This is a genomic window from Paraburkholderia sp. BR10936 (assembly GCF_040965735.1).
Classification (GTDB): domain Bacteria; phylum Pseudomonadota; class Gammaproteobacteria; order Burkholderiales; family Burkholderiaceae; genus Paraburkholderia; species Paraburkholderia nodosa_A.
Genome location: NZ_JBFRCM010000006.1, coordinates 283,049 through 338,990, shown reverse-complemented (window position 1 = coordinate 338,990; position 55,942 = coordinate 283,049). Strand labels below are relative to the sequence as shown.

The following is a 55,942-nucleotide window of genomic DNA, read 5'->3' as shown; positions in this document are numbered from 1 at the left end:
CCGCCATCAGCCCACGCCTGCGCAGCAGGCTTCGCACGCTCGCCAAAACCCAGCCCAGGGCTGTTCAGCGCACCTATGACACGCTGCTCTCGCTCGAAGGCTATAGCGCGCTCTCTGCGGCGGCGCGCAACGACATCTTCACGTCGATCGCGTTTTCCGCGAACCAGTGGTTCCAGTGCCTGCTCGAGGGCACGCCGCCCACCGCCGAAGTCATGGATCAGACTGCGGCGTTCGCGCGCCGACGTGTCCACCAGAACGTGCCGCTGCGTTCGCTGCTGCGCGCCTTTCGCCTGGGCGCGCGTGAGTTGTGGCGCACCTGCACGGAGCTCGCCGAGGCCGACCCGGCGCTCGCGCATGAACTGCTATTCGATATTTCGCCTTATCTGCTCGATTACTTCGATGCGATGGCCGAGCACATCGCCGAAGCCTATCTCGACGAGCAGCACCAGCAAGCACGCTGGCGCGGCTCGCTGCTGCAGCAGCTGTACGACCTCGTGTTCCATGCCCCCGATGACGCCGCGCGCTTTCGCGAGACCGTCGAGGCGCTCGGCCTCGACGCCACGCTGCCGCGCATTGCGCTCGCTGTCGATCTGGATTTGCGCGACCACGCACCTTCGGTGCGCGAGGATGCGCTCGACCGTTTCGCGCTCAGCGCCGCGCGGCACTTCGAGCTGAAGCCCGACGCGCTGGTGCGTGCGTGGCATCGCGAGCGGCTGGTGTTCTGGCTGCCGTGCGTGCGCGGCGATTCGATGACGCGTAACGACCAGCGCGTGACCGAGCATGCGGCCGCGCTCGCGCGCGCCGAGCCGCGCGTGCGCAGCATCGGCATCGGGCTCATGAACGAAGGGGCGCGCGGCTGGGCGGCCTCGGTGGAAGAGGCGCTCAAGGCGGTGGACTTTGCGCCGCGTGGCAGCCACGTGGATGACAGCGAAGAAAATGGCGACTTCCTGCGCGTGCACCGCTTTTCCTCGATTGCAATCGAGGAGAGTGTGCGCAGCAGCGCCAACGTGCTGCGTTATCTCGTCTCGCTCGCCGAGCAGCTGGCGACGGAGGCCGACCTGCTCGCCACGCTCGAAGCGTGGTTTGCAAGCGGCCAGCGCCGGCGCCAGACGGCCGAAACGTTAGGTGTACATCCAAATACGCTCGACTACCGGCTCGAGCGCATCGAGACGCTGCTGGGCGCGAAGCTCGCTGATGCGCACTGGATTGCGCGGCTGGATATCGCGCTGAAGCTGCGCGGAGCGACGCAGGGTGCCCAGCGCGATGGCAAGAAGAAGGAGAGGAAGGGGCGCCTCGGGGTGAAGAAGGCGAAGAGCGCGGCGCGCTGAATGACGCGGCGCGCCCCTGTCGCGCGTCACCCCGCGTCGCGCAATTCCCGCCGCAAGATCTTGCCCACCGTCGACTTCGGCAGCGCTTGAACGAAGCTCACCACGCGCGGCACCTTGTACGCCGCGAGTTGCGCCCGGCAATGCGCGATCACGGCTTCCTCGCTCAGCGCTGCCTCACGCGCGGGCACCACGAACACACGCACGGCCTCGCCGCTGCGTTCGTCGGCAACACCCACGCACGCGCATTCGGCCACGCCCGGCAGCGCGGTCACGACCGCCTCGATTTCATTCGGATACACGTTGAAGCCCGAAACGAGGATCATGTCCTTCGAGCGATCGACGATGCGCAGGAAGCCGCGCTCGTCGAACACGCCCACGTCGCCGGTGCGAAAGTAGCCATCGTCCGTAAAGGCGGCGCGCGTGGCCTCGGGCTGGTTCCAGTAGCCCTGCATCACCTGCGGACCCTTCGCGCAGATCTCGCCCGGCTCACCCGGCGCGGCTTCGACGCCGTCGTTCATCAGCTTGACGTCGGTGGAGGGCACCGGCAGTCCCGTCGTCCCGGTGAAGCGATCGACGCTCCCCGGATTGAACGACAGCACCGGGCTCGTCTCCGAGAGTCCGTAGCCTTCGCGGATGAAACCGCCGGTAATGGCCTGCCAGCGCTCGGACACCGTGGGGATGATCGCCGCGCCGCCACCGCCCGCGAGCCGCAGCCGCGAAAAATCGACCTCGCCGATGCGCGGATGCGCAACGAGCCCCGCATAGAGCGTATTCACGCCCATGAAGCTCGTCGGCCGCGCGGCCTTGAACACGTCGATCATGCCGCCCAGATCGCGCGCGTTCGCAACGAGCCAGTTCTCGGCGCCAATCGAGAAGTAGGTGATGAGATTCACCGTCAACGCGAAGATGTGATAGAGCGGCAGCGCGGTGACGACGACTTCCTCGCCCGGGTTCATGAAGCCCGGCATGAAGGTCTTGAACTGCTCGACGTTGGCGACGAGGTTGCGGTGCGTGAGCAGCGCGCCCTTGGATAGCCCGGTCGTGCCACCCGTGTATTGCAGGAAGAGCGGATCGTCGCCGCACAGCGTGGGGGCTTCGAACGGCAAGTCGGCGCCCTGCGCGAGCGCCGCCGCAAACGAGCCGGGCTGCGCATCGCGCTCACCGCTCGCGCTTGTGCAATCGCTCGCGGCAACACTCAGCACGTTCTTGACGGCCGTATTCGCCTTGATCGCATCGAACGTCGGCAACGCGCCGTCGAACGCCACGAGCGTTTGCGCGCCGGAATCCGCCAGCTGGTGCTGAAGCTCGCGCGGCGTATAGAGCGGATTCACGTTCACCTGCACCGCCCCTGCCCGCACGATGCCGATCAGCGCGATGGGAAACGCGAGCAGGTTCGGCAACATCACGGCGACGCGGTCGCCCTTCTTCACGCCCACGTGCTGCAGATACGCGGCGAAATGGCGCGAGAGACGATCGACGTCGGCGTAGCTGAGCGAAGCGTCGCCCGGCGAAGCGTCGCCCGGCGAAGCATCGCCCGCGCGCAATGCCGGCCGGTGCGCATGTTCGCGCATCGCCTCATTGAACATATGCGCGAGCGACGGATGCCGGTCGGGATCGATGGTAGCGGGAATCTCGCCATAGCTGGCGAGCCAGGGGGCTTTCGACACGTTCGTCTCCATGAAATCAATGCGCGGCTTGTATGCGACGTGCCGCGTTTCACGTCCATGCTACGGGCTTGGCCGCGCCGGGAGAACTGGGAAAGCGGATAAGGTGATTGTGAAAAGTCACAAAAGCGCGCCCGCACGCGAACCGGTGCGGCGTCACGTCCGTGTCTGATTTCTGTCAATTGTGCGACACTGCGTCGTCTCGTCCGCATCGCTCTTTCAGCTGCCGACGCGGCACCGCGCCACGCATGTTTGCGAACCCGCATACGCTGCGCCGAGGCGCTTCCCCGAGCGGATTGACCAGAGCCCCCACGCTTTCATGCCGGACATACCCTTGTCCCCCTACCGCGCGCAGAGCGCACGCCGCCGCGGTATTGGCATCGCCCTTTTTCTCGCCGTCATCGCGGCCGGGGCGATTTATGTAATCGATCATCTCGTCGTCGATTTGCGCGCCGTGCGCGAAAGCTCGGCGCTGCCCTTCATCCTGCTCGGGCTTGCGCTGCTCATCGCGCTCGGCTTCGAGTTCGTGAACGGCTTTCACGACACCGCCAACGCCGTCGCCACCGTCATCTACACGAACTCACTCGATCCGCATCTCGCGGTGGCGTGGTCGGGCGCGTGGAATTTCATCGGCGTGCTCGTCTCCAGCGGCGCGGTCGCGTTCGGCATCCTGCAACTGCTGCCGGTGGAACTCATCCTCCAGGTGGGCAGCGGCGCCGGCTTCGCCATGGTGTTCGCGCTCCTGCTCGCCGCGATCGTCTGGAACCTCGGCACCTGGTATTTCGGCTTGCCTTCATCCAGTTCGCATACGCTCGTGGGCTCGATCATCGGCGTGGGCATCATGAACCAGTTCATCAGCGGGCCTTCGGGCACGAGCGGCGTGGACTGGGACCAGGCGTCGGGCGTGGGCAAGGCGCTGCTGTTCTCGCCCGTGGTCGGCTTCGTCATGGCCGCCCTGCTGCTCCTCGTGCTCAAGCTGCTCGTGCGCGTGCCAGCGCTTTATGCCGAGCCCAAAGCCAACCAGGCGCCGCCGCTCTGGATCCGCATCCTGCTCATCCTCACCTGCACCGGCGTTTCGTTCGCCCACGGCTCGAACGACGGCCAGAAAGGCATGGGCCTCATCATGCTGATCCTGATCGGCGTCGTGCCGACCGCCTATGCGCTCAACAAGGCGGTCACGCCCGAGCAAACCACGGCGTTCGTGGTCGTGGCGCGCGAGGCGTCCGCAACGCTGGGCCGCTACGCGCACGGCGCGCCGCCCGAGAACGCGCGCGCCGAGGTCGAGGCATTCGTGCGCACACGCCGGCTCACGCCTGCCACGTTGCCCGCGCTGCGCCAGCTCACCGACACCATCGCCGACCAGGTCGCGTTGTCCGGCTCGATGGCGACGGTGCCCGACGCGATCGTTGACAACGTGCGCAACGACATGTACGTGGCGAGCGAAGCGATCCGCCTGATGCAAAAGGCGAAGGCACCGGAGATGTCACCCGCTGACGCCAAAGTGCTCGACACCTTCCGCAAGCAGATGGACCACTCGACCAAGTTCATTCCGACCTGGGTGAAAGTGGCAGTGGCGCTCGCGCTCGGTCTCGGCACGATGGTGGGCTGGAAGCGCATCGTCGTGACGGTGGGCGAAAAGATCGGCAAGCAGCATCTCACCTATGGTCAGGGCGCCTCGGCCGAAACGGTGGCCATGATCACGATCGGCATGGCCGATGTCTACGGCCTGCCGGTATCGACCACGCACGTGCTCGCTTCGGGCGTGGCCGGCACGATGGCCGCGAACGGTTCGGGCCTTCAGTGGGGAACCGTGCGCAACCTCGTGCTCGCGTGGGTGCTCACGTTGCCGGCTTCGATTGCGCTTGCTGCGGGTCTCTACTGGATGTTCCGGCAAGTTTTCTGACATCGGCTTCGCGCAGCATGTCGCGCAACCGGAACTTCTGCACCTTGCCTGCGGGCGTGGTCGGCATGGCGTCGAGCAGCCATAGCCGTTCGGGCAGGTACTGCACGGCAACCTTGTGCGACTTGAGAAAGCCAACGAGCGAAGGCAAATCGACCGCCTCGCCGGGCCTCGCCACCACCACGGCGCAGGCGCGCTCGCCCAGCCGCTCGTCCGCATACGCGACGATCGCCACCTGCGCAACGGCGGGATGACGATAGAGCAGCGACTCGATCTCCACCACGGGAATGTTCTCGCCGCCGCGGATGATCACGTCCTTGCTGCGGCCGCTGATGCGGATGTAGCCGCGCTCGTCGACGATCGCGAGGTCGCCCGTGTCGAACCAGCCTTGCGCGTCCGTCGCATTGAGGTGCGCGCGCTTGAGATAGCCGCCGAATCCCGAGCACGCCCGCACGAATAGCCGCCCCGCCACGTTCGGCGGCAGCGCCTGGTCGTTCTCGCCCACCACCTTCACTTCCACACCCGGCAGCGGCGCGCCATCGGTCGTGGAGGCGCGTTCGTCTTCGTCGTCCAGATGCGTGAGCGTCACGGCGCCCAGCTCCGTCATGCCCCACGCGGAGACGATCTTCGCCCCCAGCGCCGTGCGTGCGCGATCGACCAGTGCGCCGGGAATGGGCGCGCCCGCACACAAGAACGTGCGCAGCGTCGGCACGCGCGTGCCTGACTCGATGGCCGCGTTGGCGAGATCGCCGAGAAACGCCGTGGACGCCATCGTGAACGTCGCACGCTCCTGCGAGATGAGCGCGAGCGCCGCCTCGGGCTGCCATACGTCCTGCAGGACCGCGCTCCCCCGCAATGCGATCGGCATCATGAGGCCATACATGAAGCCGGTTTGATGCGCCATGGGCGACGCCATCAGCACGACATCGTTGCGGCCGAGACGCATGGCCTGCGCGTAAGGATGAATGTTCGAAAACAGCGTGTTCGCCGTGTGCATCACGCCCTTGGGCTCGCCCGTCGTGCCGGAGGTGTAGAGCAGCTGCGTCACGTCGTCGGGGCCTGGGCGATTGCGCGTGAGGATGGCTTCGGCGTCACTCGCTTCTTCCCAGCTCGGGCCGCTCAGGAGCGCTTCGAAGCTGTTGCGCGCCGGCTCGCCTTCGTCGGTTGCGCCCACCACCACGTGCTCCAAGGCGGGTAGCTCAGGCCGCAGCGCGCGCAGCATGGCCTCGTAGTCGAAGCCTCGATAGCGCTGCGGCACGATCATCACCTTGCTGCCGCCATGGTTGAGCATGAACGACAACTCGCGCTCGCGAAAGATCGGCATGAGGGGATTGAGCACCGCACCGATGCGCGAGCATGCGAGATAAAGCAGCGTGAACTGCCAGCAGTTCGGCAGCTGCATCGAGACCACGTCGCCCTTCGCGACACCGAGCCTGACCAGGCCCACGGCAATGCGGTCCGCCATCCGCGCCATCTGCGCGTACGTGAAGCGCGTGGTCTTTCCGTCTTCGATTCGTACCGCCGTAAGCGCGATCTTCGCCGGACATTCGGCCACGCAGGCGTCCAGTTCGTCGTTGATGGTGCGCCCGGGCCACCAGCGCCGTGCCTCCTCCCGCGCCCGGCGCGGCCCGATCAGTGCCGCGTCGAACTCCATGTGCACCCTCCCGTGGTGTTGCAGGAAACGTCGCAGGCGGCGCGCATCATGCCGGCACCGCGTCGCGGCCCGCGTTCGAGCGCGCGATGATGGTCTTCATGATCTGAGCCGTGCCGTCGCCGATCTGGAAGCCGAGCACGTCGCGCAGGCGCTGTTCGAGCGGCCCGCGGTCGTAGCCGCCGTGCCCGAACGAAAGCAGGCATTGATGCACCACGTCGTAGGCGAGCTTCGGCCCCCACCATTTGCACATGGCGGCTTCGGCCGTATGCGGCAGCCCACGGTCCTTGAGCCACAGTGTTTGCAGACACAACAGCCGTGCGGCCTCCACCTGGGTTGCGTATTCGGCGAGCGGATGCGAAACGCCCTGGAATGCAGAGAGCGGCTTGCCGAAGGCCTCGCGCTGCGCGACGTACTCCCACGTTTCTTCGAGGCTCACGTTCGCCACGGCGAGCACCTGCAGGCCGATCAGCGCGCGCGAAAAGTCGAAGCCCTGCATCACCTGGACGAAGCCCTTGCCCTCGTCGCCCAGCAGATGGTCCACCGGCACGCGCACGTTCTCGAAGAAGATCGAACCGCGTCCGATCGCGCGCTGCCCGTGGCAGTCGAAACGATTGCGCGTAACGCCCGGCAGATCCATCGGCACGAGAATGGCCGAGACGCCTCGCGCGCCGTCTGCCACGCTGCCGGTGCGCGCGAACACCACGGCGGCGTCGGCCTGATCGGCGGCCGAAATCGAAGTTTTCTCGCCGTTGAGGACGTAGTGATCGCCCACGCGCTCCATTTTCAGCCGCAGGTTCGCGGCATCCGAGCCGCCGCGCGGCTCCGTCAGCGCGATTGCGAGCAGCGCGCGGCCCTGCGTGAGGCGTTCGAGCCACGGCCGTGCAATCTCGGGGGCGGCATGCTTGGCGAGAATCTGCCCGTTGAGCGAGGCGAGCAGGTTGATGTACGAGAGGCTCAGGTCCGCGCGCGCAATCTCCTCGTGGATCACCCCGGCGGCGAGGCAGCCCAGGCCCTGGCCGCCATACTGCTCGGGCAATTCCGGCGCGATGAAGCCCATCTCGCCCATTTCGCGCATGAGGCCGCGATCGAGCACGCGTGTGGTGTCGCGCTCGATAAAGCCAGGCGCGACGCGCCCTTGTGCGAAGCGCCGCGCGTGCTCGCCGAGCGCGACGAGGTCTTCGTCGATATACGGATTCATGGTGTCTCCTTGAAGCGGCCTGCTCTATTCATTCGTCATCCTGATCGTCACGGAGACACCGTTATTTGGCGTACTTGCGGAACTCGGGTTTGCGCTTTTCCTGGAACGCGCGCACGCCCTCGCGGGACTCTTCCGTGTCGTAGTAGAGCTTGAGCGCGTACATGCCCATGCCCGCAATGCCGGCCTGATGCGCGGTGTCCATATTGAACGAGCGCTTGGCGATCGCAATGGCCGTGGGGCTCTTTTCCATGATCTCATCGCACCACTTCTGAACTTCCGCGTCGAGCTGATCGTGCGGCACGACGGCGTTCACGAGGCCCATGGCCAGCGCTTCGGCAGCCGGATAGCGGCGGCACAGATACCAGATTTCACGCGCCTTCTTTTCGCCCACCACGCGCGCGAGAAACGCCGTGCCGTAACCAGGATCGACCGAGCCGACCTTCGGGCCCGCCTGGGCGAACACGGCCTTTTCCGAAGCAATGGTGAAATCGCAGATCGTGCACAGCACGTTGCCGCCGCCCACCGCATAGCCCTGCACGCGTGCGATCACGGGTTTGGGCACGTCGCGAATCGCCGTGTGCAGCTCTTCCATCGGCAGGCCGATCGTGCCGCGCCCGTCGTACTGTCCCGCGTGTGCGGACTGGTCGCCGCCCGTGCAGAACGCCTTGTCGCCTGCACCGGCAAGGACGATTGCGCCGATCTCGCGGTCGTAGCCCGCCTTGTTGAGCGCGTGAATCAGTTCGTCACAGGTGCGGCCGCGAAACGCGTTCATCTTGTCGGGCCGGTTGATGGTGATCCATGCCGCGCCGTTGCGCACTTCGTAGAGGATGTCTTCGTAGTTCATGATCGATGCCTTTAATGATTCGTAGTCGATAGAGCGCGCGTTCGCCGGCGTTAGCCCGCCATGGTCAGGCCGCCCGATACGCTCAGCACCTGGCCCGTGATGTAGTTCGCGTCGTCGCTCGCGAAGAACACGATCGCGCCGGGCAGATCATCGGGCTGCCCGATGCGGCCGAGCGGAATGGAGCGCTGGAACGCTTCCAGCAGCTTTTCAGGGTTGCCAGCGCCTTCCTTGTACTCGGCGAAGAGCGCGGTGTCGGTCGGGCCCGGACACACCACGTTCACGGTGATGCCGTGGCGCGCATGCTCACGCGCAATGGTTTTCGAAAACGCCACGAGGCCGCCCTTGCACGCCGCATAGACCGCCTCGCCCGACGAGCCCACACGCGCGGCGTCCGAGGCGATGTTGATGATGCGTCCGCGCTTGCGCTCGACCATGCCGGGCAGCACCGCGTGATGCATGTGCAGCGCGCCCGTGAGATTGATCGCGATGAGCTTGTCCCACTGTGCCGGTTCGGTTTTCGTGAACGGGCGGAAAACGTCCCAGCCCGCATTGTTCACGAGCACATCCACAGGACCGAGCTGCGCTTGCACTTGCTCGAGCGCCGTTTCCACCTCGGCGCGGTTCGTGATATCGCAACGCAGCGCCAGCGCCTGGCCGCCCTTTTCGAGAATTTCGTCAGCCACCTTCAGCGCCGCTTCGAGCGACAGATCCAGCACCGCCACGCGCGCGCCCTCGGCCGCGAAGCGCCGGCAGGTCGCCCCGCCGATGCCGCCGCCACCACCCGTCACCACGACCGTCTTGCCTTCGAGTTTTCGCACCGCGATTCTCCATTCGGTTGAGCAGTACCATAGACGCCTTCGATGCTGCCCCACCTTTGGGTCTCGCCTCGAATTACGTCAATATGTTGACGTATACTAGGTAACACTCAGATCGAAGACAAGCATAGAAGCATCAGGAGAAACCCTTGCCTAAAACGCCAACAATACAGGATTCAAGCCGCTTCGATCTTGCCAACCGGCTGTTCTTCCGGCTCTACCAATGCGCAAATATGTTGCATAAAACCGGCACGCGCGCCGTGGAAGCCGAGGGTTTGACCACGCAGCAATGGGCCGTGCTCGGCGCGCTCTCGCGCCCGGAAGCCCAGCCGGGCATGAGCGTGGGCGATCTCGCGCGGTATCTGATGGTGAGCCGCCAGAACCTCTCGGGCTTGATCAGCCGGATGGAACGCGACGGCCACGTGAGCACCCAGGCGGATGCGCGCGATCGCCGCTCCCGCCTCGTCTGCATGACCGGGCCGGGCCGCAAGCTATGGGTAGCGCAGGCCACGCCGAAAATCGAGGCGTACTACGAAGCCGTGCTAGAGAATTTTTCGTCAGACGACATGACGCACACGCTGCACTATCTGCTGAAGCTGCTCGATAACATGAAGCGAGTGGACGACCGGGAACGCGTGGCGGACGATGACGAGGCGTGAGCGCGCTCCGCTACACTCTGGCGCAAGTTCGTGCTCACGCCCGGCATGAGCTATCAGGTGGGCGACAACGCCGAGGCGCACCAGTCGTACACGCGCACGGGTGCGAAGCTTTTCGTCGTCGATTGAAAGCGATGCCGCTTCAGCGCGGCGCGCCGAGATCGGCGTCGAGCCGCTTGCGCAGGTCGCGCACCACGCGCGCGGCGGGAACGAGCCACCACGTGGGCGCCGCCACGGAGAAGTCGTACGCCAGCGCGGTCTGCGCGGCGCCGGTCGTGTGCGCCCGGCAGCGGAACGCCACCATATGGCGTCGCGTGGCGGTTTGCGAGCCAGGCGAAAAGCGCATGACCGCACGCAGCGCGAATTGTGTATCGTCGGGTGCGGCCTCGTACGATTCGATGCTCCACTCCGCTCCGTAGTGCGCCTCGTGACGCAGCGCCGCGCTCACGCGCCGGCGCGTTTCATCAGCGGGTAAGGCCACGGCGTGCTCGCGCCCCGCACGCCCGGCGCGATACAGCGTGCGCTGCGACCAGCCCCAGCCGAACGTGAGCACCACGCCGCCTGCCACGAGCGCCCACTGCAGAATATGCGTAAGCCAGCGGCCCACCTCGAAGCGCGCGATGGGCGCGAGCAGCAAACCCGAGATCCAGTGCGCGACGACGAAGATCACGACGCACGCGAACACACTCGCGGAGAGCGTCAGCAGCCAGCCCCGCGACGGGTCGTCGAATTTCGCAAACAGGAAATCGCGCACGCCGCCTGAACGCGCGTGCACGTCATTGGCTTCGGCCGCGGTTGCCCCCTCTGGCTCACCTTGCTGCGCGGCATCCGCTTCATCGCGCAGCCCCGTGAGTTCGCCGTGCAGCGAGTCGCGCTCGGTCCGCATGCGCTGGATCTCGTCGAGGGTACGCGTGCGCTCGGCGCGCAGCCCGTCCAGCTCGGCGCGCACGCGTTCACGCTGCGCCAGCAACGCCTGCATCTGCGCGTGCAGTTCGTCGGCTTGCGCGACGCTCAGCGCGGAGCGGCTCACCGGCGGCGCATGATGCACGGACCAGTACGCCTCGAGCAGCTCGCGCGCCTCCTTGACGCGTTTGAACTGGTCGTCGGCCCAGCGCATCGAGGCGGCCGTGGGGTGCCGCCATTTGTCGGGATGCAGGATCTGCGCGAGATGGCGATAGTGATGCTTGATGTCCGCCTCGCTCGCCCCCGGCTCCAGATCGAGCCGGTAGTAGAGGCGGTCGTAATCCACGGGTCGGTAATCGCGGCCTGGCATGACCTGTATCTGTTCGTCAGTGGATGGGTTGGCAGGCGGCGCAACGCCTGCCCACTCAAGTTAGCGCAATGCGCCCAGTCCGGCAAGGAAAGCGCCGCAGCCGTTGCCCGCACCGTTTCAGCGCGGCCGGCCCCCGAGCAGGCAGCTCAACGTCGCAAACGCGGTGGCGGGCAGCTCGTGCAGCTTGCGCACGACCACGGCATCCGGATAGAACGCCTCGACGGCGTCGTCCAGTATGCCGATGCCGACCAGCTCGATGCCCTGCTCCCTGACCGCCTGCACGCGCGCGAGCAGGTCGCTGCGCAACACAGCCGGGTCGCCGTCGCTCGTCGAAGGATAGCCGTCCGAGAGAACCAAAAGCAGCCGACGGCGCGCCTTGCGCTGGGCGAGCCGCGCCGCCGCCCAGGCGAGCGCTTCGCCGTCGGGGTTCTCGTGGCCGCACGCGATGGCCGCGAGCCCGCTCAGGTCGCGCGAGTCGAAGCGCTTGAACACGTGCAGATCCAGCCGCTCGACAAAGCGGTTATAGCCCCGCAGATCGGCGCCGGCCGCGCGCTCGCGCTCATAGCGCGCGCGCAGTTCCGGCGCTTCGATCGAGCTGTAACCGAGCACTTCCGAATCGTAGGCGAGCTGGGTGAGCGCGTCGGCGAGCGCCGCCGCGCACAGGCGCGCCAACTCGATCTTGCGGCCCGCCATCGAGCCGCTCAGGTCGAGCAGCAGCGTCACGACCGTGTCGCGCCCGCTCGCATGACGCGCCACGCGAAACGGCGTGCGGTAGCCGCGCGAGGCGGCGAGACGCGCGAGCGCCGCGCGGTCGATCTCGCCGCGCTCCTGCTCGCGCTTCCAGTGCGTGAGTTCGTCGGCCTGGAGCACGCGCTCGAGCTGTGCCTTGAGCGCACCGGTCTCCGCGCGCGCCAGGGCGCGCAGCTTGCGCCACGCGGCGGGGTCGCCGCGGCCCGTGAGATCGGTGACGACGTCGTAGGCCGTGGTCAGCGGGATCGACAATCGTGGCCGCGTTGGCGCGGGGCTGCGATTCGTGGCGGCGGCGTGCGGCGCGTCCGCTTCGGAAAGCGTTGAGCCGGAGGCGGAATCGGACTCGGCGCTCGCACGTGCCGAAGCGCCGTCGTCGCCTTCGCGGGCGTTGTCGGGCTGGGCGGCGCCGCCCGGCGGTTCGACCTCGTCCGCCTCGCCGAATTCGTCCATTGCCTGAGCGAGCCGCGCCGATTCGTCGTCGAGCCCTTCGGACGGGGCCGCCGTCTGCATCATGTTGTTCGCGCCGCGCGACGCGAGCGAGCGCACGCCCGCCACGATCGCCGCGGCAGCACTCAGGCTGGCGCGCGTCGACTGGCTCGTGCGGGCCGCGCCGAGCGGAGCGTCGATCGCGCGCAGCGCGGCGGCCAGCGCCGCGGCATCGCGCTCGAGCACACCGGGCGCTTCGTCCCACAGCGTACGCTCGATCGCCCACGCAAGGCGCTCGCGCCACGCCAGTTTCGACCAGCGCCGCGCGACCGCCTCGCCGCGCTGCGTACGCCAGCTTTGCGCGTAGCGTGGCGCACCAGGAAACGCCAGCGCGAGTTGTGCGAGCACGCGACGGTCCTCGATCGCCTGCGCAATGCGCCCCGTCACGCCGGCTTGCGGCATATCCAGACGCGCCGCTTCGCTGTAGCGACGGCGCGCCGCCAGCAAATCGAGCGCGCCGAGCAGTGCGGCTTCATCCACGCCATCAGTCGCGAGACGCCCGGGCAGCACGAAACGTTCGCCTTCAATGCGCGGCTCGCCCGCACCGAACGTCACGCTCACGCGCGAGTCGCCGCTCAGCACCCGCGCGAGACGGCCGAGCGCGCCCGCGGGATCGGCGCTCGCCGTCAAACTATGTGTTGCGTCCTGCAAGTTGGCCACAACTGCCTCCGCACTCACGCGTCGAAGATCACGTGATGCCGGATGACGCTGCGGATGAGCGCCGCATCGTCCGCGCTCACCTTCGCGTAGATCGCCGGCCCCGCCGCGCGCTCGACATCGCCGGTGCGCAGCATGAGTTCGGCCCAGTCGATCAGGCGACGCGTGGAGAACGCGCTCGCGAGATCCTCGCGGGCGAACGCGGCGCGGCAGTCGGCGGCGATGGCGGCGAGTGTGTGCGCGAGCGGCCGCGTGAGCGCAGGCAGCGTGCGCAGCAATACTTCGGTTTCCTCTTCAAGTGAAAGATAGTCGAACAGGTAGACGCGCCAGCGGTCGAGAAACGCCTCGTTGAGCAAGTTCGCGCCCTGGTACAGATGTCGGTACGCGCTCATCGCGCCCGCGGCGTTCGCGGTGGCGAAGAGACGGAACGACGGATGCGGCTCGACGATTTCGTTGCCGCGCTCCTTGAGCAGCAGGCGGCCGTTCGGTTCCAGCACGGCGGTGAGCACCGCCAGAATCGAAGGCTCGGCAAAGTCGAGTTCGTCGATGATGAGCCAGTAGCCGTCGCGCATCGCCACGGGCAGCACGCCGTCCACCCAGATCGTCTCGCCGCCCTTCACGGTCCAGAAGCCGACGAAGTCGCCAATGGTGGTCTGGCCGTTCATGTTCGCGCGCATCACGCCGTAGTCCGCGCGCGCCGCCACCTGCTCGATGAAGCTCGTCTTGCCCGAACCCGTATGACCGATCAGCATGACGCGGCGATTTTCTACGATGTCCTGAACGATGTCGTCGCCGCGTTCGGTGAAGAGGTAGGCTGCGTTCACGCGCGGCACTAGCGCGTTCGGTTCCCCGCGCGGCAGGTCGACACTGCCGATGCGTACGGTGGGCGTGTGGATTTGCGGGCTGGCTTGAGTCGCTTTGGCCTCGCGCGCCACTTCGACGGCCCGCTGCAAGGCGGCGGCAAATGTGCTGCCCGCTTGTGTGGCTCGCACTTCGTTGGCGCGCTGAGCTTCGGAAACGAAGCCCTCGCGACGCCACTTGAGCAGCTTCGCTTCGAGATTGTCGAGATCGATTTCGGTGTCGATGTCGATGTCGACTTCACCGTCCTCGCCCTGGCCGTGCTCGATGCGGTACATGTGTGCGCGTTCCGAAGGCGTGACGCGCCACCATTCGCGCGCTCGGCCGGCGCCGCGTGTGTAGAGGCCGAGCGGGGCTTCGTCTTGTACTGCGGGATCGGTTGCGTTCATGGGCGGATAATGCGGGGCGCGTTCGGTCAATCGTCACATATTACCGATGCGCATCGCAGGGCGGCAATGCCACCGCCGTGCTTCCGGCCCGCGCCCAACCATGCTAGCGTGGCGATCGCCATACGAGGCACGCACGCCACGCCCCACCTGTCACCCGGAGGCCCCCAATGCCCCAAGCCGCGCCGCCCGAACTCGACAACGAGCCCGGGCGCGGCCGTTCGCTAGCACGCCACTACCCGCGCGGCCTCCAGATCGAGCCGCACTCGCATACATGGGCGCAGGTGCTCTACGCCGTCTCCGGCGTGATGTGGGTCGAGGTAGAGCGCGAGGCGCTCGTCGTGCCGCCGCAGCGCGCCGTGTGGCTGCCTCCCGGCACGCAGCACGCCATCCACATGCTGAGCGCCGTCGAGATGCGCAATCTGTATCTGCACGAGCGCGACAGCCGGCACCTGAGCGAGCGGTGCGAAGTGTTCGAGGTCAACGGCCTGCTGCGCGAACTCATCACGAGCCTCGCGGAACGCGCGCGCGAAGACGACACCTGGCTCGACGCGGCCTATCGCCTAGCGTCGATCGAACTTGCCCACGCACCGCGCTCCACGCTGCGCATTCCGCTGCCCGACGCGTCCGACCGCCGCCTCGCCACGCTGTGCCGCGCGGTAATCGACAACCCATCGGCCGATATCGGCTTCGAACAACACTCGGCATGGGTGGGCGCGAGCGTACGCACGCTCTCGCGGCTCTTCACGCGCGAGCTTGGCATGGGATTTGCGGAGTGGCGCCGCCAGGTGCAGCTCGCAGTCGCGGTATCGCGCCTGGCGCAAGGCGAGCCCGTGAGTGCCGTGGCGCGGATGCTGGGCTATCGACCCAGCAGCTTCAGCGACATGTTCCGCCGCGAACTGGGCGTGCCGCCCAGCGAGTTCCGGCCCGCCGGCACCCTTGGCGACACAGCGGGTTTCGCAGAGGAAAGCGCCGCGCAGTAATACGCGCGCAGACGCGTGGCGCGGCTCAATGCGGCGGCAGATCGCCCACTAGCGGAAACATGTCGGGCGTATAGCCCATATTGAAGTAACCGGCCCGTGCATAAGTAGCGATTCGCTCGAGATGCTCGGTTTCGCGCGACGCGTCGCGCAGTTCGGGCTCATCGGCTTGCGGCGTGGGCGGCGCCCGATTCGCTCGGCCGCGCCGCGCGAACCACGCCGGCACGGACAGTATCGACAGCTTCGACATTGCGGACTCCTTGCGAGGCGTTGATCTCTTCCAATCTAGACAGTCGAAGGCGCGCACGCAAACAAGCATTTCTGCGATGCATTGCACAGCGCGGCCCATGCTCAACGCTCAACCGGTCCGCGCGCTGTAAACGCCCGAAAATCTTACAAATAACTAACGTTTCGAAATTGGCGCACGAGTTGGTTAGACTGCGAGTCTTAGCCTTCGCTGCATGGCGGGGCACGGCTTCGACGGCATAACAATCATGAGAATGCGTATGCAGCAACTCGACAGTCTCCGGCAGCAATTCGCGGCGCCCAAGCCGTTGAGTGCGCCGACATGGTTTCTCCGCACCGCCTCGCGCGGTGTTCCGATCTCCTGGAGGCAGGCATGAGCGACGTCCCGCAGACGCAACCCGCGCCCCAGCCACCCCCGCCGCCCCCGCCACCGCCACCCGCTCCGCCCCCGCGGGCACCGAAGCGCCGCCGGCTCGGCCCGATCATTCTCGCCATTCTCGTGATCGTGCTGATTGTGCTCGTGATCGTGCACATCATGCGCAACAAGAAGACGGAGCATGGCGCGGCGCCGCAGGTCGTGACCGTGGCCGCCGCCACGCTCGGGCCCATGCCCGTGACGCTCAACGCGCTCGGCACCGTCACGCCTGTCGCGACTGTCACGGTTCTGCCGCAAATCAGCGGCTACCTCACCGAGGTGGGCTACAAGGAAGGCCAGGACGTCGTGAAGGGGCAGTTCCTCGCCCAGATCGACCCGCGCCAGTACGAGATCAGCAAGGAGCAGGCGCTCGCGCAGCTCGCCAAGGACCAGGCCTTGCTGGCACAGGCGCGCGCCGACCTCGCGCGGTATACGCAGTTGAACGCAAAGCAGTCGATCGCCGCGCAGACCTACAGCGACCAGCAGTTCCTCGTCAAGCAGTACGAAGCCGCGGTGCAGGCCGACAAGGCGAACGTCAGGCTGTTCGAGCTCGACCTGATCTATTGCCGCATCACGGCGCCGGTGTCGGGACGCGTGGGCCTGCGGCTCGTCGATCCGGGCAACTATGTGACTTCGTCCAGCTCCACGGGCATTGCCGTCATCACGACGATCAAGCCCACCACCGTGCAGTTCGCCATCCCGCAAACCTCGCTAGGCAGCGTGCTCGAGCGCGTCAACGCCGGTGCGAAATTGCCGATCACCGTCTTCAGCAGCGACAACACCCGCCAGATCGCCACCGGCACGCTCTTCGCGCTCAGCAACCAGATGGCCACGGCCACCGGCACGGTCACGCTACGCGCGAGCGTGCCCAACGACAACGAGGCGCTCTTTCCCAACGAGTTCGTCAACGTGAGGCTGCTCGTCGACACGCTGCAGAACGCCGTACTCGTACCGACGCCCGCCGTGCAGACCGGCGCGCCCGGCGACTACGTGTACCTCGTGAACGCCGACAACACCGTGTCGGTTCACAAGGTCACGCTCGGCCCGAGCGACGGCCGCTACACGGTGATCTCCGCGGGCCTGCAGCAGGGTCAGCAGGTCGTGACCGACGGCCTCGACCGCCTCAACGACGGCACGAAGATCCAGCCTGCGGGGCCGAGGCCCGCCACGCACGCAGGCGCGGCGAGTGCGCCGCACCATGGCAGCGCCCCGGGCGCGGCCAGCGAACCCGGCGCCACGGCGCCGAACGCCTCCGACGCGAGCGCCGCGGCCTCGCAAGCGGGTTGAGCCCCGGACCCAGCGCCGATGAATATTTCGCGTCTCTTCATCCTGCGGCCGGTCGCGACTTCGCTCCTGATGATCGCGATGGTGCTGATCGGCCTCGTCGCGATGAAGTTCCTGCCGGTTTCCTCGCTGCCCGCGGTGGACTATCCCACCATCCAGGTGCAGACCTTCTACCCGGGCGCGAGCCCGAACGTGATGGCGACCACGGTCACGGCGCCGCTCGAAGTGCAACTCGGCGAAATCCCGGGCCTGCAGCAGATGATCTCGTACAGCTCCGAGGGTGCCTCGATCATCACGCTGCAGTTCGACCTCTCGCTGAGCCTCGACGTGGCCGAGCAGAACGTCCAGCAGGCCATCAACGCGGCCAACAGCTTCCTGCCGAGCGGCCTGCCCGCGCCGCCGACCTACGCCAAGGTGAACCCGGCCGACCAGCCGATCCTCACGCTCGCGATCACGTCGAAGTCGATGTCGCTCACGCAGTTGCAGGACGCGGCCAACAACCGTCTCGCCACGAAGATTTCCGAAGTGCCGGGCGTGGGCCTCGTCACCACGGCGGGCGGCAACGTGCCCGCCGTGCGCGTCGAAGCCGACCCGCAGAAGCTGGCCGCCTACGGCCTGAATCTCGACGACCTGCGCACCCTGCTCGCCAACGTCAACGTGAGCAACCCGAAGGGCAATTTCGACGGCCCCGAACTGAACTACACGATCAATTCGAACGACCAGATCTCGGACCCGAAGGACTACGAAGACACCGTCATCGCCTATGAGAACGGCTCGCCCGTCTTCATGCGCGACGTGGCGCGCGTCTCAACGGCCGCGCAGGACGTGGAGCGCGGCGCCTGGTACAACAAGACGCCCGCCATCGTGCTGAACGTGCAGCGCCAGCCGGGCGCGAACGTGATCGCCACCGTCAACCAGATCATGCAGCAGTTGCCGCAGCTCGAAGCGGCGCTGCCCGCGGGCATGCAGGTCACGGTGGTGTCGAACAGCGTGGGCGTAATCCGCGCTTCGGTGAGCGACGCGGCCTTCGAACTCGTGCTCGCCGTGGCGCTCGTGGTGGCCGTGATCTTCGTGTTCCTGCGCAATCTGCCCGCCACCATCATTCCGAGCATCTCAGTGCCGGTCTCGCTGATCGGCACGCTCGCGATCATGTACGAGCTGGGCTATTCGATCGACAACCTCTCGCTCATGGCGCTCATCATCGCCACGGGCTTCGTGGTGGACGACTCGATCGTGATGATCGAAAACATCGTGCGCTACCTCGAGGAAGGCGACAAACCCTTGCAGGCGGCGTTAAAAGGCGCTGGCCAGATCGGTTTCACGATTCTTTCGCTGACGATCTCGCTCATCGCCGTGCTGATTCCACTGCTCTTCATGGGCGGCGTGATCGGACGCCTCTTCAGCGAATTCGCCGTCACGCTCGCGGTGACCATCGTGCTGTCGGCCGTCGTCTCGCTCACCGTCGTGCCGATGATGTGCGCGCGCATCTTGCGCGCCCAGGCCGAGCGCCACCCGAGCCGCTTCGAGCGCATCAGCGAAGGGCTTTTCAACAAGACGCTCAACGCCTACGAGCGCGGCCTGCGCTGGGTGCTCGACCATCAGACGCTCACGCTCGTCGTGTTCGTGGTGACGGTGGTGCTCACCGGGCTGCTTTACGTCGTGATTCCGAAGGGCCTGTTCCCGGTGCAGGACGTGGGCGTGCTGCAAGGCATCAGCGTGGCCGACAACTCCATCTCCTACCAGGCGATGGTGCGGCGCCAGTCCGCCCTGGCCGAGGAAATCCTCAAGGACCCCGATGTCGTTTCGCTCACCTCGTACGTGGGCATCGACGGCATCAACAACACGCTCAACAACGGGCGCTTCCTCATCAACCTGAAACCGCACGACGACCGCTCCGAAACCGCCGACGAAATCGGTCGGCGCATTCAGCAGTCGGTCGCGAAGGTCGCGGGCGTGCGCCTTTACATCCAGCCCGAGCAGGACCTCACGCTCGACACCACGGTCTCGCGCAACCAGTACAACTTCGTGCTGCGCGGGCCGAGCCAGGACGCGTTCGAGCAGTACGTGCCCGCGCTCATCGCACGCATGAAGCAGATCCCGTCGATCCGCGACGTCACGAGCGACCTCAACACGGACGGCCTTTCCGTGAATGTCGAAGTGAACCGCCAGCTCGCGGCGCGCTACGGCATCACGGCGGCGACCATCGACAACGCGCTCTACGATGCGCTGGGCCAGCGCATCGTTTCGACCATCTTCCAGCAGTCGGACCAGTACCGCGTGATTCTCGTGGCCAAGCCCGAGGCGCTGCCCACGGTCGAATCGCTCGGCGACCTTTACCTGCCGAGCCAGACGAGCAGCGAAGGCCAGGTGCCGCTCAAGGGCATTGCGAAGATCAGCATCACGCGCTCGCCGCTCATGATCAGCCACCTCGCGCAGTTCCCTTCGGTCACGATCTCGTTCAATCTCGCCGATGGCGCGTCGCTCTCCGCCGCTGTGCGCGACGTGCGCAAAGCCGAGGCCGCCGTGAACCTGCCGCCTTCGATCACCTCGTCGTTCCAGGGCGCGGCGCAGGCGTTCGAGGATTCGCTTGCCAGCGAGGTGTATCTGCTGATCGCGGCGCTCGTGGCCGTGTATATCGTGCTGGGCGTGCTGTACGAGAGCTATGTGCACCCGGTCACGATTCTTTCTACGCTGCCTTCGGCCGGCATTGGCGCGCTGCTCGCGCTGATGATCGCAGGCAAGGACCTCGACGTGATCGGCATTATCGGCATCGTGCTGCTGATCGGCATCGTCAAGAAGAACGCCATCATGATGGTGGACTTCGCGCTCGAAGCCGAGCGCGTGCACGGCAAGCCGCCGCGCGAGGCGATTTTCGAAGCGTCGCTGCTGCGTTTCCGGCCGATTCTCATGACCACGCTCGCGGCCATGCTCGGCGCGCTGCCCATGCTGCTCGGCAGCGGCACGGGCTCGGAACTGCGCCGTCCGCTGGGTCTTGCGATCATCGGCGGCCTCACGCTTTCGCAGATGCTCACGCTGTTCACGACGCCCGTGATCTATCTGCTCTTCGACCGGCTGGCCGAACGCTTCGGCCGCAAGCGCAGGCCTGAACGCCACGCGGACGGCGACGCGGGCGGCGGTCCCGGCAACGGCGCGCCACCCGCGCCCGAGGGCACGCCGTGAACCTCTCGGCGCTCTTCATCCGGCGGCCGGTCGCGACATCTCTCCTCGCGATCGCCATCCTCATTTCGGGGATGCTCGCCTTTTTCCGGCTGCCGGTCGCGCCGCTGCCCAACATCGCCTACCCGGTGATCGTGGTGCAGGCCAACATGGCAGGCGCGAGCCCGGACATCATGGCGTCCACGGTGGCCGAGCCGCTGGAGCGCCGGCTCGGCACCATCGCGGATGTCAGCCAGCTCACGTCGATCAGCAACACGGGCACGGCGATCATCGTGGTGGTGTTCGGCCTGAACCGCGACATCAACGGCGCGGCGCGCGACGTCGAAGCCGCCATCCAGGCCGCGCGCGCCGACTTGCCCACCACGCTGCGCAGCAACCCGACGTATCGCCAGTACAACCCCGCGAGCGCGCCGATCATGGTGCTCGCGCTCACCTCGGACACGCTCACCAAGGCTCAGCTGTACGACTCCGCCGATTCGGTCATCCAGCAGCAGCTCTCGCAAGTGGACGGCGTGGGCCAGATCACACTGGGCGGCGGCGCGCTGCCCTCGGTGCGCGTGGAGCTGGAGCCGGGCAAGCTCAACAGCTACGGCATCGGCCTCGAAGACGTGCGCGCGTCGATCGGCGCGGCCAACGCGAACAGCGCGAAAGGCCATATCGACCAGGGCAACCAGCGCTACACGGTGACGTCGAACGACCAGATCAGCAAGGCCGCGCCGTTTCGCGACGTGGTGATCGCCTATCGCAACGGCTCGCCCGTGTTCCTGCGCGACGTGGCTTCCGTCATCGACTCCAACGAAAACATCCGCAACGCGGGCCTCTACAACGGCAAGTCGGCCGTGCTCGTGATCGTCTACCCGATGCCGGGCAGCAACGTCGTGAAGACAGTGCAGCAGATCCGCGATCGCCTGCCCTCCATCGAAGCCGCGCTGCCCGCCACGATCAAGGTGGATGTGGCGATCGACCGCTCCGAGTCCGTGCGCGCCTCCGTGGCCGACACCGAACGCACGCTCTTCATCGCCGTGCTGCTCGTAATCGGCGTGGTGTTCGTGTTCCTGCTCTCGCCGCGAGCCACGCTCATCCCCGCCGTGGCGCTGCCGCTTTCCATCGTGGGCACGTTCGGGCCCATGTACCTGCTCGGCTACAGCATCGACAATCTGTCGCTCATGGCGCTCACCATCGGCACAGGCTTCGTGGTGGACGACGCCGTGGTCGTGCTGGAGAACATCGTGCGCCACATCGAGGCCGGCATGGACCCGAAGGAAGCCGCGCTCAAAGGCGCGGGCGAAGTGGGCTTCACGGTGCTTTCCATGAGCCTTTCGCTCATCGCCGTGTTCCTGCCCATTCTGCTCATGCCCGGCATCGTGGGCCTGCTCTTTCATGAGTTCGCGATGACGCTTTCGATCGCGATCCTCATCTCGCTCGTGATCTCGCTCACGGTCACGCCCACCATGTGCGCCTACGTGCTCAAGCGCGAGGCGCTGCACAAGAAGCCATCGCGCGCGGCCGTGTGGATCGACGCGCAGTTCGAGCGCTTCAAGCAGTTCTACTCGCGCACGCTCGACGTCGCGCTCGATCACGCGCGGCTCACGATCTTCATCCTGTTCGCGCTGCTGGTCGGCAATGTGTTTCTCGCGCGGCTGCTTTCCGGCACGTTCTTCCCCGAGCAGGACACCGGCATTCTGATCGGACAGATCATCGCGGACCAGAGCATTTCGTTTACGGCGATGGAAAAAAAGCTCGCGCAGCTGCAGGCCATCGTGAAGGCCGATCCGGCGGTGCAATCGGTGGCGGGCTTCACGGGCGGGCGCGCGCTCAATTCGGCCACCGTGTTCGTCGAACTGAAACCGCTCAACGAACGTCGCCTGACGGCCACCGAGGTCGTGAACCGCCTGCGTCCCAAGCTCAATGGCGTTTCGGGCGCACGGCTTTTCATGCAGGCCCAGCAGGACCTGCAGATCGGCGGGCGGCAGTCGGCGGCCGAGTATCAGTACACGCTCACGAGCGACGACGCCGACGCCCTCTTCACCTGGGTGCCGCGTCTAGTGGACGAGCTGAACAAGCACCGCAGCCAGATGTCGGATGTGAACTCGGACCTGCAGCAAAATGGTCTGGAGGCCTACATGACGGTGCAGCGCACGACCGCCAAGCGCTACGGGTTCGACCCGAACCAGGTGGACAACGTGCTCTACGACGCCTTCGGCCAGCGCACCGTTTCGACCATCTACAACGCGATCAACCAGTACTTCGTCGTGATGGAAGTGGCGCCGCAGTACTGGCAGTTTCCACAGTCGTTCCAGGATATCTGGCTGAGCACGGCGGCAGGCAACGCGAGCGGCGCCGCGCAAACGCAGATGCCGTCGAGCGTCATCTCGGGCGTCACGCCCTTCACGGCCGTGACCACGGCCACCACGGCGAACGGCAACACCAACGAGCGCAACGCCAACGCGGTGGCCAATCAGCAGAACAACGCGATCGCCAACAGCAAGGGCGGCAGCTCCAGCGGCAGCGCGGACAGCACGGCCGCCGAAACCATGGTGCCGCTCATGGCGCTCATGGACTGGAAGACGCGCCATACGGCCACCCAGGTCAATCACCAGGGCACCGAAGTGGCGGGGACGATTTCGTTCAATCTGCCCAAGGGCGGCTCGCTTTCGGAGGCTGGCACGATCATCGAGCAGGCCGAGCGCAACATCGGCATGCCGGCCTCCATCCACGGCGCGTTCGCGGGTGCGGCGCAGGCCTACGCACAGTCCATGGGCGTCGTGCCGCTGCTCATTCTCGCCGCGCTCGCCGTGGTGTATATCGTGCTGGGCGTGCTGTACGAAAACACCATCCACCCGCTCACGATCCTCTCCACCCTGCCTTCGGCCGGCATCGGCGCGATTCTCGCCATGCTGATCTTCGGCACGCCGTTCTCGGTGATCGCGATGATCGGCATCATCCTGCTCATCGGCATCGTGAAGAAAAACGGCATCATGATGGTCGACGTCGCCATCCAGTTGCAGCGCAACGAGGGCATGGAGGCGCGGCGCGCGATTCACGAAGCCGCCGTGGTGCGCCTGCGACCGATCATGATGACGACCTTCGCGGCCGTGCTCGGCGCGCTGCCGCTCGCCATCGGCATTGGCCAGGGCGCTTCGCTGCGCCAGCCGCTCGGCGTGACGGTGATGGGCGGCCTGCTCCTGAGCCAGGTCTTTACCCTGTACACCACGCCGGTGATTTACCTGTTCCTCGACCGCGTGCGCGCACGCCTCGCGCGCTGGGCCGCGCGCCTGCCGTGGAATCGCCAGGCCGATGAGAGCGCATCATGATGAAAACCCGCCTTAATCCATCGCTCATGCGAATGCTGATCCCCGCCGCCGCAAGCGCTGCCACGCGCGCGCAGGCGCTCGCGCCCCTCACCGTAGCGCTGCTGCTCGCAGGCTGCATGGTCGGGCCGGACTACCATCGCCCGCAGGTCACCGTGCCCGCCACGTGGAAAGAGCTGCCCGGCTGGACCCAGGCGGAGCCCGAAGCCGCCCAGGGCCCCAAGGGCGACTGGTGGACCGCCTTCCAGGACCCGCTGCTCGACGAACTGGAACCGCTCGTCCAGGTCTCGAACCAGACCGTGCGGCAGAGCTACGCGAACTACCAGCAAGCGCTCGCCGAAGTGCGTGTCGCGCGTGCGAGCCTCTTCCCGACCATCGGCATTACCGGCTCGCTCGCGCGCGAGCGCTCCTCCACCGGCACGCTCAGCAGCGTGAGCAGCATCACGTCCACGCCGAGCGGCGCGCGTATCGTCAACGGCGGCACGCTCGAAGCGAACGCGAGCTGGGACATCGACCTCTGGGGCCAGGTGCGCCGCCAGATCGAGGAACAGTCGGCCACGGCGCAGGCGAGCGAGGCGACGCTGGCGAACGCTACGCTCTCCGAACAAATTGCGCTGGCGAACGCCGTGATCGATCTGCGCATCACTGATGCCGATATCGACCTGCTCACGCATACCGTGCAGGCGTACTCGGACTTCCTGCGCGTGGTGGCCAACCAGGACCAGGCGGGCACCGTGCCGCCGTCCGATCTGATCTCAGCGCGCACCCAGCTCGAGTCTGCGCGCGCGAGCCTGATCGCCCTGGGCGTGGCGCGCGCGCAAAACGAGCACGCCATCGCGGTGCTCGTGGGCCGCAACCCCGAAGAGGTCGATATCCCGCACAGCACTCAGCTTCCCGCGCTGCCCGCCATTCCCGCCGGCGTGCCCTCCACGCTGCTGCAGCGGCGGCCCGACATTGCGACCGCCGAACGCCAGATGGCGTCGGCCAACGCGGCGATCGGCGTGGCGGTGGCTGCGTACTATCCGACGATCTCGCTCACTGCGCTCGACGGCTTCACGCAGTCGCCGCTTTCGGGCCTGCTGCACATGAGCAACTATGTGTGGTCGCTCGGCGCGAGCGCGACCCAGACGATCTTCGACGGCGGCCAGCGCAGCGGCCAGGTGGCGGCCGCGCGCGCGAGCTACGACGCGGCGGTGGCGAACTATCGCGGCACGGTGCTGACGGCGTTCCAGGGGGTGGAGAACGATCTCTCGGGGCTGCGCATCCTCGCGCAGCAGGCCGACGTGCTCGATACCGCCGTGCGCGACGCCATCCGCGGCGCGCAGATCGCGCAAAACGAATACGAGGCGGGCACCGTGGACTACACGACAGTGGCCACGGCCCTGGCTACACAGGTGACCAATCAGCAGAGCGCGCTCAACGTGCATCAGCAGCGGCTGCTCGATACGGCTTCGCTGATCGGCGACCTGGGCGGCGGCTGGTCCGGGCAGCTGCACGATGCGCAGCATCCGGCGCGTGCGGTGGCGCCGGCTTCCGACGCCGCGGCGGCGGGCGCGAGCGCAAGCGGTCCGGCAAACGTGGAAGCGAGCAGGACGCAGGGCGCCGCTGCGAGCCCCTGACCGGGCGACCCTGCGCTATGCGCGCGGCTCGCGTTCCGAAGCCGTCGTCACCGGCATGGCGGAGGCCGGCAGGCCGAACACGGCATCGAAAATCAGGTTATAGACGTAGTTGTAGACGAGAAAGAACATCGAGAGGCCGATATCCATCGCGAACGCCTCGATCAACGTCACGTGCAGCGTGAGCGCGATCATCGGCACGAGGAACACCACGAGGCCGCCCTCGAAGCCGACCGCATGCGCAATACGGCGCGCGACACTGCGGCCGCGTTTCGTCTGGCGCGCTTCCCAGCGCTCGAACAGCAGGTTGAAGACGAAGTTCCAGCCCACCGCGATCAGCGATGAAAACACCGCCGCCGCGCCCGCGCGGTCCATGCCGCTGCCCGAGAGCGAGGCGAAGCTCGTGCTGGTAATCAGGATCGCGATGCCTTCGAACAGCGTGACGTACACGATCCGGCGTTTGATACCATGCATGGACCCATGCTCCTGATGCGGCTCCCGCGTGGCTTCGGGCCGCGTCAATCGCCGCACCGGCTGCGAGCGCGGCGAAACCCTGCGCGAATCAACCGAGATCGGTGAATACCGAAGCTGCGGACAAACGCGACTTCGGCAGCTTCGCGTTGAAGTCGTCGGCGCTGCGGTAGCCGAGGCCGACCACCACCAAAGCGGTGAGGCCCTGCTCGCGCAGGCCCAGTTCCTCGTCGAGCGCTTTCGCGTCGAAGCCTTCCATCGGGCAGGCGTCGATTTCGAGCGTCGACGCGCCGATCAGCAGCGTGCCGAGCGCGAGATACGCCTGCTTTTCCATCCAGGCCGGCAGGTCGTTGCGCTCGCGATGCAGGTTCACATAGAACGCGCGCGTCTTTTCCTGACCCCCCTTCGCCTCGGCATTGGCGAAGCGGCCGTCCGCTTCTTCCTGCGCGAGCACTTCGGCGAGGTGCGCTTCGTCCATGTCGGTGCGCACGCACAGCACTACCACGTGCGAGGCGCGCGTGACCTTCGGCTCGTTGTACGCGAAACCTTCCATGCCCTTGGCGATACGCGCACGCGCCGCGTCGCTTTCGGCCACCACGAAATGCCACGGCTGCGAATTGACCGACGAGGGACTGAAGCGGATCAGCTCCTTGAGTTCGTCGATGACGGCCGCGGGAATCTTGCGGGCGGGATCGAACGCCTTGGTGGCGTGGCGGGCTTTCGCGAAGCGGGTGAGGTTCAAGCGGTTTTCTCCTTCGTATGCGGTCGGCCGGGGCAGTACCCGGCAAGGGCGACATCGTACCAGCATCGTGTGCCGGCCGCGGGGGCGGTCTGCGCGCCCGGCGCGCCTGCGCTATCCTTGAAGGCTGAAATCGCCGCGGCGGCGGCTCAGCAGCCATGCGCCGCCGCCAGCAAGGAGAATACCGATCATGCGCCAGGCCATCCATCATCTGCCGGTGAGCACGCGCACGCGCGGGCTCGTCGAGATCAGCCAGGAGGTGCGCGCGTTCGTGCGCGAACAGCGCATCGCCACCGGCTTGCTCACCCTCTTTTGCCGCCACACTTCAGCGTCGCTCGTCATCCAGGAAAACGCCGATCCTTCGGTGCGCCGCGATATCGAACGCTACTTCGAGCAGCTCGCGCCCGAAGATCCCCAGCGCTACGAGCACGACACCGAAGGCCCCGACGACATGCCCGCGCATTTGCGCACGGCGCTCACGCACACGCAGCTCTGCATCCCGGTCGAGCACGGCAATCCCGTGCTGGGCACGTGGCAGGGCATCTATGTGTTCGAGCATCGGCGCGCGGCGCACACGCGCGATATCGTGCTGCATCTGATCGGCGAATGAGCAGGTCAGGCGCAGACACGCAAATCCCGTACGCAAGCGCTATGCTTGCGTCTTTCGTTCAACCGACTCACCGAGGGTTGCCCCAAATGAAACAGTCCGCCGGATCCATGATTTCCTTCACCCGCCCTGACGGCCAGTCGCTCCAGGGTTATCTCGCCAAACCGGAGAAGACCGAAGGCGCGCCCGCCATCGTCGTGATCCAGGAATGGTGGGGCTTGAACGACCAGATCCGCGGCGTGGCCGACCGGCTCGCGCAAGCTGGCTACTTCGCGCTCGTGCCCGACCTCTATCGCGGCAAGAGCACGGTCGAACAGGAAGAGGCCCACCATCTGATGACGGGCCTCGACTTCGCGGATGCCGCCTCGCAGGACGTGTATGGCGCGGTCAACTATCTGAAGACGCTCACGGACCGTGTGAGCGTGACGGGCTACTGCATGGGCGGCGCGCTCACGCTGCTCGCGGCCACCATGGTGCCGGGCCTTGCGAGCGCCGTGGTGTGGTATGGCTTCCCGCCGCTCGAATACATCGACGCGAGCAAGATCACGGCACCCATCCTCGGCCACTTTGCAACCCAGGACCAGGCGTTCAGCATCGAAACCGTCGCGGAACTCGAAACGAAGCTCAAGGGCGCCAACGTCGACGTCGAGTTCCATCGCTATCTCGCCCACCACGCGTTTGCGAACGAGACCGCCGTGGGCCCGAACCGCATCCCCATCACGCAGTACGATCCGGTCTGGGCGCAGCTCGCGTGGGACCGCTCGCTGACGTTCTGGGGCCGCACGATGTGGCCGCAGCGCACGGCGCGCTAAAGCACCGGCAGCGGCCCGCGCCGCCGCGCGGAACTGTCGTAGAATCGGCGTCGCCCCGCCTCGCGCGGGCGACGCCGATTTGCATTGCAGCGCCTTCGTCCCTCTCACGCTTTTCGCGGAGACTCCATGACGCCGCTCATCCTCCAGCGCCCCGCGCTGCTGTTCATCGTGCTGATCCTGGTGCTGCCGCTTGCCGCCGCACTCGGCGCAAACGTGCTGCACCGCTACTTCCCGCTCGCCGAGGAGGCGCGCGAGAACTACAAGATCGTGCAGGGCGCGACGCTCACGCTGCTCGCGCTCCTGATCGGCTTCACGCTCTCGATGGCCGTGAGCCGCTACGACCAGCGCAAGAACCTGGAGGAAGAGGAAGCCAACGCGATCGGCACGGAGTATCTGCGCGCCGAGCTGCTTGGCGGCGAGGCGGCTGCCCAGACCAAGGCGCTGCTTGCGCGCTATCTTCAGGCGCGCATCCACTTCTACGTCGTGCACGAGCCCGGCGCACTCGATCAGATCAACCGCGACACCGGCGAGCTTCAGACGCAACTCTGGGCGAGCGTGCGCGATCCCGCGAAGGCGCAGCCGAATCCGGTGATGGCGCTCGTGGTCTCCGGCATGAACGACGTCATCAACACCCAGGGCTACACGCAGGCCGCGTGGATCAACCGCATTCCCGTCGCCGCGTGGGTGCTGATGATCAGCATCGCCATCTTCAGCAACCTGATGCAGGGCTACGGCGCGCACGGCCAGGTCGGCCGGCGGGTGCTGCTGCTCATCCTGCCCGTCACGGTGACGCTGTCGCTCACGCTCATCGCCGATATCGACAGCCCGCGCGGCGGCCTCATTCGCGTCGCGCCGCTCAATCTGATGAGTCTTGCGCAGTCCATGCCTGCCAATCCCTGACCCCCGCTCCGCGGCGCCGCACGATCACACCCAAGGCCGTACCACCATGAAAGTCATCCGCTCGAAAACCTTCACCGCCACCCGCCCGTGGGGCGCGCTCGACATCGCCAACATGAACGGCACCACCGTGCGCCTGCACTGGACCGACCAGCCGTACCAATGGCACGTCAACGACGGCGAGGAAGTGTTTGCCGTGCTCGACGGCGTGGTCGACATGCATTACCGCGAAGACGGCGCGGAGCGGGTCGCGGTGCTCGAAGCCGGCGACGTGTTCTTCGCGGGCGTGGGCTGCGAGCACGTCGCGCATCCGCGCGGCGAGGCGCGCATTCTCGTGGTCGAGCGCGAAGGCAGCGTGTAAGCCGCGTCTTGCGGCGAAAAGACGGCATGCGCCATTTCCACTAAACTTGGCGGCCTGACTCCACTCCCGCCTGTCGATCAGGCCGCGGCGCGCCTTGCACGGCAAGCGCCGCGCCGTTGAAGGCCTTCAAGGACGCCGCATGAACGACCTTTCCGCATTTCCCATCACCCGCAAGTGGCCAGCGCTTCACCCCGATCGCATCCAGCTCTATTCGCTGCCCACGCCCAATGGCGTCAAGGTCTCGATCATGCTGGAGGAAAGCGGCCTGCCTTATGAGCCGCATCTCGTGCGCTTCGACGCGAATGACCAGATGTCGCCGGAATTCCTCTCGCTGAACCCCAACAACAAGATTCCCGCGATCCTCGATCCCAACGGCCCGGGCGGCGAGCCGCTCGCGCTGTTCGAATCGGGCGCAATCCTCATCTATCTCGCCGACAAGAGCGGCCGTTTTCTCGCCCGTGAAGGCGCGGCGCGCTACGAGACGATCCAGTGGGTCATGTTCCAGATGGGCGGCATCGGGCCGATGTTCGGCCAGGTGGGCTTCTTCCACAAGTTCGCGGGCAAGGAGTACGAGGACAAGCGTCCGCGCGACCGCTACGTCGCCGAGTCGCGGCGTCTGCTCGCCGTGCTCGACCAGCGCCTCGAGGGGCGCAAGTGGATCATGGGCGACGAGTACACCATCGCCGACATCGCCACGTTTGGTTGGGTGCGCAACCTCGTTGGCTTCTACGAGGCCGGCGACCTCGTCGGTTACGCCGATTTCAGGAACGTCGCGCGCGCGCTCGGAGCATTCGTCGCGCGTCCGGCGGTCGAGCGCGGGCTCAACATTCCGCCGCGCGGCTAAGGCGCGCCCACGGCGTCATTGCGGCGCCGCTTTCACGCGCGCCGCAACCGAGTCGGCCACTTCGGCCGCCGCACGGTCCACGTTCTTGCGGTCATCCGCGCGCGCGAGCACGAATTTGGCCGCCGCCACGTACGGATTGAGCGCGATGGCCGCGCCGGCGCCCGGCTTCGCATGGCTCGACTGGCTGTCGATCACCTGATAAAGCGGCTGCGGCGCCTGGGTGGCCAGGTTGTCCACGGCCACCGCCAGTTCGATCTGGCTCGCGCCCGAGCCGAACCCCACCACCGCGCGCCGCATGCTGTTGCCTTCGTCCACGCTCAGGAAGACGCCGCGCACGAGCCAGCCCTGCGCGGGTAGCGGCGTGCCACTGGGCAGGCGGCGTGCGTCGAGGCCCTTCTCGCGCAGGTCGTTCACCAGCGCATCGGCCATTTTCGTGACGACCTGATCGGCCTGCTGCTGCGGGTCGCGGTGGCGCAACAGCGGTCGTGGCAGCAAGCCGCCCATGTGCTCGCGCGCATTCTCCACAGGATTCGAATCCTGCTTGACGTTGGCCGCGTCGAGTTCGAAGTCCGTCACGTAGACGAGCGGCGCGCCCGGTTGTTGAGCCGCGGCGAGCGGCGCGAACGCGCACAGGCAGAGCGTCGCGACCCGCTTCCAGTTCCATTGCATCTTCATCGCAAGCTCCCGTACGTTCGCCAGCCATCCATTCATTCATGCATTCATTCACGCCGTGGGCGCCCGTGCGGCACGGCCATCAAGCGTCGATCAGCCCGAGCCGCGCCAGGTCGCTCGCGAGCGATTCGGTTTCGACGAAGTGGCACGCCTGCAACCCCGCGTCGAGCGCGCCCGTGACGTTCGCTTCGCTGTCGTCGATGAAGAGCGTGTCCTGGGGCTGCGCGCCGAGTTGTGCAACGCAGCCCAGGTAGGTCTGCGCGGCCGGCTTGACCGCGCCGAACGTCGCCGACGAATAGACCTGTGAACCGAAAAGCCGCGCAACGGGCGGATTCAGATAGTCGAGGTGATGCGTGACGAGCGAGCAGTTGTTGGTCAACACGGCGATGCGGCAACGCGCGGCTACACGCTGCGCCAGCGCGAGCGCCGCCTCGTTCGGCGTGATCGACGCGCGCCTCGCCGCGAGCCACACGTCGCGGCCCACCTCGCAGCCGAGCATTGCGCCCAGTGCGCGCAGATAAGCGTCGGGGTCGATTTCGCCCGCGTCGGCGCGCGCTTCGAGACCCGAGCCCCAGATCGCGTGACGCACCGCTGCAGGCGCCGCGCCGGTGGCGGCCGCGAGGCTCGCCACGCGCGCGTCGCGATCGTAGTGGGACAGCACGCCTTCCATGTCGAACAGGACTACGCCGATCGCCGCCATCTGCCGCTCCCGCCACGATATTTCGCACTGCGGTCCCGCCACATCCGCAGCCGATCATACCGCCGGCCGGCGCCAGGCGGCGCACGAATGACACTCGTGAGGCGCGCTGATCGCGCCCCTAAAACCACCCATCGATTTTGGGTAAACTGGGACGCATGGACACCTGCCGTTACTGCGGAAAACTGCGCGACGAATGGGATTGCCACGGGCCAGCGTGCCGCCAGGCGATCGCGCAGGCGCTGCACCGCCAGCGCAAGGGACTGCCGATGGTCGCGAACGTGATCCGCAACGAAATCCCCGCCGACGCCACCACCGGCCAGATCATCACCGTGCTTTCGCGCCAGCGCCAGCGTGCGAGGCGCGGCAACGAGGAACGACGCGAGCGCAAGGCGCTCGATCTCCCCGAGAGCGAGTAAGGCTCCCGCCGAACCCGGTCAGCGCCCGCTCTCGTCCTCGTTTGCCGGCGCCGCAATGCCGATGCGCGCGAACGTTTCCTCCAGATGATTGACGCACACGCGGACCTTCGCGGACTGCGCGAGGCGCGCCGGGTACACGGCCCAGACATTGGCCGGCTGCGTGACGCCGGGCAGCACGCGCTGCAGGCGCCCGCTCTCCAGCAGTGGCGCAACATCCCACATCGAGCGCAGCACGATGCCGCGGCCCGCCAACGCCCACTGCACGGCCACCTCGCCGTGATTGGTCGAGAGCGGCCCGGCTACCTTCACCGAAACCGTCTCGCCATGCCTGGTCAGGCGCCAAACGCCGAACGGATGATCGCGCTCCTTGATCGCGAGACACGCGTGTTCGGCGAGATCGGCGACCTCCTGTGGCGCGCCGCGCCGCGCAAGATACGCGGGCGCTGCGCAAAGCACGCGATAGTTCGTGGCGAGACGGCGCGCGATCAGATGGCCGGCGATCTCGTCGCCGATACGCACGTCGAGATCGAAACCCTCGCCCGCCACGTCGACGAGCCGGTCGAACAGTTCGAGGCGCACGCTCAGTTGCGGATACCGCTCGGAAAGCCCGGCGAGCGCGGGCGCGACGAAGTTGCGGCCAAAGCCGAAGCTGCTCGACACGCGCAGCGTGCCGCGCGGAATGCGCCGCGTGGTGGAGACGTCGTCCACGAGGCGCTCGACGTCGTCGAGGATCTTGCCCGCCGACGCATAGACGCGCTCGCCCGCCTCGGTCATCGCGACGCGCCGCGTCGAGCGGTGCAACAAGCGCGTGCCGAGACGCGCCTCGAGCACGCCCACGCGCTTGCTCACATAGGCCGGCGACGCCGCAAGCGCTTCGGCCGCCGCGGTGAAGCTCGCTTTGCGCGCGACCATGCAGAACACGCGCAGGTCGTCGAGCTCCGGCGACGCGACAGATTTCGGCGCTTTCGGTGCGTCCGGCATAGGCGTCACCGCAGCGTCACAGCGCGGCGGCTACCGCTTCGCCCAGCACAGTCGTGTTCGCCGTGCCGCCCATGTCGGGCGTGCGCGGGCCTTCCACCAGCACCTTCTCGATGGCCTGCATGATCGCGTCGTGCGCGGCCTTGTATTGCGCGTCGCCGTTGCCGAGGAAGTCGAGCATCATCGCGCCCGACCAGATCATCGCGATCGGGTTGGCGATCTGCTTGCCGAAGATGTCGGGCGCCGAGCCGTGCACCGGCTCGAACAGCGAGGGGAACTTGCGCTCGGGATTCAGATTGGCCGAAGCCGCCAGACCGATCGTGCCCGTGCATGCGGGGCCGAGGTCCGAAAGGATGTCGCCGAAGAGGTTCGAGGCGACGACCACGTCGAAGCGGTCCGGCTGCAGCACGAAACGCGCGCACAGAATGTCGATGTGCTGCTTGTCCCACTTCACGTCGGGATACGCCTCGCCCATCGCCGCCACGCGCTCGTCCCAGTACGGCATGCTGATCGAGATGCCGTTCGATTTGGTGGCTGCCGTGAGTTTCTTGCGGCCGCGCTGGTTCGCGAGTTCGAACGCGTACTTGAGAATGCGGTCCACGCCGTGGCGCGTGAACACCGACTCCTGCAGCACGAACTCGCGCTCGGTGCCTTCGAACATCTTGCCGCCCACCGAGCTGTACTCGCCCTCAGTGTTCTCGCGCACCACGAGAAAGTCGATGTCGCCGGGCTTGCGGTTGGCGAGCGGGCACGGCACGCCGGGCAGCAGACGCACCGGGCGCAGGTTGACGTACTGGTCGAACTCGCGGCGGAACTTCAGGAGCGAGCCCCACAGGGAAATGTGATCGGGCACCTTGTCGGGCCAGCCGACCGCGCCGAAATAGATCGCGTCGAAGCCCTCGAGCGTGGCGAACCAGTCGTCGGGCATCATCTTGCCGTGCTGCAGGTAGTAGTCGCAGCTTGCCCAGTCGAAATGCGTGATTTCGAGCTTCAGGCCGAACTTCGCGGCCGCCGCCTCGACGACGCGCACGCCCTCGGGCATTACTTCCTGGCCGATACCGTCGCCGGCGATGGCGGCGATTTTGAATGTCTTGCTCATGTCGCGTTCTCCGTTTCTGTGTTGATTCTGTGCTGATGCGCCAGCATGCCCGAAAAACCGCCGGCAACCAGCCCCGCAGGCGTGGATAGATTCAACACGAAACGTGAATAATCGCACGAGGGCGCGCTACAGTCCATGGATGCGCCATATTCAGCGCCCGCCGATTTCCTGCCGATAGCCGATCTCGCCTAAAATCTCGTTTGGCTCCACCGCGCCTTTCGCTGGAACGGCGCATATCCAGATCGACCGACTTATGTTCTCGCTTTCCGACACCCTTCCCTCCGACAAACCCGCCCTCTACGAATCGCTGGCTGCGCAGGCGCGCTCGCTGATCGAAGGCGAAACCGACGTCATCGCGAACGCCGCGAACTTCGCTTCGTTCGTGTTTCATTCGCTCGAAGGCCTGAACTGGGCGGGCTTTTACTCGTTCGACGGCACCGAGCTCGTGGTCGGTCCGTTCCAGGGCAAACCGGCGTGCGTGCGCATTCCCCTGGGCAAGGGCGTATGCGGCACGGCGGCGGCCACACGGCAAACGCAAGTGGTGCCCGACGTGCACGCGTTCGCGGGCCACATTGCGTGCGATTCGGCTTCGCAGTCGGAAATCGTCGTGCCCCTCGTCACGCCGGACGGCGAGCTGATCGGCGTATGGGACGTGGACAGTCCGCATCTCGCGCGCTTCGACGAAGAGGACGCGAAAGGCATGGAGTTGCTGTGCCGCACGTTCATCGAATACGGCATGAAGCGTCGCTGAGCGCTGTTGTTACGCGCCCTTATACTGGGCGCTCGACGCGTACTCAGGATGCCGAATCGTCTGACGCATTCGCCTTGACGAAGTCGACGAACGCGCGCAGCGGCGCCGGCAGGTGCCGCCGCCCAGGGTAGTAGAGAAACGGCCCCGGAAACGACACATCCCAGTCGTCGAGCAGGCGCACGAGCGCGCCGCTGCGGATATGCGGCAGCAACATCTCTTCGAACAGATACACGATGCCGACGCCGTCGAGCGCCATGTTGATCAGCAGGTCGAGCGCGGCGCCAGGACGCACGACGAGCACCGTGGGCGGGTCGAGGCGCAGCACTTCGCCGTCCCGCTCGAAATGCCAGAGCGGCATCGCGCCGCCCGCAAACTGCACGCGCAGGCAAGCGTGGTCGAGCAGTTCACGTGGATGTTCAGGCCGCCCCCGCGCCGCGAGATACGCGGGAGAAGCGACCGTCGCGAAGCGCTCCACGCGCGGACCGATGGGAATCGCGATCATGTCCTGCTCCAGCCGCTCGTCGTAGCGAATACCGGCGTCGCAGCCGATCTGCAGCACGTCGACGAAGCCGTCCTCCACCACCACCTCGACGCGGATCTCGGGATACTCGCGTTGGAACGGCGCGAGCACGCCCGGCAGGATGGTGCGCGCCGCGCTCGCGGGCACGTTGAGCTTGAGCGTGCCCGCCGGCTTTTCGCGGTAGCCGTTGAGCACGTCGAGCGCCGCTTCCATCTCGCTGAAAAGCGGCGTGATCGATTCGAGCAGACGCTGCCCCGCCTCTGTCGGCGCGACGCTGCGCGTGGTGCGGTTCAACAGGCGCAGCCCGAGCTTCGCCTCCAGCCTGCGCACCGCGGCACTCAGGCTCGACGCCGAAACGCCGCCCACGCGCGCCGCGTCGCGAAAGCCGCCCGCACGCGCCACCGAAACGAAAGCGGCCAGATCGTTCATTTCCATCGGCATAGATAGCCCAGCACGCTCAGCTCGCGTTGCGACAGGAGCCCGAGAGGATGATCGCCGCTACGGATTCTGGCTTTACGAAGCTCCGGGCTCGCTTCACTTGCCGGGAACCAGCTGCTGCCGCAGGCAAGCGCCCTGAGGGCGAGCGCAAGCTCCCCGAGATCGGAAACCTTGCTGACGAACGCCGACGCGCCGGCCCGTTCACATCGCGCAATCGTGTCGGCCGTATCGATGTCAGACAGGACCAGAATCTTCAGGGCAGGCAGCGCCGTACGCGCACGACGGATCACCTCCAGGCCGTTCAGGCGACGCAGGCGCAGGCCAAGGATGAGCGCATCTGGCCGTTGCGTGCGTACCTGACGCATTGCCTCGATTCCGTCGGCCGCCTGCCCCACCACCTCATAGCCATCGCGCGAGAGCACGAGCCTCAGCGATTCGCGAGTAATCGTCTGGTCCTCCGCAATCACAAGCCGGTGCATCGCCGTCTCCATCTGGTTCGCTTTCCGATTTGCAGCCCCATGCTACCCCAACACAGGTTTTTGTCGGTTTTCCCCGCCAGCCACTTCGTGCGTCGCTGATTTTGCGGTCTGGGGCCGTATCCATACTGGGTGCATTGGCGTTAAGCGCTCACACCGGCTGGAGTCGAAAATGAACAGGATCTGGCAATCAGCTGGAACACAAGCAATCGTTGAATTGGGTATGCCTGTCGACGAACGCAAAAGCATTGGCTAGCCTGTCGAAGCAACCCGTGGCCTCAGTTGTTCCCTATCACGCGCACGCAGCCATTTTTCCCGCTCGCCCAGGCGCCGCTTCCAGTCAGGAGCCAAGCCCGGAACGGCCATCAACTCGACCAGCGCATCGATGGACGGACGATGTGACAACTGCACCTTCCAGAACTCGTCGATGGAGAAACGCTCCGTCTGCCGGTCGACGATCTTGATGGCGTCGCCTGGCGCAATCAGGCCCGGGCGCAGGACACGGTAATACCACCCGGTGATTCGCCCCTCGGCGATATGCATCGACATGCGCTCGACGCCGAAGCGATGATTGATCTTCCAGCACGGGCTGCGCGGTTGCGAGACCTGCAGTATGGCGCTGCCGACCTCGTAGATATCGCCGATGTGCACGTTGCGTTCGGACAGCCCCCGAGCCGAGATGTTCTCGCCTAGACTGCCGGGCACCAGGGCCGCGACGCACTCCGCGAATGCCTCCGCGATGCGGACGTAATTCTCAGCCGCGTAGTGATGAACGGCCTTTTCCGGGCCGCCGTGGATGCGCGGATCGCCATGCTCGTCGCCGACAATCCCGTGCACTTCCACGCGAGCCGGTCCGGCCATGGGCCGTTTGAAAATGCCGCTGCGCTGCCCTTCGTGGTCCAGATAACCCATCCCGCCGGCGAACAGGCACTCGATGTTCGTACTCGACACCATCTCCACGTGCATCCCCCCGTTCGCGTTTACGACACTGTGCTCGCGCCATTCAATCCAGTAAAGTGATGGAAAGTGATGAAATCCATCATTAATTGTGATTCCTGGAATTCGCCATGGAGATGCGTCAGCTGAAGATTTTCTGTGCGGTGGCGGAGCACGGCAGCTTCACAGCGGCGGCCGAGAAAGTGCACACCGTGCAGTCCAACGTCACGATGCGCGTCAAGGAACTCGAAGCCGAACTCGGTCAGCCACTGTTTATCCGGCAGAAGAGCGGCGTGGTCCTCACTTCGGCCGGGCAAACGTTTCTGGGCTACGCCCAGCGCATCCTCCAGCTCACTGAAGAGAGCCGCAACGCGCTGCTCGATACCGCAACGCCGGCAGGCACGCTGAGGCTCGGCTCGATGGAGACGACCGCTGCGATACGCCTGCCCCAGGTGCTGGCCAGATACCGCGAGAAGTATCCTCAGGTCCACTTGTCACTGCTCACCGGCACGACTGCCGAGCTGATCAAGGCCGTCGAAAGCCATCGCCTCGACGGCGCATTCGTCGGCGGTCTGCACCAGAATCCGGTGCTTGCGCAAGACGAGGTCTTCCAGGAGGAGCTCGTCCTCGTGAGCAGTTGCGAGTTCGCCTCGCTCGGCGAACTCATTCACGTCATGCCGCAGCAGACGGTGCTGGTCTTCCGCACGGGCTGCTTCTATCGCTCCACGCTCGAACACTGGTTCTATCAGGTCGGGCTCGTGCCCAACCAGGTGCTCGAACTGGGCACGCTCGACGGCATCCTCTCATGCGTGGCCGCGGGCATGGGTGTGACGCTGTTGCCAAAGGCCGTTGCGCAAAACTATGCAGCGCGCCAGGCGATCGCCCTTCACGCGCTGCCGCGCGAGTTCGCCACCGTCAAGACGGTCTTCATCCGCCGCAACGACACGCTCGCGACACCGGCATTGAGCGCGTTTGTCGCGCTCGCGCGCGACCAGCTCGCGCTTTCCAGTGACGACACGAAAGCGAAGCGCACGAATACGCCGAATCGCAAGAGCACGCGGCGTTCGACGGCAGCGGCCTGAGCACCGCCGTCGAACGCACCAGGGTCAGAATGCGGCGCGGCACTCGGCCGACTCCACTTGCGGCAATGCACGGCTTGCGCCGTATGCCAGGCCATCGAGCATCGCCTGGGCATTCGCCGCAACCGTCGACGCCGGCAGACCCGCCACCAGTTCCGCCACGCGCTCGGCCGCCGGCACCACGCTGTCGATCTTGCTTACGCCCTGCCCCGCATAGAGCGAAAGCTTCTGCGCCATGCGCGGTTTGTCGATCATGCGTGCACCGCCGCCAACGAAGCGCAGCAGGTTCCATTTGTCGCGATTGGGAATCACACAATGGGGCGTGCCGTACGGCCAGCCGAACGAATACCCGGTGCGATACTCGATGTCGTCCACGCTGGCCTCGACGATCTTTTGCTTGTATAGCGGGTGCGCATTCGATTCGTCGGTCGCAACGAACGCGGTGCCCACGAGCACCCCTGACGCGCCAAGCAGCATCGCAGCCCGCACATCATCGCGCGTCGTGATGCCCCCAGCCGCCAGCACCGGACGCCCCTGCGCGACCTCGCAGATCGCGGGCAACAGCGACATGACGCCAATCGTCCCCCGGTTGAGGTGGCCGCCGCTTTCGCTGCCCTGTGCGACGACGATATCCGCGCCGTTCCGGATCGCGTGCCGGGCGAGCGCAACAGACCCCACCTGAACCATGACGATCATGCCTGCATCCTTGGCACGAGGGATCATGTCCGCCGCATAGTCTTCGGCGTAGAACAACGAGAGCATGCGCGGCCGCTCCTGCAATACGACCTGGAACTGCGCTTCGAACACGGTCGGGCCGCCGAACTTCGGCACGAGATTCACGCCGAAGGGCCTGTCCGTCTGCTCCCGCGTTTCCCGTATCCATCTACGCAGCGCTAGCGGCGGTAAACGCAGCCCGCCAAGCGTCCCCATGCCGTCGGCATTGGCCACCGCGGCAACGAGCTTCGGGCCGGAGATCGCCGCCATGCCGCCGAGAAAGACGGGATACCGGACACCGCACAGTCGCGTGACCGCGTTCCCGCCGAATACCGATACCGATTTGAATTCGCTCATCGCTCAAAGCTCCACGTGTTTGCCAAGCATCCGCTTGAGGGCGTCATTTCCCAGCGCGAAATGATTCTTCAGTGCTCCGAACAGATGCAAAGCGAAGCCCAGCAGAAACGCCGTCGCCCCGATATCGAAGAGAATATCCACGACCCGTTGCACCGCTACGCTGGGCTCGATGAGCGTGGGGATCGCCAATCCCCACGGCAACTCGACGGCGACACCGGCTGCCGCTCGGGAAAGCCATACGGCAACCGGCAGCAGCACCATGGCGAGCGCGAGGCCTACGGCAACGGAGCGGCTGACGATCACTTCGACGGGGTTCGGCGTGCCTACGGGCAGCGGATGATACGAAGAAAGCCGCGCCCAGAGCCGGTAGCTCGACACGACGAACAGCACGGCCCCCAGCAGATTCTGCGTACGCACGAGACTCAGTCGTTGCGCGTCGTCCGCGGTGAACATGAGCGCGATGCCGCATCCGGCGATCGACAGCAGCAGCGCTGCGACGACCCAGTGCAGCGCGATCGTGATGGGCGAAAAGCCCAGACCGTTGTCACGCATTTGCATGATTGTCTCCTTGTTGGCGTTCTCTAGTGGCTCACCGCTCCGGACGCGCCGAAGCCGGTCTGCGCGCGGATGGCCTGTTCGCCGAAGTCGTCCCGCTCGCGCTGCGCGCGCTGGCTGCGGTCCGTAACGGAACCCAGCCAGGCGCACAGGAACGCGATGCTCATCGACACGATGGCGGGATAGTCGTAGGGGAAAATCGCCTTCGCATGGCCCAGCACCGTGACCCAGATGGCGGGCGACAGAATGACGAGCGTGACGGCGCTCACGAGGCCCGCGATGCCGCCGGAGAGCGCCCCGCGCGTCGTCAGCCCATTCCAGTACATCGAAAGCGCGAGAACCGGAAAATTTACCGAGGCGGCGACGCCGAAAGTCAGTGCGACGAGGAAGGCGATGTTCTGATCCTTGAACACGATGCCCAGCAGCACCGACACCACGCCTATGCACACCGATGCGATTCTGGAGACCCGCCGCTCGCTCGCGGGATCGGCCCGGTTCTTCTTGAGCACCATCAGGTAGAGGTCATGCGAGATGGCGGAAGTACCCGCCATCGTGAGCCCGGACACGACAGCGAGGATGGTCGCGAACGCAACGGCCGAGAGGAAACCGAGCAGCAGATTGCCGCCGAGCGCCTGGGCGAGATGCATGACTGGCATGTTGCTGCCGCCGATCAGCTTGCCGCCCGTCAGGCCGCCCACATAGAACGACGGGTTGCTGCCGACAATCGCGATCGCCGCCACGCCGAGCACCATGATGACCAGATAAAAGAAGCCGATGAAGCCCGTGGCAACGAACACCGACTTTCGCGCTTCTTTCGCATCCGGCACGGTAAAAAAGCGCATGAGGATGTGCGGCAGCCCCGCCGTGCCGAACACCAGGCCGACCGCGAGCGAAATCAGCGCAATGGGATCGGACACCTGCCCGCTCGGCAGCAGAATGTGCGTGCCGTTCCTGTGCGCGGCGACCGCCTGCTCGAACAGCGCGTTCAGCGAAAAGCCAAACCGGTACAGTGCGAGAACGGCCAGCAATGTGCCGCCGAACAGCATCAGCGCGGCCTTGATGATCTGCACCCACGTGGTGGCCACCATGCCGCCGAAGGTCACATAGACCACCATCAGCAAGCCGACCACGATAATCGCGTCGTTATAGGGAAGACCGAACAGCAACTGGATCAACTGCCCCGCACCGACCATCTGGACAACCAGGTAAAAGCAGACGACTGTCAACGAACCGAAGGCGGTCATCGTGCGGATCCGGTTCTGGTCTAGCCGGTACGATGCGATGTCGGCAATCGTCACGCGGCCCAGATTCCGGATGCGCTCCGCGAACAGGAACAGCAGCAGCGGCCACGCGACGAAAAAGCTGATCGCGTAGATCACGCCGTCGTAGCCGTGGAAAAAGATCATGCTGGTCACGCCCAGCAACGCCGCCGCCGACATATAGTCGCCGGCCAGCGCCATGCCGTTCTGGAATCCGGTGATGCCGCCCCCGGCGGTGTAGAAGTCGTCCATCGAACGGGTGCGCGACGCCGCCCAGTACGTGATGCCCAGCGTCGCCACGGCGAAGACGAGGAACATCGCGATCGCCGTGAGATTGAGGGGACGCTGTTCGACGCCGTGCAGAACCCCCGCGGCCGCCGCGTGCGTCGCGACACCCAGCAGGAGCGGGAAGACAAGAGCAAAACCAGCGCGCCTCATGGTTTCGCTCCCGCCAGGATCTCGGCGGTGAGCGCGTCGAATTCGCCATTGGCGCGGCGAACGTACAAGCCCGTGAGACACCAGCTGCCGACGATCAGCGCGACGCCGATCGGCCAGCCGATATTGACGATACTGTCTGCGGAAAGCCGGATGGCCAGCAAAGCGGGGGCGAATCCGACGAGCACAATGAACGCGCAATAGGGAATCAGCGTGATGGCCGTCAGCCAGGCAATGTATCTGCGCCGACGTTTGACCAGCGTGGCGAACAGGGGATTGCTACGAATCCCATGCAGGGTCGTGGGGTTCATCCGATTGTCTCCGTCCATGGAAGGTATCCGACATGCCCTCTCCCGTGATATCGCCGTTGATCCACAGGGGGCCGCCGCTTCTCGTGAACTTCACAATAGGTCGAACCAAAAATCTCCTCAAATGATGTTTCGTGATGGCTGCAATCTGTTTGAGTGAAGCGTGGCGCTTGCCATCACGATTCAATCAGACGCGCTTGCCAGATTCCGCTTGCCTGTGCGCCTCGAGCAGCGCGGCAAACCGTTCCAGCGCGGCCACGCTGCTGTGAACGGAGTGGTATTCCTGCTGGCCGATGCGTGCGTCGAGCACAACCGCCATGCCGGATTGTCGGGCGAGATTGAGGATATCCATCTCATACTCCTTGCCTGAAAACTGGGCGAATCGCGTCGCGTGATATGCAGCGCCTCTTGATAGTCAGATTACGCGCGGCACCACAAAGATCAACGCGGCGCCGACGAAATCACCGTTATGAAACGCCGAACAATCTCGCGTCTCACGATGCTTCGCCGCCGCCCCATGTTTTCGGCAACACCGCATGCTCAGAAGCCTTGTGCGGTTCCCGTAGAATGCGCGACCAGCAGCACGACGCCCAGTATGCAAGCCCCGATCATCGCGGCCAGCGCGACCGCCACGAACGGCAGCCACTTGAAGTTCACGCTGGCCAAATCGGCTTCGTGCGACGCGCTCTTGCGCACGCCGAAAAAGCTCCACAGAACCATGCGCATCATTCGAACGAGTTCCATCGTTGACTCCGGTTACGTCGATCAGGTGGATCGGATAGCCTGATCTTCAACCTTGCGCGTTGCCAAAAAAAGCAGCAGTTGCGAACGATTCGAGCGACGCAGCCGATTCACGCGCCGGTAGAACCCGACAAAGAAACGCCCCGGTACTCGCGCACCGGGGCGAAAGGCTTGCCACGCTACAGGCAAAAAGAGCCGCAAGCTCTGCGGGTTTAGGTGATGATCCAGGCACTCGCGCAGTTATCCCGGCGCATCCCGGGAGAACAGACCCGGACTGCGATGCGCACTGGCCGCAATGATCAGCCCTCGCAGCAAGCGCGTATAGAAGCAGTCGACGCATAATTGACCGTAGCAGATCGGATTCGCGGTCGTGCACACCATGAGAAAATCGCTCGAAGCACGAGTCCCCCCACGACCTCTTTGGAAGAACCGGCACGCATGACACGTTACGAACGCCTCGCGCAAAGCATGGCCGCCGAGATTCGCTCCGGCAACCTGAAGCCGGGCTCGCGCATGCCGTCGCTGCGGCAAATCATTGCGCAGCACGGTGTCAGTCAGTCCACGGCCGCGCGTGCCTACTACGTGCTCGAACAGTGGGGCCTCGTGCGCGCCGAAGAACGTTCGGGCTACTACGTCGCGCCGCTCTCGAAGCCCAACAAGACGGACTCGCGAGCAACGACAGGCGAGTCCGCCACCGTCGATATCAGCGAGCTGGTGTTCTCGGTGCTCGACGCCGCCAAGCGTCCCGGTATCGTGCCGCTCGGCTCCGCCTTCCCTTCCCCGTTGCTGTTTCCGCTGTCGCGCCTGGCGAAATCGCTCGGCCAGGCCGCGCGCAGCGTGAGCCCGTGGAGCACGGTGGTCGATCTGCCGCCCGGCAACGAGAACCTGCGGCGGCAAATTGCGCTGCGCTACATGCGGGTTGGCATCTCGCAGCCGGCCGAGGACATCATCATCACCAACGGCGCGCTGGAAGCGCTCAATCTTTGTCTGATGGCGGTCACGCAGCCCGGCGATATCGTCGCCGTGGAATCACCGGGTTTTTACGCGGCGCTTCAGGCGATCGAACGGCTCGGCCTGCGCGCGGTCGAAATTCCCGTGGATACCGCTACGGGGCTCGACCTCGACGCGCTGGCGCAAGCGCTGGACAAGCACCCCATCCGCGCCTGCTGGTTCATGACGAATTTCCAGAACCCCACGGGCGTCACTTTGTCGGCAGAGAAAAAGGAAGCGTTAGTCGAGCTGCTCGCGAAACACGAGGTCCCGCTCATCGAAGACGATGTGTACGGCGAGCTGCACTACGCGCCGAACTATCCGCCGCCGGCCATCGCGTTCGACCGGCGTGGCCTCGTCATGCACTGCGGCTCGTTCTCGAAGAACCTGGCGCCGGGTTATCGCGTAGGCTGGGCGAGCGCTGGGCGCTTCGCGGAACGCGTGCAGCGCCTGAAGCTCATGACGACGATCTCGGCCAGCATTCCCGCCCAGGCCGGCATTGCCGACTACCTCGAGCATGGCGGCTACGAGCGTCATTTGAAGAAGATTCGGCTGGCCATGCAGACGCAGCGCGATGCGATGATCGAGGCGATTCGCCGGTGGCTGCCTGAAGGCACACAGTACACGCGGCCCGAGGGCGGCTATTTTCTGTGGCTCACGTTTCGCGAGCGCATCGACGCCATGGCGCTCCATCGTCTCGCGATCGAACGCGGGATCAGTGTCGCGCCCGGGCCGCTCTTTTCCGCGTCACGCGCATTCGAAAACTGCATACGGCTCAATTACGGGCATCCCTGGTCGGCGCGCATCGATGAAGCGATCCGCACACTCGGTGAACTGCTCGTTCATCCCGATGTGTGCGCTCGATCGCGCTCGATCGATGCGCGCGGCACCAACCCATAGCGACCTTAACTGCCAAAGAACAGGTTGCAGAAACTCGCCGGGCCCACACAGGTCTTGGCGTCCCGTGCCTGCGTCTTGGCCGGACGCTGCGGCGCCTGATACGTATTCGCCCGGGACGTATTGGACTGGGCCGTTTGTTGAGCATCCGTCTGCGCGGGAGCGACGGATTCGGCGTGGACAGCGAAGCTGGCCGACAGCGAACAGGCGAAGAGGACAGCAGTAAGCAATTTCATTTCAATCTCTCTAGCAAGGTGATGGAGGCGACGCCTCCGGGGAAACAGCCTGGCCAGATTAATCACTTTCACTACTCAAGAGAATCCTGCAACCGCGGGAATGATCCTTCCATTCCATGGGAGTATCGAGAATCCGGCTCGCGCACAACACGCGGACGCTCACAGCAGACAAACACGGCTCAAATCCACCGTGCGGCGATAGACATTCCTGTTGAGCCAGGGAACGAAGGTGTATTCGTCATAAGCAGTACTGCCAACGAATATCCAGTTGTGCAATACGTAAGACATCGCTACCTCTTCGGCGTAGAACGAATTCGTTTGCCTCTCGCGGCAAGCCGTCACGACATCATCGCGTGAGCTTCACTTCGCTTCATCGTTTGCGGTATGCGTATGACGTCATCGGTACCCGCCTTCGCAGGCGCCCGAAAGAACTCGATGCAAAAGTCGACGAACATTCTGAGCCGTGCCGGGATCAGTTCACGGTGAGCATAAAAAAGGCATAGTTCAACGCGGCTATCGGATGCCGTGCATTCCGGCAGGACGTGCACGAGATGTCCCATATCGATATCTTCGCGAATCATGGTTTCAGGCAGCGTGGCAATGCCGGTGCCGTCGAGCGCTGCCGCGCGCAGCAGCACGTCGTTGCCTTCCATCGACGAATTGGGCGAAATACTCACTTTCCGGCCGCCCTCATGAAGTTCGATGAAGTCCGCACTCTTCTTTCTCGTTTCCGGATCGACGAGCAGAAAATGGTTGGGGAGCTCCGCAGTGGATTCCGGCACACCGTATTGCTCGAGATACGCGGGCGCGGCTACGAGAATGCGTGGCGAGCGCAATAGCGTGCGGCGAATCACGGTGGACTGCTCGACGAGCTGAGGCGGAAGAATGGCGATATCGAAACGGCCGTCGAACAGATTCGTGACGTGGTCCTCAACGGAAACCACCAGACTCACATGAGGAGCGATGGCGCGATAGCGCCGCATCAACCGCGAAAACGCGCCGTTCACCAGTGTGGGGTGCACGACGAGCCGCAACTTTCCGCCATTGACCTCGTGCTCCATCGCAATGCGCCGATTCGCTTCGTCCAGTTCTTCGAGCAGACGGCAGCAAATCAGGTAGTACGATTGCGCGGCGTCCGTCAAGGAAACGGACCGCGTAGTCCTGAGCAAGACTCGCGTCTGGACGCATTCTTCGAGCTTTGCGATCGCTTTCGACACGGACCCAGTCGTCACATTCAATGACTCGGCGGCCTTGCTGAAACTCTGATACCGCGCAGCGGCGACGAATGCACGCAACATGTAAAGCTGATCCATCTCGCACCTCACAAGTGTTTTGCCCTGCCCGACGATTCAAAGCGTAGGCGCGCAAGCCGCGCGACGGTATCGTCCGATGTGGTGTGATGTCCTATGCAGCCGCGTGCGCGTCTAATACATCCGGATGGCCTGCATGGGCGGCCGGCATAGCCGCCGTTTCGCCAGGCCCGGCAGCGCCCGAATTTCAGGCGTTCGGCCGCATCACTTTTTCAGCAATTCACTAATCCGTGCGAGAAGTCCTGCGTCATCCACGGGCTTCGAAAAGAAACCGGCGGCGCCGTTATTTTTTGCGCGCTCGCGCACGTCCTCGGTCACATACGCCGTCACGAAAATGACGGGGATGGGACGCTTCCATCGCTTGATCGACTCGAGCAGCGCAAAGCCGTCCATGCCCGGCATCTGGATATCGGCGACGACGAGTTTCAGTGTCGAGCGGCGCGCATCGTCCAGAAGATGGTGTGCAGATGCGTAGTCGATCACGTTCCAGCTTGCCGAACGCAGCGAACTGGACAGCGCCATCCGGACGGATTCATCGTCGTCCACCATGCCGATCGTCGCAGGCGGCCGCGCTGGTTTTATCTGGGGTCCGGTGGCCATCGAAATGAGGCAGAAAGGTAGAATCTTTCTGCAAAGTACAGGCGCGCCGAGGGGGCAGCAATCACACTATCGGATGATTCTTGTGACAGTGCGTATTAGCGGGGCGAGATCCGTGCGCCGACGCAGGCAGCCATGGCGCAGCGAATGCAAAATGCCTATCTGGCGCTCTGCGGAGCCGGCTGCACCTGCTGCAACTTCTTGATGAGTTCGGCCACGGAGCGCGCATTGAGTTTGTGCATGGCCTGGGCCCGATGGATCTTGACCGTGACCTCGCTCAGGCACAGCAGGTCCGCGATCTGCTTGTTCAACAGACCTTCCGAGACCAGACCGATGACTTCGCGCTCGCGCGCCGTGAGCGAATCGTATGCTTGACGAATACCCGCGACGAGCCTCGCCTGGCGCCGCAATTCGCCATCGCGTTTGAGCGCGGCGGCGATCGTGTCGAGCAGATCCTGGTCCTTGAATGGCTTCGTCATGAAATCGAAAGCGCCCGCTTTCATCGCCTTGACGGTCATGCCGATATCGCCATGTCCCGTCAGGAAGACGATGGGAAATCGAATGCTCTCCTTGAAGGCTTCCTGCTGAAGCGTGAGGCCGCTCTCGCCGCGTAACCGGATGTCGAGAATGAGGCAGCTCGGCACGTCCGGCATTTGCACGGCGAGAAATTCGTCAGCCGATTCGAACGCCCGCACCTCGATGCCCACTGACATGAGCAGACTGGTCAGCGCACCACGAATGGACTCGTCGTCGTCGATCACGTACACGAGCGAGTCCGGTAGTTGTTCACTTCGCGTCCCAACGCTATCGTGTTTCATCGCTCGATCTTCGAAAAGTTCGTGATGGCGAAAAAGTGCCGATGCTCGCCATATGGTAAGCAATAGCAAGACTTATCGCCACCGCTTGCACACCGTGGGCGATGACTTCCTTTGAAGCAGGCACCCACATAAATCATACTTTTCAGCCTCGCTCTTTTTCGCGTACCACGCCTGGGACCTACGCGGCTCATCCCTGCGTATGAGGGACCACATGCCGGCAAGATGCAGCTTCAGCCATTCGGAGAATGGTCAGCCTGGCGCTGCACGCCTAACCTTTTTCCAGTGGGCCATCGCGCTATCGGGATCACTGCTCAGGTTGGGTGTGCAAAATGAAAGTCGCTATTGTGGTGCTTGACGGTGTACAGGCCATGGATATCGCAGGCCTGCTCGACGTGTTCTGCGAAGCGAACCGTTTGCTCGGCGAGACGCGCCAGTATCAGGTGCCCCTCGTTGGCGAGCACGCAGGCGCGGTCGCCTGCTCGAACGCGATGCAGCTTTGCGTGCCGTGGGTCTATGGGGACTTTCGCGCGAACATCGACGTGCTGCTGGTGACAGGCTCCGCACACGCCACGCACGACGGGCCGAAACCGGATTTCCTGGACTGGCTGCGGCGCCGCGCACTCGAGTCGAAGCGATACGGCTGCGTCTGCAACGGCGCATGGCTGCTCGGGCGCGCCGGTCTGCTCGATGGCAGGGAGATTGCCACGCGCTGGACCGACGCGAGCCGTATGGCCGGCGAATTCCCGCGTGCCCGCATACGTCCTGACAAGAACCTGATTCGCGATGGACGCCTGATTTCGTCTGCCGGCACGACCGCCGGACTCGATCTGGGCCTCGCGCTCGTCGCGCAAGACTGGGGCCAGAAGCTCGCCGAACAGGTGGCAAGACGTCTTGGCGCCAATCTGCAAAGCGAGCCCTACCAACGTCATCCTTACGTTGCGCCTCCAGGCGATGAAAGTTCGATTATCGGAAAAGTACATCGCCATATCGACGACCATCTTTCCGATGTGCTTTCGATAGAGCAGCTCGCCGAGGCGGTCTACGTGAGCCGGCGCACGTTATCGAGAATCTTCGCGAAGTATCTCCACACGACCCCTTCCGCATTCGTGGACCAGGTTCGTGTGGGTGCCGCAAAGCGGCTATTGGAGGAATGCAACATGCCGATGAAAACCGTCGCGTTCGACTGTGGCTTTCATAACGCCGCGCACATGCGCATGGTGTTTCAACGGCGCCTCAAGCTCACTCCCCGGCAATACCGCCAACAGTCCCACACGACCGAGGCCGCCGCCTGAGTGATTGCCACGGGCGCAATCGCCATCCCGCCGCGATTTGTTCTCGCGGCGCAAGACTCTTTGTCCATGGTGTGTGTTCGCACTCGCAACGGATACGCCTACAGTGGTTTTCCATCGGATCCATCGATTCGAACGGCCACCCGGCCGACTTACCCATACTATGAGACACACAATGAGCACTTCCAAGGTCGTCATCGTCACCGGAGCATCGCAAGGCATCGGCGCCGAAACCGTCAAGGCCTTCCGCGCGCAGGGCCATCGCGTGGTCGCCACGGCCCGCTCCATCACGCCGGCCGCTGAGGCCGACTATGTCGCCGTGGCCGGCGACATCGGCGACGCCGCCACGGCTCGCCGCGTGGTGGACGCCGCCATCGAGCACTTCGGCCGTGTCGATACGCTCGTCAACAACGCGGGCATTTTCATTGCGAAGCCCTTCACGCAGTACACCGCCGACGACTACGCCGCAATCCTGAACGTCAACCTGAACGGCTTCTTCCACATCACGCAATATGCGATCGAAGCGATGCAGAAGCACGGCAGCGGCCACGTGGTGAACGTCACCACCACGCTTGCCGACAAGGCGAACAGCAAAGTCCCGTCCGTTCTTGCCTCGCTCACCAAGGGCGGCCTGAACGCTGCAACGCGCTCGCTCGCAATCGAATATGCGCGCGCGGGCATTCGTGCCAACGCGGTTTCGCCTGGGATCATCAAGTCGCCGATGCACGCTCCCGAAACGCACGCCGCGCTCGGCGCGATGCATCCGGTCGGTCACATGGGCGAAATGAGCGACATCGTCAATGCGATTCTCTATCTCGACTCGGCACCGTTCGTGACCGGCGAGATCCTGCACGTGGACGGCGGCCAGAGCGCAGGTCACTAAGCGGTTGAGCATTGTCCGCGCCCCCGGCCTCGATGGCTCGCCGGGGCGCGGGCGCGTGGCGGCCGCTTATTGCACGTTGGTCAGCGTCTTCGTGATGACGAGCCATCTGTCGCGCTGGCGCATGATCGAAAAATAATTGTAGTAATTGAAACCCAGCATGCGCACATGCAGTTTCGCCGTCGCGATGTTCTGCTGGACATCGAGCATCAGCAGTTCTGTTTCGACCGGTTCGCCCAATTCGGCCGGCGATTTCCTGATTGCCACACCCGCAAGATACTCGTCGATCGTCTTGTAGTAGGGCTGGCCATTCACCTCCCCCGCCACGATCGCGCGCGTGTCGAACACCTTTCTCAGCTGTTCCACATCGCCGCGCCAGGTGGCATCGAAATAGCGCTGCACGAGTTCGACGATTTCGTTGCTGTCGTTCATTGCATCACACTCCCTATTGATTCCCGACTCGGTCCGTCAATTCGAAGCGGGCTGCGCAATCGCTTGCGCAGCCCGCTTCGAACAACCCGGATCAAAACGATCAGGCAAGCGGCCCCTCGATCTCATTGAGCCTTTCTTCGAGTACGTTGACGCTCGCATAGCCCGAATGCACGGCGTAAGTCCGGCCTTGTTCTTCAAGCATCAAGGTCGGGAACGACGCGACGCCAAGCGCTCGCGCACGGGCGAAATCGCGCTGCGTTTCTTCCTTCGTTTCCGCTGCTTCCCACGCCTGGTAGAACGCGTCGGCACTTACCTGAACGCCTACAGCATCCAGCGCGGTCACGGCGATATCGCTCAGCACGCGACCGTCGGTCGTATCCAGCCCTTGCACGTAGAAGCCGTTCTGCAGCGCACGGAACACCGAAAGCAAGGCATCGCCACTGGCGAAGCGGCGCGCCGCCACAACAGCACGGCAAATCGGCTCGGTATCGTAGACGAACCCCTCGCGCGCCATGAACGCTTCGCGATTGAACGGCAAGCCGCTCAGCGCTTCCACACGTTGCCAGTGCTGCAACCGGAAACACTTGCCGGTCGCATCGAGCACATCGGTCGCGCCGGCGCGAATCCCGCCGACCACGATTTCCAGTTTCAAGTCCGGCACGCGCGCGACAAGCGCGGAAAGCTCCTTGCCAAAGCCATAGCACCACGAACACATCGGATCGCCAACATAGATCAATTTCATTGCTCGCTCAAGTGAAGAGACAACGCGGGGCCCGCAGGACCCCATGCCCCGCATCGCTCCCAGCCATCAGAGTGACTATAGGTTTCTGGCCTCACTCGATAAACGCCGTAGCCAGAACTTCTTTTGTTACATGGCGGAAAGACGAAAGGCTCTTCACAAGCAGAGTGGCGTTGCCATGCTGGCCTAGAACATGTCAGAAGCCGCTTGATGACCTGCACGCGCGCCCCCCGACTCCTCGCCATCCCTCGACGGGATGAACGGGCCGGTGATCATCTCCGAATAGCTCATGCCGGGCCCAACCATCGGAAACACATCGGCATCCTGATCGATCATGACTTCGAGGAAAGCCGGACCGTCGAACGCCACGAAAGCCCGGAGCGCTTCCTCGACTTCGCTCAGGACCTCGACGCGCTGCGCGAATTCGAACCCGTCGGCACGCGCGGCCATGACAAAGTCCTTTCGATGAAGCGACTTGTCGCTCACGCACAGGCGCCCGTCGTAGAAAAGACGCTGCCACTGCCGGATCATCCCGTCACCGACATTGTTGAACAGCAGCACTTTGACCGGCACGCCATACGTGGTCGCGGTCTCCAGATCGCCGATATTCATGCGCATGCTGCCGTCACCGTCGATGTCGATCACGAGGGCATCCGGGCGTCCCATCTGGGCGCCGATTGCAGCGGGCAGGCCAAAGCCCATTGTCCCCATGCTGCCCGACGTGAGAAAGCTGCGCGGCTCCACGAAATCGAAGAACTGCGCGGCCCACATCTGGTGCTGGCCCACGCCCGTGGTGACAATGGCCCGGCCGCCGGTAATCTCGCTCAGCTTTTCCACCACGAACTGCGGCTGAATGAGCGGGCTCGCGCGGTCATAGTTCATGCCGTAGCGCTGCTTCAGCTCCCTGATGTGGTCGAGCCAAGCCAAAGGCGCTTGCACGTGCGCTTCGTGTTGCATCAGAGAAAGCAACGCGTCTTTCGCGTCGCCCACGTGAGTCCAGTGCGCGCGCTTCACCTTGTTGATTTCGGCTTCGTCGATATCGATGTGCGCAACATGGCGCGCTCGCGGAGCAAATGCATTGGGGCGGCCACCGGCGACCCGATCATCGAATCGCGCGCCCACGGCAATCAGAAAGTCGCAGTCTTCCACCGCGTAGTTCGCGCAGGCCGCGCCGTGCATGCCCAGCATGCCGAGCCCCAACTCGTGCTTCACGGATATCGTGCCGAGCCCCATCAACGTGTTGACCACGGGAATGCGGTAGCGCTCGGCGAACTGGCGCAATTCCGCCGTGGTGCCGGCCGTGATGATGCCCCCGCCCACATACAGCAGCGGGCGCTTGCTTTGCGCCAGCAGATCGAAGAATTCGTCGCGCTTGCCCGCTTCGAGACGTGCTCCCTTCGCCACCTTGCGAAGGCGGTCGGAGTAGCCGCGAAACGCCAGCGTGCCATGCCCCTGCCAGGTGCCGGTCCAGTTCTGGATGTCTTTGGGCACATCCACTACCACTGGGCCGGGACGGCCGGTGCGCGCGACTTCGAACGCCGTGCGCAGCGTTTGTTCGAGCTTGTCCGGGTCGGTAACGAGAAACACCTGCTTGGCGCACGCCGACATGATGTTGAACACCGGCGCTTCCTGGAAAGCGTCGCTGCCGATAGCGGCACGCGGCACCTGCCCGCAGATGAGAACCACCGGGACCGAGTCGCCATTGCAATCGGCAATCGGTGTCACCGCATTGGTCGCGCCGGGACCGGACGTCACCATGAACACACCGACCTTTCCGCTCGCGCGCGCGTATCCCGCGGCCATGAAGCCGGCGGTCTGTTCGTTGGCGGGTACGACGAGGTTGATCTGACGCTCGGGCTTGTCGGCGTGCAGTTCGTTGAAACGGAACACGGCGTCGTAGGTCGGCAGGATCGCGCCGCCGCTATAGCCGAACACGGTATCGACACCCTGTTCGCTAAGTACGCGCAAGATGATGTCGGCGCCCGACATCGGTTCGCCGGGAAGTGGCGCTTTCTGGGAGCTTTCTGGAGCAATATTCGGGTTCTGGGACATACGAGGCTCGCACGGAAACGGGCGCTGATGCGGTCAGCGGCCAAACACAACGGATCATTTCCCTTCCGACTCAAGAACAGCGTATGTCCCCTACCAGCTCGTGGACGACAGCGTCAGCGGGTTCTCCGCATGAAGCACAGTCCACCCGGCACTCTTTTGACGTGCGCCTGGAAATACTGTGAGAAAGGGTTCCAAGAATTCTGACAACGATTGAAGCGGCGCGCGTCAGCAATACGGCTGTTTATGGGCCAGGATGCGTCGCATCCGGGCCACCGTGGCTGACGGCTGACTGTTTCCTACCACTCGGCAATGCCGACATCCATGTCCTCGTCGTAGAACGCAACCAGAAACTCTTCGGGCATCAACCACGAATCGACGCTCACGGTTTGCGCGCCAACATCGACATCGACCTTCGCGTCGGCGTCCACCGACTTCATCGCATGGACGATCGTCGAAAGATCGTCCGGGCGGATTTCAGTTTTCATCGCGAACTTCATTTTTCACCTCTCTGTCTGGATATCCAGTCTCGATAACTATAGGATCAACGCCCCATGCCACCAACCAGGCCAGCCTCAATTCACTCTTTACATCGCGTAACCCAAACCGGAGGCACAGGGCAGTCATTCAACCGGGTCGAGCAGGTCTACCGCTTCGGTGAACGCCAGGACGGCTTCCCGCACGCCTGCGACTCCCAGACCATTCAAACGGAGCAGTTCGGCACGGTCGCCGTGCGGGACAAAGGCGTCGGGAAGTCCGAGCCGCAGCATACGTACGGCCCACCCTTCCGCCGCGATCCGCTCGGCGCATGCGGCGCCCGCTCCGCCGAGCACGGTGCCTTCTTCGATCGTCACGATCACCTCGTGCTCGTTGGCAACCGTCAGCAACAAGTCTTCATCGAGCGGTTTGACGAAGCGCATATCGACCACGGTCGCATCGATCTCCCTTGCGACTTCCATCGCGACCGAGAGCAAGGGCCCGAACGCGAGAAACGCCACCCGCGCGCTGTCCCGCTTGCCGGAGACGCGGCAAACCACGCCTCTTCCGAGCGGCAGTGTTTCTTTCGTCTGCTCAATGACTTCAGATCCCGTTGTCTCCCGCGGGTATCGCACGGCGCACGGTCCAGGCCACGCAAGGCCGGTGTTCAGCATGCGATAGCATTCCTTTTCGTCGGACGGGGTCATCACCACCATATTCGGCACGCAACGCAGGGCCGCGATGTCGAACGCACCCAGATGCGTGGCGCCGTCGCCCCCGGCAATCCCCGCGCGGTCGAGCGCGAACAGAACCGGCAGATTCTGCAGGGCGACGTCGTGAATCAGCTGGTCATAGCCGCGCTGAAGAAACGTCGAGTAGATGGCGACGACGGGCCTCATTCCCTCAACGGCGAGGCCGGCCGCCAGCGTGACGGCGTGCTGTTCTGCGATACCCACGTCGATGTAGCGATCCGGATAACGACGCTCGAATCCGGTCAGGCAGGATCCTTCGCTCATCGCGGGCGTGATGCCGAAGATGCGCTCATCCGTTGCCGCCGCGTCGCACAACCATTGACCGAATACCTGGCTATAGGTCAGCTTGCCGCCCTTCTTGCGCACCAACCCGGTATCGGGTTTGAACGGGCTCGGCCCGTGGTACGCAACGGGCTCCAGTTCCGCAGGTCGATAACCTTTTCCTTTCTTCGTCACCACGTGGATGACGTGCGGCCGGTTGCGTGTCTTCGCGTCCCGCAGCGTGGCGAGTAGATTCGCCATATCGTGGCCATCGATGGGACCGAAGTAGTCCAGACCTAGCGTTTCGAATAGCGTGGATATGGGGACGTTCGCTTCGTCGCGCCAGCGCGTAACCAGCGCCTCGAGATGATCATTCAGTCCGCCGACCGCCGGTGAAATCGACATGCGGTTGTCATTCAGAACGATCGTCAGCGGCAGCGTTTCGCAGGACCCTGCGTGATTCAGCGCTTCATACGCCATCCCCGCGGACAATGAGCCATCGCCGATCACCGCAACGACGCGGGCGTCCCGACCGCGCAGGCCCAGGGCCATGCCGACCGCCGCCGAAATCGACGTGCCGGCGTGCCCGACACCGAACGCGTCGTAAGGCGACTCTTCGCGCGCGGGGAAACCGGCCATCCCGCCCACTTTCCGCACGCTTGCCATGGCCGCTTTTCGGCCCGTCAGGATCTTGTGCGGGTAGCATTGGTGCCCCACGTCCCACACCAGGCGATCTTGCGGCGTGTCGAATACATAGTGAAGGGCAACCGACAACTCCACCACACCGAGGTTCGATGCCAGGTGGCCGCCGGTATTCGACACACTTTCGATCACGAATTCCCGAACCTCGTCCACGAGGCGCTGAAGCTCACGCTCATCCAGTTCGCGCAGATTGCTCGGGAAATCGATCATGTCAAGCAGGTTCATGACGTTGCTGTCCTTGTTGTATGAAATTCAACCGGCCTTCAGGTCGTCCGTGGTCCAGCCGCCGCCGAGCGCGTGAATGAGGTCGACATTCGCATCCAGTTGCCGCGTGCGAAGCGCGATGACACTGCGTTGCGCTTCCAGCTCGGCCGATTGAGCCTCGACCACATCCAGGTAGCTCACCGCGCCGCGCTGATAGCGCGCGAGCGCCAGGTTGAGCGCGGTTTGGGCGGCATTGGCGGCGTCCTGCTGCTGATTCGTCGCGGTGCCCAGATCGTCGAGCAACGTGAGGTTGTCTTCCACCTGCCGGAACGACGCCAGCACTACGCTGCGATAGCGTGCCCCCGCCTCCGCCGTGGCCTCCTTCGCCGAATCCAGCTGCGCGTGGCGCTTGCCGCCGTCCAGCAGATACACCGCCAGCGACGGTCCGATCGCCCAATACGAACTGGAAAGACTGAGCAGATTGCCGAGCACCGAGCTTTGCACGCCGCCCTGCGCGCTGAGCGTGAGCGTCGGGAAATACGCCGCGCGCGCCACGCCAATTTTTGAATTGGCCGCCGCGATGCGCCGCTCGGCTGCGGCGACGTCAGGCCGCCTTTGCAACAACGTCGACGGCACCCCGACCGGA

Annotated in this window: 53 protein-coding genes (2 of these 53 cut by a window edge); 19 read left to right on the top strand and 34 right to left on the bottom strand. The window is 64.9% G+C overall.

Annotated features, from left to right (window positions below; genetic code table 11):
* On the top strand, positions 1–1,328 hold the 3' portion of the coding sequence (locus tag AB4Y36_RS16040; protein ID WP_368683518.1) for a PucR family transcriptional regulator. Its footprint begins 16 nt before the window's first position; the window shows 1,328 of its 1,344 coding nt (coding positions 17–1,344); its start codon lies beyond the left edge, outside the window; the stop codon is at positions 1,326–1,328.
* A gap of 26 nt (positions 1,329–1,354) precedes the next feature.
* On the opposite strand, the gene AB4Y36_RS16035 is transcribed toward AB4Y36_RS16040, so the two are convergent.
* A complete protein-coding gene (locus tag AB4Y36_RS16035; protein WP_368683517.1) occupies positions 1,355–2,995 on the bottom strand; it encodes an AMP-binding protein in 1,641 nt (546 codons plus the stop codon).
* Between the two features lie 316 nt (positions 2,996–3,311).
* Here AB4Y36_RS16035 and AB4Y36_RS16030 point away from each other — a divergent pair, with 316 nt between their 5' ends.
* Positions 3,312–4,895: an inorganic phosphate transporter gene (locus tag AB4Y36_RS16030; RefSeq protein WP_368683516.1), complete on the top strand. Its 1,584-nt coding sequence runs from the start codon at positions 3,312–3,314 to the stop codon at positions 4,893–4,895.
* Here AB4Y36_RS16030 and aliA read toward each other — a convergent pair.
* The 4 genes from aliA to badH all read right to left on the bottom strand — a co-directional run bounded on the left by aliA (position 4,831) and on the right by badH (position 9,406).
* Positions 4,831–6,546 (bottom strand): cyclohexanecarboxylate-CoA ligase, encoded by a 1,716-nt coding sequence (gene aliA, locus AB4Y36_RS16025; protein WP_368683515.1) that lies wholly within the window; start codon positions 6,544–6,546, stop codon positions 4,831–4,833. The genes AB4Y36_RS16030 and aliA overlap by 65 nt on opposite strands.
* A 46-nt stretch (positions 6,547–6,592) precedes the next feature.
* A complete protein-coding gene (aliB, locus tag AB4Y36_RS16020) occupies positions 6,593–7,744 on the bottom strand; it encodes a cyclohexanecarboxyl-CoA dehydrogenase (RefSeq protein ID WP_069268609.1) in 1,152 nt (383 codons plus the stop codon).
* A gap of 61 nt (positions 7,745–7,805) precedes the next feature.
* Positions 7,806–8,588 carry a 2-ketocyclohexanecarboxyl-CoA hydrolase gene (gene badI, locus AB4Y36_RS16015; protein WP_069268610.1) on the bottom strand — a complete coding sequence of 261 codons (783 nt, stop codon included), beginning with the start codon at positions 8,586–8,588 and terminating at the stop codon, positions 7,806–7,808.
* 50 nt (positions 8,589–8,638) lie between these two features.
* On the bottom strand, positions 8,639–9,406 hold the full coding sequence (badH, locus tag AB4Y36_RS16010) for a 2-hydroxycyclohexanecarboxyl-CoA dehydrogenase (protein WP_368683514.1): 768 nt from the start codon (positions 9,404–9,406) through the stop codon (positions 8,639–8,641).
* A 230-nt stretch (positions 9,407–9,636) separates the two neighbouring features.
* Between badH and AB4Y36_RS16005 the strand changes: the two genes are divergently transcribed.
* Positions 9,637–10,062, top strand: a complete 426-nt coding sequence (locus AB4Y36_RS16005) for a MarR family transcriptional regulator (RefSeq protein ID WP_368606025.1) — start codon at positions 9,637–9,639, stop codon at positions 10,060–10,062.
* Positions 10,063–10,201: 139 nt separating this feature from the next.
* On the opposite strand, the gene AB4Y36_RS16000 is transcribed toward AB4Y36_RS16005, so the two are convergent.
* The 3 genes from AB4Y36_RS16000 to AB4Y36_RS15990 all read right to left on the bottom strand — a co-directional run bounded on the left by AB4Y36_RS16000 (position 10,202) and on the right by AB4Y36_RS15990 (position 14,472).
* Positions 10,202–11,332 carry a DnaJ domain-containing protein gene (locus tag AB4Y36_RS16000; protein WP_342947436.1) on the bottom strand — a complete coding sequence of 377 codons (1,131 nt, stop codon included), beginning with the start codon at positions 11,330–11,332 and terminating at the stop codon, positions 10,202–10,204.
* Between the two features lie 117 nt (positions 11,333–11,449).
* Positions 11,450–13,228 carry a cobalamin biosynthesis protein CobT gene (locus AB4Y36_RS15995; protein ID WP_368683513.1) on the bottom strand — a complete coding sequence of 593 codons (1,779 nt, stop codon included), beginning with the start codon at positions 13,226–13,228 and terminating at the stop codon, positions 11,450–11,452.
* A 14-nt stretch (positions 13,229–13,242) separates the two neighbouring features.
* Positions 13,243–14,472: an AAA family ATPase gene (locus tag AB4Y36_RS15990; RefSeq protein ID WP_368683512.1), complete on the bottom strand. Its 1,230-nt coding sequence runs from the start codon at positions 14,470–14,472 to the stop codon at positions 13,243–13,245.
* A gap of 167 nt (positions 14,473–14,639) precedes the next feature.
* Between AB4Y36_RS15990 and AB4Y36_RS15985 the strand changes: the two genes are divergently transcribed.
* Complete coding sequence (locus tag AB4Y36_RS15985) at positions 14,640–15,452, top strand: helix-turn-helix transcriptional regulator (protein ID WP_342947433.1); 813 nt, start codon at positions 14,640–14,642, stop codon at positions 15,450–15,452.
* A 25-nt stretch (positions 15,453–15,477) separates the two neighbouring features.
* Here the strand turns inward: AB4Y36_RS15985 and AB4Y36_RS15980 are convergent, their stop codons facing one another.
* Positions 15,478–15,699: a hypothetical protein gene (locus AB4Y36_RS15980; protein WP_254320304.1), complete on the bottom strand. Its 222-nt coding sequence runs from the start codon at positions 15,697–15,699 to the stop codon at positions 15,478–15,480.
* Positions 15,700–16,068: 369 nt separating this feature from the next.
* Here AB4Y36_RS15980 and AB4Y36_RS15975 point away from each other — a divergent pair, with 369 nt between their 5' ends.
* The 4 genes from AB4Y36_RS15975 to AB4Y36_RS15960 are packed head-to-tail and all read left to right on the top strand — an operon-like array spanning position 16,069 to position 25,501.
* Positions 16,069–17,397 (top strand): efflux RND transporter periplasmic adaptor subunit, encoded by a 1,329-nt coding sequence (locus AB4Y36_RS15975; protein WP_368683511.1) that lies wholly within the window; start codon positions 16,069–16,071, stop codon positions 17,395–17,397.
* A gap of 18 nt (positions 17,398–17,415) precedes the next feature.
* Positions 17,416–20,574, top strand: a complete 3,159-nt coding sequence (locus tag AB4Y36_RS15970; RefSeq protein ID WP_368683510.1) for an efflux RND transporter permease subunit — start codon at positions 17,416–17,418, stop codon at positions 20,572–20,574.
* Positions 20,571–23,885, top strand: a complete 3,315-nt coding sequence (locus AB4Y36_RS15965; RefSeq protein WP_069268618.1) for an efflux RND transporter permease subunit — start codon at positions 20,571–20,573, stop codon at positions 23,883–23,885. The genes AB4Y36_RS15970 and AB4Y36_RS15965 overlap by 4 nt, the downstream gene beginning before the upstream one ends.
* Positions 23,886–23,917: 32 nt before the next feature.
* Positions 23,918–25,501 (top strand): efflux transporter outer membrane subunit, encoded by a 1,584-nt coding sequence (locus tag AB4Y36_RS15960; protein ID WP_368683567.1) that lies wholly within the window; start codon positions 23,918–23,920, stop codon positions 25,499–25,501.
* A 15-nt stretch (positions 25,502–25,516) separates the two neighbouring features.
* On the opposite strand, the gene AB4Y36_RS15955 is transcribed toward AB4Y36_RS15960, so the two are convergent.
* Positions 25,517–25,972 carry a PACE efflux transporter gene (locus AB4Y36_RS15955; protein ID WP_368683509.1) on the bottom strand — a complete coding sequence of 152 codons (456 nt, stop codon included), beginning with the start codon at positions 25,970–25,972 and terminating at the stop codon, positions 25,517–25,519.
* Between the two features lie 88 nt (positions 25,973–26,060).
* The gene (nfsB, locus tag AB4Y36_RS15950) at positions 26,061–26,711 is read right to left on the bottom strand and encodes an oxygen-insensitive NAD(P)H nitroreductase (RefSeq protein WP_368683508.1); all 651 of its coding nucleotides are present in this window, start codon (positions 26,709–26,711) and stop codon (positions 26,061–26,063) included.
* A 187-nt stretch (positions 26,712–26,898) separates the two neighbouring features.
* On the opposite strand from nfsB, the gene AB4Y36_RS15945 reads away from it, so the two are divergent.
* The 5 genes from AB4Y36_RS15945 (at position 26,899) to AB4Y36_RS15925 (ending at position 30,229) form a co-directional block, all read left to right on the top strand.
* On the top strand, positions 26,899–27,318 hold the full coding sequence (locus AB4Y36_RS15945; protein ID WP_069268621.1) for a secondary thiamine-phosphate synthase enzyme YjbQ: 420 nt from the start codon (positions 26,899–26,901) through the stop codon (positions 27,316–27,318).
* 86 nt (positions 27,319–27,404) lie between these two features.
* Positions 27,405–28,127, top strand: coding sequence for a dienelactone hydrolase family protein (locus tag AB4Y36_RS15940; protein WP_069268622.1), 723 nt, complete (start codon positions 27,405–27,407; stop codon positions 28,125–28,127).
* A 126-nt stretch (positions 28,128–28,253) separates the two neighbouring features.
* A complete protein-coding gene (locus AB4Y36_RS15935) occupies positions 28,254–29,027 on the top strand; it encodes a hypothetical protein (protein ID WP_368617252.1) in 774 nt (257 codons plus the stop codon).
* A gap of 46 nt (positions 29,028–29,073) precedes the next feature.
* A complete protein-coding gene (locus AB4Y36_RS15930) occupies positions 29,074–29,385 on the top strand; it encodes a cupin (RefSeq protein ID WP_069268624.1) in 312 nt (103 codons plus the stop codon).
* A gap of 139 nt (positions 29,386–29,524) precedes the next feature.
* Complete coding sequence (locus AB4Y36_RS15925) at positions 29,525–30,229, top strand: glutathione S-transferase N-terminal domain-containing protein (RefSeq protein WP_342947428.1); 705 nt, start codon at positions 29,525–29,527, stop codon at positions 30,227–30,229.
* A 15-nt stretch (positions 30,230–30,244) separates the two neighbouring features.
* Here AB4Y36_RS15925 and AB4Y36_RS15920 read toward each other — a convergent pair whose 3' ends face one another.
* Complete coding sequence (locus tag AB4Y36_RS15920) at positions 30,245–30,940, bottom strand: DUF4410 domain-containing protein (protein WP_368683507.1); 696 nt, start codon at positions 30,938–30,940, stop codon at positions 30,245–30,247.
* Positions 30,941–30,983: 43 nt separating this feature from the next.
* A complete protein-coding gene (locus tag AB4Y36_RS15915) occupies positions 30,984–31,601 on the bottom strand; it encodes an HAD family hydrolase (protein ID WP_368683506.1) in 618 nt (205 codons plus the stop codon).
* Between the two features lie 155 nt (positions 31,602–31,756).
* On the opposite strand from AB4Y36_RS15915, the gene AB4Y36_RS15910 reads away from it, so the two are divergent.
* Entirely contained in the window at positions 31,757–32,017 is a 261-nt protein-coding gene (locus AB4Y36_RS15910) for a hypothetical protein (protein WP_069268628.1), read from the top strand.
* An 18-nt stretch (positions 32,018–32,035) separates the two neighbouring features.
* Here the strand turns inward: AB4Y36_RS15910 and AB4Y36_RS15905 are convergent, their stop codons facing one another.
* Together AB4Y36_RS15905 and AB4Y36_RS15900 are read right to left on the bottom strand one after the other, a co-directional pair.
* Entirely contained in the window at positions 32,036–32,998 is a 963-nt protein-coding gene (locus AB4Y36_RS15905) for a LysR substrate-binding domain-containing protein (RefSeq protein WP_069268629.1), read from the bottom strand.
* Between the two features lie 16 nt (positions 32,999–33,014).
* Positions 33,015–34,094 (bottom strand): tartrate dehydrogenase, encoded by a 1,080-nt coding sequence (locus tag AB4Y36_RS15900; protein WP_368683505.1) that lies wholly within the window; start codon positions 34,092–34,094, stop codon positions 33,015–33,017.
* Positions 34,095–34,347: 253 nt separating this feature from the next.
* Here AB4Y36_RS15900 and AB4Y36_RS15895 point away from each other — a divergent pair, with 253 nt between their 5' ends.
* Positions 34,348–34,845: a GAF domain-containing protein gene (locus AB4Y36_RS15895; RefSeq protein WP_368683504.1), complete on the top strand. Its 498-nt coding sequence runs from the start codon at positions 34,348–34,350 to the stop codon at positions 34,843–34,845.
* Positions 34,846–34,888: 43 nt separating this feature from the next.
* On the opposite strand, the gene AB4Y36_RS15890 is transcribed toward AB4Y36_RS15895, so the two are convergent.
* The 3 genes from AB4Y36_RS15890 to AB4Y36_RS15880 form a co-directional block, all read right to left on the bottom strand.
* Entirely contained in the window at positions 34,889–35,800 is a 912-nt protein-coding gene (locus AB4Y36_RS15890; RefSeq protein ID WP_368683503.1) for a LysR substrate-binding domain-containing protein, read from the bottom strand.
* Positions 35,791–36,294 (bottom strand): response regulator transcription factor, encoded by a 504-nt coding sequence (locus AB4Y36_RS15885; protein ID WP_368683502.1) that lies wholly within the window; start codon positions 36,292–36,294, stop codon positions 35,791–35,793. Before AB4Y36_RS15885 ends, AB4Y36_RS15890 begins: the two co-directional genes overlap by 10 nt.
* Positions 36,295–36,531: 237 nt before the next feature.
* Positions 36,532–37,245, bottom strand: coding sequence for an MOSC domain-containing protein (locus AB4Y36_RS15880; RefSeq protein ID WP_368683501.1), 714 nt, complete (start codon positions 37,243–37,245; stop codon positions 36,532–36,534).
* A 101-nt stretch (positions 37,246–37,346) separates the two neighbouring features.
* Here AB4Y36_RS15880 and AB4Y36_RS15875 point away from each other — a divergent pair, with 101 nt between their 5' ends.
* Positions 37,347–38,297: a LysR family transcriptional regulator gene (locus AB4Y36_RS15875; RefSeq protein WP_069263602.1), complete on the top strand. Its 951-nt coding sequence runs from the start codon at positions 37,347–37,349 to the stop codon at positions 38,295–38,297.
* A 24-nt stretch (positions 38,298–38,321) separates the two neighbouring features.
* Here the strand turns inward: AB4Y36_RS15875 and AB4Y36_RS15870 are convergent, their stop codons facing one another.
* From AB4Y36_RS15870 to AB4Y36_RS15845, 6 genes are all read right to left on the bottom strand, one after another.
* Positions 38,322–39,365 carry an NAD(P)H-dependent flavin oxidoreductase gene (locus AB4Y36_RS15870; RefSeq protein WP_368683500.1) on the bottom strand — a complete coding sequence of 348 codons (1,044 nt, stop codon included), beginning with the start codon at positions 39,363–39,365 and terminating at the stop codon, positions 38,322–38,324.
* A 3-nt stretch (positions 39,366–39,368) separates the two neighbouring features.
* Positions 39,369–39,923, bottom strand: a complete 555-nt coding sequence (locus AB4Y36_RS15865; protein ID WP_368683499.1) for a cytochrome b — start codon at positions 39,921–39,923, stop codon at positions 39,369–39,371.
* 23 nt (positions 39,924–39,946) lie between these two features.
* Positions 39,947–41,617: a cation/acetate symporter ActP gene (actP, locus tag AB4Y36_RS15860; protein ID WP_368683498.1), complete on the bottom strand. Its 1,671-nt coding sequence runs from the start codon at positions 41,615–41,617 to the stop codon at positions 39,947–39,949.
* Positions 41,614–41,925: a DUF485 domain-containing protein gene (locus AB4Y36_RS15855; protein ID WP_069263593.1), complete on the bottom strand. Its 312-nt coding sequence runs from the start codon at positions 41,923–41,925 to the stop codon at positions 41,614–41,616. Before AB4Y36_RS15855 ends, actP begins: the two co-directional genes overlap by 4 nt.
* 184 nt (positions 41,926–42,109) lie before the next feature.
* The gene (locus AB4Y36_RS15850; protein WP_368602544.1) at positions 42,110–42,274 is read right to left on the bottom strand and encodes a hypothetical protein; all 165 of its coding nucleotides are present in this window, start codon (positions 42,272–42,274) and stop codon (positions 42,110–42,112) included.
* Between the two features lie 188 nt (positions 42,275–42,462).
* On the bottom strand, positions 42,463–42,666 hold the full coding sequence (locus tag AB4Y36_RS15845; protein WP_069263591.1) for a DUF2970 domain-containing protein: 204 nt from the start codon (positions 42,664–42,666) through the stop codon (positions 42,463–42,465).
* A 435-nt stretch (positions 42,667–43,101) separates the two neighbouring features.
* Here AB4Y36_RS15845 and AB4Y36_RS15840 point away from each other — a divergent pair, with 435 nt between their 5' ends.
* Positions 43,102–44,553 (top strand): PLP-dependent aminotransferase family protein, encoded by a 1,452-nt coding sequence (locus AB4Y36_RS15840; RefSeq protein WP_368683497.1) that lies wholly within the window; start codon positions 43,102–43,104, stop codon positions 44,551–44,553.
* A gap of 5 nt (positions 44,554–44,558) precedes the next feature.
* Here the strand turns inward: AB4Y36_RS15840 and AB4Y36_RS15835 are convergent, their stop codons facing one another.
* The 4 genes from AB4Y36_RS15835 to AB4Y36_RS15820 all read right to left on the bottom strand — a co-directional run bounded on the left by AB4Y36_RS15835 (position 44,559) and on the right by AB4Y36_RS15820 (position 47,511).
* Positions 44,559–44,786, bottom strand: coding sequence for a hypothetical protein (locus AB4Y36_RS15835; RefSeq protein WP_368683496.1), 228 nt, complete (start codon positions 44,784–44,786; stop codon positions 44,559–44,561).
* A gap of 338 nt (positions 44,787–45,124) precedes the next feature.
* On the bottom strand, positions 45,125–46,099 hold the full coding sequence (locus tag AB4Y36_RS15830; RefSeq protein ID WP_368626498.1) for a LysR family transcriptional regulator: 975 nt from the start codon (positions 46,097–46,099) through the stop codon (positions 45,125–45,127).
* A gap of 201 nt (positions 46,100–46,300) precedes the next feature.
* Complete coding sequence (locus AB4Y36_RS15825) at positions 46,301–46,645, bottom strand: response regulator (protein WP_368683495.1); 345 nt, start codon at positions 46,643–46,645, stop codon at positions 46,301–46,303.
* Between the two features lie 206 nt (positions 46,646–46,851).
* Complete coding sequence (locus AB4Y36_RS15820; RefSeq protein ID WP_069265964.1) at positions 46,852–47,511, bottom strand: response regulator transcription factor; 660 nt, start codon at positions 47,509–47,511, stop codon at positions 46,852–46,854.
* Positions 47,512–47,840: 329 nt separating this feature from the next.
* On the opposite strand from AB4Y36_RS15820, the gene AB4Y36_RS15815 reads away from it, so the two are divergent.
* A complete protein-coding gene (locus tag AB4Y36_RS15815; RefSeq protein WP_368602541.1) occupies positions 47,841–48,803 on the top strand; it encodes a GlxA family transcriptional regulator in 963 nt (320 codons plus the stop codon).
* 172 nt (positions 48,804–48,975) lie between these two features.
* Positions 48,976–49,683, top strand: coding sequence for an SDR family oxidoreductase (locus AB4Y36_RS15810; RefSeq protein WP_342948920.1), 708 nt, complete (start codon positions 48,976–48,978; stop codon positions 49,681–49,683).
* A 66-nt stretch (positions 49,684–49,749) separates the two neighbouring features.
* On the opposite strand, the gene AB4Y36_RS15805 is transcribed toward AB4Y36_RS15810, so the two are convergent.
* The 6 genes from AB4Y36_RS15805 to AB4Y36_RS15780 all read right to left on the bottom strand — a co-directional run.
* Entirely contained in the window at positions 49,750–50,112 is a 363-nt protein-coding gene (locus AB4Y36_RS15805) for a nuclear transport factor 2 family protein (RefSeq protein WP_368683494.1), read from the bottom strand.
* Positions 50,113–50,212: 100 nt separating this feature from the next.
* Complete coding sequence (locus AB4Y36_RS15800; protein WP_368618685.1) at positions 50,213–50,854, bottom strand: DsbA family protein; 642 nt, start codon at positions 50,852–50,854, stop codon at positions 50,213–50,215.
* A 183-nt stretch (positions 50,855–51,037) separates the two neighbouring features.
* Positions 51,038–52,903, bottom strand: coding sequence for a biosynthetic-type acetolactate synthase large subunit (gene ilvB, locus AB4Y36_RS15795; RefSeq protein ID WP_368683493.1), 1,866 nt, complete (start codon positions 52,901–52,903; stop codon positions 51,038–51,040).
* A 296-nt stretch (positions 52,904–53,199) separates the two neighbouring features.
* The gene (locus AB4Y36_RS15790) at positions 53,200–53,400 is read right to left on the bottom strand and encodes a hypothetical protein (RefSeq protein WP_069265958.1); all 201 of its coding nucleotides are present in this window, start codon (positions 53,398–53,400) and stop codon (positions 53,200–53,202) included.
* Positions 53,401–53,523: 123 nt separating this feature from the next.
* On the bottom strand, positions 53,524–55,317 hold the full coding sequence (gene dxs / locus AB4Y36_RS15785; RefSeq protein WP_368683492.1) for a 1-deoxy-D-xylulose-5-phosphate synthase: 1,794 nt from the start codon (positions 55,315–55,317) through the stop codon (positions 53,524–53,526).
* Between the two features lie 27 nt (positions 55,318–55,344).
* Positions 55,345–55,942 carry the final stretch of an efflux transporter outer membrane subunit gene (locus AB4Y36_RS15780; RefSeq protein ID WP_368683491.1) on the bottom strand. 827 nt of this gene lie beyond the right edge of the window, so 598 of the gene's 1,425 nt are visible here — the last part of the coding sequence; the start codon falls outside the window, past its right edge; its stop codon occupies positions 55,345–55,347.

What these genes read in the sequence shown, in the direction of transcription:
- AB4Y36_RS16000 (WP_342947436.1), bottom strand. Translation starts at nt 11,332, where the DNA reads ATGCCAGGCCGCGATTACCGACCCGTGGATTACGACCGCCTCTACTAC.
- AB4Y36_RS15930 (WP_069268624.1), top strand. Translation starts at nt 29,074, where the DNA reads ATGAAAGTCATCCGCTCGAAAACCTTCACCGCCACCCGCCCGTGGGGC.
- AB4Y36_RS15975 (WP_368683511.1), top strand. Translation starts at nt 16,069, where the DNA reads ATGAGCGACGTCCCGCAGACGCAACCCGCGCCCCAGCCACCCCCGCCG.
- AB4Y36_RS15865 (WP_368683499.1), bottom strand. Translation starts at nt 39,923, where the DNA reads ATGCAAATGCGTGACAACGGTCTGGGCTTTTCGCCCATCACGATCGCG.
- AB4Y36_RS15990 (WP_368683512.1), bottom strand. Translation starts at nt 14,472, where the DNA reads ATGAACGCAACCGATCCCGCAGTACAAGACGAAGCCCCGCTCGGCCTC.
- AB4Y36_RS15830 (WP_368626498.1), bottom strand. Translation starts at nt 46,099, where the DNA reads ATGGATCAGCTTTACATGTTGCGTGCATTCGTCGCCGCTGCGCGGTAT.
- AB4Y36_RS15825 (WP_368683495.1), bottom strand. Translation starts at nt 46,645, where the DNA reads ATGGTGGACGACGATGAATCCGTCCGGATGGCGCTGTCCAGTTCGCTG.
- AB4Y36_RS15940 (WP_069268622.1), top strand. Translation starts at nt 27,405, where the DNA reads ATGAAACAGTCCGCCGGATCCATGATTTCCTTCACCCGCCCTGACGGC.
- AB4Y36_RS15810 (WP_342948920.1), top strand. Translation starts at nt 48,976, where the DNA reads ATGAGCACTTCCAAGGTCGTCATCGTCACCGGAGCATCGCAAGGCATC.
- AB4Y36_RS16005 (WP_368606025.1), top strand. Translation starts at nt 9,637, where the DNA reads ATGTTGCATAAAACCGGCACGCGCGCCGTGGAAGCCGAGGGTTTGACC.
- AB4Y36_RS15925 (WP_342947428.1), top strand. Translation starts at nt 29,525, where the DNA reads ATGAACGACCTTTCCGCATTTCCCATCACCCGCAAGTGGCCAGCGCTT.
- AB4Y36_RS15880 (WP_368683501.1), bottom strand. Translation starts at nt 37,245, where the DNA reads ATGCACGTGGAGATGGTGTCGAGTACGAACATCGAGTGCCTGTTCGCC.
- AB4Y36_RS15980 (WP_254320304.1), bottom strand. Translation starts at nt 15,699, where the DNA reads ATGTCGAAGCTGTCGATACTGTCCGTGCCGGCGTGGTTCGCGCGGCGC.
- AB4Y36_RS15945 (WP_069268621.1), top strand. Translation starts at nt 26,899, where the DNA reads ATGCGCCAGGCCATCCATCATCTGCCGGTGAGCACGCGCACGCGCGGG.
- aliA (WP_368683515.1), bottom strand. Translation starts at nt 6,546, where the DNA reads ATGGAGTTCGACGCGGCACTGATCGGGCCGCGCCGGGCGCGGGAGGAG.
- AB4Y36_RS15900 (WP_368683505.1), bottom strand. Translation starts at nt 34,094, where the DNA reads ATGAGCAAGACATTCAAAATCGCCGCCATCGCCGGCGACGGTATCGGC.
- AB4Y36_RS15805 (WP_368683494.1), bottom strand. Translation starts at nt 50,112, where the DNA reads ATGAACGACAGCAACGAAATCGTCGAACTCGTGCAGCGCTATTTCGAT.
- dxs (WP_368683492.1), bottom strand. Translation starts at nt 55,317, where the DNA reads ATGAACCTGCTTGACATGATCGATTTCCCGAGCAATCTGCGCGAACTG.
- AB4Y36_RS15885 (WP_368683502.1), bottom strand. Translation starts at nt 36,294, where the DNA reads ATGGAGACGGCGATGCACCGGCTTGTGATTGCGGAGGACCAGACGATT.
- AB4Y36_RS15850 (WP_368602544.1), bottom strand. Translation starts at nt 42,274, where the DNA reads ATGGATATCCTCAATCTCGCCCGACAATCCGGCATGGCGGTTGTGCTC.
- AB4Y36_RS15970 (WP_368683510.1), top strand. Translation starts at nt 17,416, where the DNA reads ATGAATATTTCGCGTCTCTTCATCCTGCGGCCGGTCGCGACTTCGCTC.
- actP (WP_368683498.1), bottom strand. Translation starts at nt 41,617, where the DNA reads ATGAGGCGCGCTGGTTTTGCTCTTGTCTTCCCGCTCCTGCTGGGTGTC.
- AB4Y36_RS15955 (WP_368683509.1), bottom strand. Translation starts at nt 25,972, where the DNA reads ATGCATGGTATCAAACGCCGGATCGTGTACGTCACGCTGTTCGAAGGC.
- AB4Y36_RS15890 (WP_368683503.1), bottom strand. Translation starts at nt 35,800, where the DNA reads ATGGAAATGAACGATCTGGCCGCTTTCGTTTCGGTGGCGCGTGCGGGC.
- AB4Y36_RS15840 (WP_368683497.1), top strand. Translation starts at nt 43,102, where the DNA reads ATGACACGTTACGAACGCCTCGCGCAAAGCATGGCCGCCGAGATTCGC.
- AB4Y36_RS15915 (WP_368683506.1), bottom strand. Translation starts at nt 31,601, where the DNA reads ATGGCGGCGATCGGCGTAGTCCTGTTCGACATGGAAGGCGTGCTGTCC.
- AB4Y36_RS15920 (WP_368683507.1), bottom strand. Translation starts at nt 30,940, where the DNA reads ATGAATGGATGGCTGGCGAACGTACGGGAGCTTGCGATGAAGATGCAA.
- AB4Y36_RS15855 (WP_069263593.1), bottom strand. Translation starts at nt 41,925, where the DNA reads ATGAACCCCACGACCCTGCATGGGATTCGTAGCAATCCCCTGTTCGCC.
- aliB (WP_069268609.1), bottom strand. Translation starts at nt 7,744, where the DNA reads ATGAATCCGTATATCGACGAAGACCTCGTCGCGCTCGGCGAGCACGCG.
- AB4Y36_RS15800 (WP_368618685.1), bottom strand. Translation starts at nt 50,854, where the DNA reads ATGAAATTGATCTATGTTGGCGATCCGATGTGTTCGTGGTGCTATGGC.
- AB4Y36_RS15895 (WP_368683504.1), top strand. Translation starts at nt 34,348, where the DNA reads ATGTTCTCGCTTTCCGACACCCTTCCCTCCGACAAACCCGCCCTCTAC.
- AB4Y36_RS15815 (WP_368602541.1), top strand. Translation starts at nt 47,841, where the DNA reads ATGAAAGTCGCTATTGTGGTGCTTGACGGTGTACAGGCCATGGATATC.
- AB4Y36_RS15935 (WP_368617252.1), top strand. Translation starts at nt 28,254, where the DNA reads ATGACGCCGCTCATCCTCCAGCGCCCCGCGCTGCTGTTCATCGTGCTG.
- AB4Y36_RS15820 (WP_069265964.1), bottom strand. Translation starts at nt 47,511, where the DNA reads ATGAAACACGATAGCGTTGGGACGCGAAGTGAACAACTACCGGACTCG.
- AB4Y36_RS15835 (WP_368683496.1), bottom strand. Translation starts at nt 44,786, where the DNA reads ATGAAATTGCTTACTGCTGTCCTCTTCGCCTGTTCGCTGTCGGCCAGC.
- ilvB (WP_368683493.1), bottom strand. Translation starts at nt 52,903, where the DNA reads ATGTCCCAGAACCCGAATATTGCTCCAGAAAGCTCCCAGAAAGCGCCA.
- AB4Y36_RS15905 (WP_069268629.1), bottom strand. Translation starts at nt 32,998, where the DNA reads ATGCCGGACGCACCGAAAGCGCCGAAATCTGTCGCGTCGCCGGAGCTC.
- AB4Y36_RS16030 (WP_368683516.1), top strand. Translation starts at nt 3,312, where the DNA reads ATGCCGGACATACCCTTGTCCCCCTACCGCGCGCAGAGCGCACGCCGC.
- AB4Y36_RS15845 (WP_069263591.1), bottom strand. Translation starts at nt 42,666, where the DNA reads ATGGAACTCGTTCGAATGATGCGCATGGTTCTGTGGAGCTTTTTCGGC.
- AB4Y36_RS15960 (WP_368683567.1), top strand. Translation starts at nt 23,918, where the DNA reads ATGCTGATCCCCGCCGCCGCAAGCGCTGCCACGCGCGCGCAGGCGCTC.
- AB4Y36_RS15790 (WP_069265958.1), bottom strand. Translation starts at nt 53,400, where the DNA reads ATGAAGTTCGCGATGAAAACTGAAATCCGCCCGGACGATCTTTCGACG.
- badI (WP_069268610.1), bottom strand. Translation starts at nt 8,588, where the DNA reads ATGAACTACGAAGACATCCTCTACGAAGTGCGCAACGGCGCGGCATGG.
- AB4Y36_RS15910 (WP_069268628.1), top strand. Translation starts at nt 31,757, where the DNA reads ATGGACACCTGCCGTTACTGCGGAAAACTGCGCGACGAATGGGATTGC.
- AB4Y36_RS15875 (WP_069263602.1), top strand. Translation starts at nt 37,347, where the DNA reads ATGGAGATGCGTCAGCTGAAGATTTTCTGTGCGGTGGCGGAGCACGGC.
- AB4Y36_RS15870 (WP_368683500.1), bottom strand. Translation starts at nt 39,365, where the DNA reads ATGAGCGAATTCAAATCGGTATCGGTATTCGGCGGGAACGCGGTCACG.
- AB4Y36_RS15985 (WP_342947433.1), top strand. Translation starts at nt 14,640, where the DNA reads ATGCCCCAAGCCGCGCCGCCCGAACTCGACAACGAGCCCGGGCGCGGC.